Raw genomic sequence first — 41,924 nt, 5'->3', positions numbered from 1 at the left:
GGCCCCGCCTCTTTTCGTATCGAGAATGCGTTACAGCTCGCAGACGTTCTGCGCGCGGCCCTCAACATAGGCGAGGACGTTGTCGAACTCGATCTTGGCGCGGCGCTGCATGGCCTCGTGCGTAAGGAAGCCAACATGCGGCGTGAAGATGCAGTTCTTGGCGTTGACAAGGGCGTAGCCGGCAGGAATCGGCGGCTCCATGTCGAAGACGTCGATACCGGCACCGGCGAGCTTGTCATCGTTGAGCGCCTGGGCCAGGGCATCGTTGTCCACGATGGCGCCGCGAGCACAGTTGATAAAGACGGCGCCGTCCTTCATCTGAGCGAACTGCTCGGCACCAAAGCTCTTGCGCGTGGCGTCGTTATTGGGCAGGTGCAGGCTCACGATATCGGACTCGGCAAGCAGCTGCTCGAGCGAGACCTGCTCGATACCGGCCTCGGCCGCCTCGGGATGCTCGTGGCGGGCATAGCCCAGCACGCGGGCTCCAAAGGCCTTAAAGAGGCGACCCGTGGCGCAGCCGATCTTGCCGCAGCCCACGATGCCTACGGTCTTGCCGCAGATCTCGGTGCCCACAAGACCGGCGCTCGTCTGGCCGGCGCGAACGGCGGCATCGGCAGCACCCACCTTGCGCAGTACATCGATGGTAAGGCCAAGGGTAAGCTCGGCCACGCTCACGTCGGAGTAGCCGGCACAGTTGCGCACCTCAACACCGCGCTCGCGGCAGGCGGAAAGCCCCACGTGATCGATGCCGGTAAAGGCGACGGCGATCATCTTGAGTGCGTCGGCGCCGGCGACAACCTCGGCAGGGTAGGGGTTGTTGGCGATCATGACAACCTCGGCGCCCTCGCTACGGCGTGCGAGCTCTGCCGGATCGGTCGTCTTGGTGTCAAAGTAGACAAACTCGTGGCCAGCTTCCTTGAGCGGTGTGGCAAGCTCGTCGATGGTCTGCGTGGGTACTCCCAGCGGCTCGAGCAGTGCAATTTTCATAATGCGGTCCTTTCGTTGTTAGCCGAGTACTTCGGATAGGTAGGCAAGGGCGGCTTGGTAAGTTTCGCGCCCTACGGGATTGGCAGTGTCGCGGTCAAAGTCGTGTTCCAGATAGTACACCTGGTGCATCTGGCGCTGTTTGGCGGCGCGCATGAGCGACTTGGACTGCTTGAGGGGAACATCGTTGTCTCCGGTGCTGGCGGTAATAAAGACGGGCGGCAGACGCTCGAGATCCTCGCGCGTCTGCGACAGCGCTGCAGCGTTGTTCTCGTCCACGCCCAGCATGCGCCCCCAAGATCCCTGCTGGCGCGCATGCACATACAGGGAAAACCTCGTGGCCTTGGGGCCCTCAAACACCAAGGAGCCAGAAGGTCCCGTAAGCGCGTTAACCGTTGCGGTGTCTACGGCGGGCATGGCCGCGTAATGGGCGCTCGGTGTGCTTACAAACGGGTCCTCAAGGTTCCAGTAGCCATAGAAGTCCCAGATGGCGGCAGGCTGCTGCAAATCGGGGCGTTTGGAGGCAAGCTCTGCTGCCATCTTGAGCGCCAAATAGCCTCCTGCCGAGCGTCCAAAGAGCACGTAACGGTCGCAGCCAAGCTCGGCAAGCTCGTGCTCGATTAGCTGGCTAAGTGCCTGGAACGAAAGCTCTACGGAGCACTCGAGCGGCCACTCGGGCGCGAGGGGATAGTCGACGGCCACCAGCGTATAGCCGGCGGCGGTGATCATATCGATATAGGGCTCCGGCAGGTCGCCACGCTCGCCATACAAAAAGCCGCCGCCGTGGTAGTAGACGATGGCGCAGCCATTGGAAAATCCCTCAATCGCATGAACCGTTGCCGGAACCTTGATCTTGCCGGCGCAAATCTCAAGTTCCATTTAGTTCTCCTTATCGAGCAGACGGAAGATGCGCGAGCCCAGTGCAATCTGCAAACGATCGTCGGGGTTGTGGAAATCGAGGCCGGTCGTCTTTTGGATGCGCTCGGAGCGGTAGCGGATCGTCTTGGGGTGCATAAAGAGCTGGCGGGCCGTTTCCTGGTAGTTAAGGTTGTTCTCGCACAGGACCGAGGCGGTCTCAAAGAACTCAAAGCTGCGGTCGTGGAGCTCGCGCACGCGCGGGTCGATAAAGCGCGTGAGCTCGGTGGCGTCGGTTACCTGCATAAAGAGCTTGTAGATGCCCAGATCCTCAAAGCGCATGATGCGGCCGTGATACTGCTCGCCGTCAAAGAAGCGCTCGATTTCGGTGACCTCGCGCATCAGGTCGGGCAGGTTCGACGACGTTCCAAGCGACGAGATAGCGCCCAAGTACGAAAACGCTGGCAGCGCCGGCACCATGGCGACATCTTTCATAATCGTCTTGATATCAGTCGAATCGTAGCGGGCCTGGGGCGATTTGACGTTATGCAAAAAGACGATCGAATCGTTCATCTCCAGGTAGGCGGTCTCGGGATAGAGCATCTTGAGGCGGCGACGCGCCATAATCAAGATATCGCTGCGACGATCGATGGCATTGGGGTCGTCGAGATTGACCTTGAGCATCAGGGCTTCGTAATGGGGGAAGGCACCAATGCCCAGCGACTGCAGGCTGTTCATGACGCGTTCGGGGTCGAGCGAAGGCTCGGTGAGCAGCTCGCGCATCACATTGTTGTTCTGGAAGAAGATCTTACGATCGAGGGCGTTTTGCTTAAGGATTTCCATCTGTAGCAGCGAGACGACGTTTTCGACCGCCATGATGTCGAGCGGGGAAAGGCGCGCGACCTTAACGTGCAAGATCAGGTAGTAAATCTGGTCATCGGAGCTGGGGATGAGCACCGCGGTCGCATGGCGCGTGAGCTCTGGATAAGTGAGCTCGGCGTCAAAGTAGTGATGGCTGCGGTACTGGTTTTCGTCGAACTCCGTCAAGCGCGGCATGGTAAAGCGCGAGAGTTCTTGGCTCGTGGTGGTGCGGCGATCCTTGGTGCTGTCGAAAAACGTGATATCGGCATGGATGAGGCCGCGCAGCTTGAGCAGAATCTCAAGCACGGTAGGCTCGCGCAGGGCCAGGTCCATGGTTTGACGGTGCAAGTCGTAAAAACGGTTGAGCAGTGTCAGGTTGGAGTCAAGGAAGTTGCCGAGCACGTCGAGCAGCAGGCCCTCGTACTTGGTGTCGGCGGGAATCTGAATGAGCGGAAGATCGTGCTTGTCGCAAAGCTTGACGATCTGAGCAGGCGCCTTAGCCAAAAGGCGCTCGGGCTTAAAGACAATCGCCCCGATGCCAAGCTCATCTGCTTTATCAAAGAAGAAGGTGAGCCCGTCAGCGGAGAGGTTCTCAAAGGCATAGAAGCTCGTGATGAGCATCTGGCCGGATTTGCCCCACGACTCGATATCGGGAGCCTCGACGATCATGGCAGTGGAGACCTCGCGATCCAGGCCCGCACGGCCGGCGATGACGGTGGCGCCCTCGAAGGAGGGAAGCAGCAGTGCGTCTGATACGTTCATGAGGGCTCCTTTGCGGTCGCATGTGACAGGGAGACAGTCCATTGTCACATCAGATGGTAGTGCAAAAGCGCCCCGTGGCGCACGTGGCGCCGCGGGGCAGGTTGAAGACGGGTAGGGCACCTCACACGTGGTTAGGAGAGAGAGGAGAGGAGTACCCCGAAACCCAGGAGTGATTTAGAGACGGACGTCGCGGTTGCAGTCCTTGCTGTAGATGTAGGCGAAGTCCTCGTCGCGGCCGATACCGTAGGCGGCCTGCGGGCAGTAAGCGCCCATGTAGAGGTAATCACCCTTCTTGACGGGCAGCCACTGGTCCTCGAGCACATACATGCCCTCGCCGGAGAAGATGTAGGCGCCGTGCTCCTGGAAGTGGGTCTCCACGTAGCCGTGGCAAGCGCCCGGCTTAAAGGCCAGGATGTGGATGTTCATGTCAAAGCCAAGATCGGTGGCGCTGGGCAGGAAGTCGCAGCACTTGACGTCGGTCATGTCCTCGTAGTCGACCCACTCCAGATCGTTGGAGTTGCCGATCACGGTGTGAGCCTCGTGGCCCTCGATGCGGTCGTAGAGACGCTTGTACATAAAGCCGTGAGCGTCGCCATCACCCTTGTTCTCAAAGAAGATCTTCTTGCCCTCGGGGACGAAGATGTAGCCGCCGTCGGTAACGGTCTGGGTGGTCTCGCCATCGGAAACCTCGACGGTGCCGTCGAAGAAGTAGATGAAGAGCTCCTCGCCCGGCTGGCCCCAGCCCTGGGTGTTCTTGCCGCCCTCATGCACGGTCAGCAGGTAGTCGGCGAAGGTGCCGCCGAGCTTGGGCGAACCCAGGATGGTGACGTCGCAGTTCTCGAAGCCGGGGATGACGTTCTTAACGCAGCCGTCGGGCTCGATGACGGCCCAGTTGCGCTTGACGACGGAGCGGTTCTGCAGAATGTCGTCGCGATAGCCAGTGTTGTCGTTACGGTAGCCCATGATTGTTTCCTTTCTTTTGGGCGGTATAGGTAAATGGTGAGAAGTGCGTGCGGGCGGGCTTTGCGCTGCCCGCACGGGGATAGTCGGGGTTGGGTGAGCCTTAAGCGGCCTGCTCGGCCTTGGCGGCCTTGGCCTTCGTCATCCTGTCAACCAGGAAGAACAGGAGCGTGCCGACCAGGATGATGGCAACTGCCAGGTAGAAGCCCAGAATCTTGGATCCGGTGGCGTCGGAGATGGCTCCAGTCACGGCAGGAGCGATAACCGAGGACGTCATGCCAAAGAAGTTGAACACGCCGTACATGGTTGCCACCGATCCGCCCGAGGCGAAGCCCGAAAGCCACGCGATGATAATGGGCTCGACGGCGAGCTTGCCAAAGAAGCCATAGGCCACGATGCCGATGATGAGGAGCGTCTGGTCGCCGGTGTTGATCATAAAGGTGAGCATGGCGGCGGCGATGAGCTCGAGCGCGATGATGATGGTCACCTTGCGCTCGGGGAGCTTGTCGGCCAGGCGGCTAAAGAGCAGAGCGCCGGGGATGGCGGCGAAGAACACGAGCGAGCTCGCGATGCCGATTGCCGTGCCCTCGAAGCCACGCTCGGTCTCGAGGAAGTTGGGCAACCAGGTGTCGATGAGGTAGTACGCATACATGGTGGAGAAGTACAGCACGTACGCAGCGATCATCTGCGGCTTAAAGAGGGCCTTGATGTCGGTCTTGCCGGTCGCGGCAGGGGCGCCTTCGGTCTGATGAGCGGCGGCCTCCTTGCTCGAGCGAACGGTGCGGCTAAAGACGAACACCATAACGAGGGCGAGCACCAAGGCAATGATGGTCATGGTCTGCCAGGGGAGGGCGCCGGAGCCCACGAGCGCAGAAGCGCTGATGAGGCCCAGGCCCGAGCCGATGGCCATGCCGGAGTTGACGATGGCGGTGGAAAGGCTCTTGCGCTCGGCCGGAACATTTTCGGCCGTGAGCGAGTAGGCGCAGCCGTAGAACGTTCCGCAACCAAGGCCCGCGAGAACCGATCCTGCATAGAGGACGGGAAGGGTGGTTGAGGCGCTTACGACGGCGGCGCCGATGGCAAAGAGCGTAAATCCGGGAAGGATGACGCGCTTTTGTCCAAAACGGTCAACAAGCAGACCGGAAGGGATCTGCATGATGACGTAACCGAGAAAGTAAAAGCTCGAGATACTGCCGAGGGCTGCGTCGGATGCTCCGCCAAAGTACTCAGAGAGAACGGAATAAACCGGCGTGAGGGCGCAGCGGTAAATCCAGATGACGATCCATCCTGCGGTGAGGATGGCGACGATGCGCTTCCAGTACGTGTCTTGCTTTTGCTGCACGCTGTTGGTCATGGGATGAAACCCCTTACGGTCGATGGAACAGGTGAAGGGCCCGACACTCAAAGGTGAGCGGGCCCCGTTTTAAAGCGTGTGGGCGCTATTTGACAAACTTGCCGGGGAAGTCCTTGCAGACGCCCTCGCCCTTTGCATAGGTGGTCTCGCCGCGAAGGATGGTGCGGGCGACCTGGCAGCCGATGGTACGGCCGATATACGGCGTGATCTTGTTCTTGTACTCAAGATCCTCAGCCTGCAGCGTGTAGGGGCTGTTGGGCTCGATCAGGCAGAAGTCGGCGTCCTTGCCAACCTCGATGCGACCCTTGTCGGCCAGGCCAAAGCGGTCGGCGACGTTGGTGGACATGACCTTGGCGAACAGAGCGGCGCTCATACCGCGCTTCTGGACCATCTCATCGTACATGACATCCATGCAGTTCTGGATGCCGGAGATGCCGCCCCAGGCGTCAAAGGCGTTCTCGGGAGCCTTGAGGTCGGGCGTGCAGGGAGAGTGGTCGGAGACGACCATGGAGATGGCGCCGTCGGCGAGCAGCTTCCACAGGGCGTCCTGCTGGGCCTTGTCGCGGATCGGGGGAGAGCACTTGGTGATGTTGCCGATGGCGTCGAGCTCGTCGGTCGTGAAGTACAGGTAGTGCGGGCAGGTCTCGCAGGTGATGTCGTAGCCCTCCTGCTGAGCGGCGATAACCTCGGCCACGGCCTCCTTGCAGGTGCAGTGACAGATGTTGACGCGGCAGCCGGTCTGCTTGGCAAAGAAGATCACGCGACGGACAGCCTCGGCCTCGGTGAACGGGGGACGGGTGGCAACGTAGTCAGAGACCTTGCCCTTACCAGCGGCCTTGGCGAGTGCGCCGAGCTTGTTGGTGATGGGGGCGTTCTCGCAGTGAACGTCGAGCACCTTGCCGGTCTTGGCGATCTGGCGCATGCCCTCCCACAGCGAGTAGTCGTCGACGTCCTCAAAGTCGCCGTTGTCGGGGATGGTGCGGTCGCCGCAGCTGGCGACGAATGCCTTGTAGCCCACGACGCCACCGTCGGCGAGCTCCTGAATGCCGCCGTCGAGGTTGTAGGGGGTCAGGCCGCCCAGGGAAGCGACATCGACGCGGAGCTTACCGGCGCCGGCGGCCTCCTTGATAGCGAGGCGCTCGCCGTTGGTGGTGGCGGGAACCTGGTTGAGGGGCATCTCGACGATAGAGGTGATGCCGCCCTTGGCGCACGCGGCGGTGCCGGTGAGGTAGCCCTCCCAGCCGTCGCGATAACCGCCGCCGGGGTCGGTGATGTGAGCGTGACCGTCGATCATGCCCGGGCTCACAACGAGGCCGGTGGCATCGATGGTCTCGGTGCCCTCAAGATCGGCGCCGATAGCGGCGATCTTGCCATCGGTTACGGCGACGTCGGTTACGGTCTCGCCGTCTTCGAGGATGACGGTACCGCCTTTAATTACGAGGTCGTACATTGTTCCTCCCTTAGGTAGGGTGTCTGCATTCTTAACAGACGTTGTGGAAAGGACCTTTACAGGGATGCGTTGTTTGCGCGCCAGCAACGCATCCCTGGCGAGGTTGAAGATGGGGTGGAGCGGATGCTCCTGCAGGTGGAGGCCTGCGCGGTTGGTTTACTTGGCCTCGACGTTAGCCTGAGACGAGGAGAACTTGCGGATGGCGAGGTAGATTACGAAGGCCGAGATGGAGCCTGCGAACCAAGACACGCCGGAGATAAACGAGAGTGCGGGGATAAACTGGCCCGAGAGCGAGATAACGAGCGCCGCGATGGTCGCGATGTAGGCCGGAACGTTGACGCCCTGATAGGGGTTGGACTTGTCCTGGTCGTTCATGTCCATGTAGAGCGCGTCGAGGTCGATCTGACGATTGGCGACAAAGTAGTAGTGGGCGATCATGACGCCGGCGACGGGGCCGAGTACAGCGCCGATGGTGTTCAGGAACAGATAGATGGAGCTGGAGTTTTCCATGAGCTTCCAGGGCATGATGGCAAAGCTGATGACGCTTGCGATCACAACGCCGCTACGATAGGTGAGCTTCTTGGGGAACAGGGCTGCCAGCTGGTAGCCAGCCGGGATGATGTTGCCCGTGGCGTTGGTGGAGATGGTGGTGAGCAAAAAGACTCCCGTGGCGCAGACGACGAGGGGGACGGAATCCCAAGAGTCGATGACCGTGGTGATGTCCCAGTGCTGGGTGCCGGTGGCAAGCGAGGCACCGATAAGGATGACGACGCTGCAGAAGGCAAAGACCACGTAGGCGACAAGCAGGGAGAGGGTCTGACCGCGACGCTGGGTAGCGGTGGACGTGGCGTTCTGCGTAAAGTCGGAGACGCTGGCACCCGGAGCTGCCCAAACGGCGATGACGGAGTTCAGGATCATCAAGAAGACGAACACGGGGTTGAAGTCCTCGGCTGCCTGGGGACTAAAGGCAAGGATGTTGCCCAGACCGCCGGCAGCACTGATTGCCCAGACGGTCATGCCGATGACGACGACGTAGATGAGCGGAGAGAGGACAGCGGTGAACTTGTTGAGGATTCCGCCGCCGCCCAGGCCGATGGCCACGTTGAGGACCCAAAAGATGGTAAATGAGATGAGCTGCGGGATGCCGATACCCAGGATTTGAGCGCCGTCACCGATCTCTAGGAAACCGGGGAAGATCTTGCCCAGGATAATGGTGAGTGCCAGCGAGCCGGTGTAGGTCTGAAGACCGAACCAGGCGATGGCGGCGACGCAGCCACGCAGAAAGCCGGGGAGCTTAGCGCCCAGGTTGCCATAGGTCGAACGCAGGTGCATGGCAAAGGGGATGCCGTACTTTGATCCGGCCTCGCCGTTGATTACCATGAAGGCGGCAACCAGAACAGCGCTTACCACAAGGGCGAACATAACGTTGATGGGGGAGAGACCAAGGAAGAGGAATCCGCCCACCGCAGCGTAGTTGGGGATGTTGTGGACGGAGCCCATCCACAGGGTGAAGTAGTTCTTGACCCCCATGTTGCGCTTTTCGGCGGTCTTGGGGAGCATGTCGTCGTTGTAGCCGCGGGCGCGGTAACGCTCGACTTCCTCGTCGGTTACCTGGTAATCGACGGATTGAGGGTTAGGCATGATGCCTCCCTTCGTAAGGGCTGATAGCCGCTAGTAGGCAAGGTTGTAGAGGGCGGCGCCGAGCATGTCGATGCCGGCCTTGAGGTCTTCGCCCTCGGTATACTCGGCTGGGTTATGGCTGATGCCCTTAACGCTCGGGACAAACAACATGCCGGTCGGAACATGCGGGGCGATAACCTGGGAATCGTGGCCGGCACCGGAGTGCATCATGCGATAGTTGGCACCGGAGTCCTTAGCGACCTGCTCGATCTTGGTGACGAGCTCGGCGTTCATGGGAACGGGGTCCTCGTCCATCCAGCGGTCGATCTCGATCTCCACACCATGCTCGGCAGCGATGCGGGCCATATCGGCCTCGATCTCCTCGGAGAAGCGGACGAGCGTGTCCTTGTCGGTGTGACGGCAGTCCATGGTGAACATGGCATCGCCGGGAACGACGTTGACGGTGTTGGGGGTAACCTCAATATGACCGAAGGTGAGTACCAGCGGATCGCCCTCGGCATTAGCCTTGGCGATGGACTCGGTCACAATCTGGGAGAAGACCTGGATCACGTCGTGGCGATAGCACATACGAGTGGTGCCGGCGTGATTGGCCTCGCCGTGCAGGCGGATGTTGTAGCGACGCTGGCCGGTGATGGCGGTGACGACGCCCACCTTCTTGCCTTCCATCTCGAGGGTGTTGCCCTGCTCGATGTGGAGCTCCAGGAATGCCTTGACGTTGTCGAGCGGACTCGTGTGGGCGGTGCGAACGCCAAAGCCGCAGTTCTTCATGGCCTCGGTAAAGGTAACGCCGTCGTTATCGGCAACGCCTTCGAGCGCGGACTCGGGAACGGTGCCGACCATGTTCTTGCTGCCCCAGAAGACGAAGGGGAAGCGGCTGCCCTCTTCCTCGGCCATAGAGATGACGCGAAGGGACTTCTTGGGGGCGCCGTGGGTCTCGACCAGATCCTTGATGGCAAGGTAGCCACCGAAGATGCCGAGGGCGCCATCGAGCTTGCCGCCGTGAACGACGGTGTCGACGTGGCTACCGCAGGCGATGACATCATCCGTGCCGTCGGTACCGGGGTAGGTGCCCACAAGGTTTCCGACCTCGTCGAACTCGGCCACCATGCCCATATCCTCAAACTTCTGCTTGAGGGCGAGCTGGGCATCGAGCCATTCGGGCGTAAAGAGCAGGCGGGTCATGCCACCGGTCTCATCGGTACCGAAGGATGCGAGCCAGTCGCGAACCGATTCCACTTCTTGTACGGAGGTGCTCATATCTACACTCCTTATAAATTGGTTGAGGATCGGCGAGGCGTGTGGTGCAACGTCGATTCCGTGCGTTGGCTTACACAATACTGACTAAGGAAATCACCAACAATGTCCACTGTGGATAAAGTCGAGTCCAAATCGCTAGACACTCAAGATAATGAATGGAACCTTGGTGCATGGTTTACTGTCATCAGACGCTCGTTGCCGTTACGGCCTACAGCGTGACGGTACACCCACCGAGACATACAGATACAGAAAGTCGGCGATGCAGATGCTTTATACGGTTGTAAAGCAAAACTCGTATCAGGACTCCATCAACCTGATGCTGCTCACCAATAAGATCAACGCCATGCCCGGCGTGGTCCAGAGCCAGATCATGATGGGCACCGATGCCAACAAGGACATCTACGATGCCGCAGGCCTTTTGACGCCCGAGGCCGCCGCTGCCAACCCCAGCGATATGGTGATCGTCGTCGAGGCCGACGACGAGAAGATCGTGGACGAGGTGCTCTCCGAGACCGAGGCCTTCCTCGATGACCTTTCGGTCAAGAAGGCTGCCGATGGCGGCAACACCACCGCCACCTCCTGGGAGGAGGCCGTGGCGGCGCTTCCCGATGCCAACCTGGCTCTCTTCTCCATCCCCGGCGAGTATGCCGCGCCCGAGCTTGAGCGCGCACTCGACCTGGGCCTCAACGTGTTCTCCTTTACCGATAACGTCGCGCTGGAGGACGAGGTTCGTCTAAAGCAGAAGGCGCACGAGAAGGGCCTGCTCTTTATGGGTCCCGACTGCGGCACCGGCGTGATCAGCTCCGTGCCCGTGGCCTTCACCAACGTGATCAACCCCGGCAACATCGGTATCGTCGGCGCTTCGGGCACCGGCATCCAGGAAGTCACCTGCGCCATCGACCGTATGGGTGGCGGCTGCGTACATGCCATCGGCACCGGCGGCCGCGACCTTAACGCCAAGGTCGGCGCCGTGACCGTTAAGGACGCTATCGTGGCGCTCGAGAACCATGACGCCACCGACGTCATCTGCGTTATCTCCAAGCCGCCCGCGCCCGAGGTCCGCGACGAGGTCATCGACCTGCTCGAGAAGTGCGAGAAGCCGGTCGTCGCGATCTTTATTGGCGAGAAGCCCGAGGCCCATCTGGGTCACGTGCATCTGGCCCACACCCTGGAGGAGTGCGCACAGATCGCCGTGGATCTGGCTGCCGGCCGCGAGGTCAAGGCCAACTACTGCGAGCCCGTCGACGTTACGGTCGCCGAACCCCTCGCCGAGGACAAGACCGTCGTCGGTCTCTACTCCGGTGGCACCCTTGCCGGCGAGGCTGCGATGATGATCACCGAGGCGCTTGAGCTCGGCCACATCATCAAGGAAGACGGCTACATGCTGCGTCACGGCGGCTATGACGTCATCGACCTGGGCGACGACGTGTACACCCAGGGTCGCCCGCACCCCATGATCGACCCCGAGGTCCGCGTCAAGATGATGCGCGAGTACGCCGCCAAGCCCACCACGGGCGTCATCGTCTTCGACTGCGTGCTCGGCTATGGTTGCCATCCCGATATGGCCGCCGAGCTTGCCCCGGTCATCACCGAGTGCATCGAGACCGCCCGTGCCGACGGCCGCGAGCTCCACTTTGTGGGCACCGTTGTGGGCACCAGCCACGATCCGCAGGATTACGACCGCTCCGTCAAGCTGCTGGCCGATGCCGGCGCCGTCATGGAGTCGAGCAACGCCCGCGCCGTTCGTGCCGCGCTTGCCTTCAAGGGTATCGACTACACCGAGGCCGACCGTCCGACCGTCGACTACGCCGTCAAGGACAACTCTCCGCTCCCCGAGCCTTCCGAGGCCATGATGGAGCTCCTCACCACCAAGCCCCGCGTTATCAACGTCGGTGTCGAGAGCTTCGTCGACCCGCTCGTCAAGTACGGCGCCAAGGCCGTCCAGTATGCCTGGAAGCCCATGGCAGGCGGCAACAAGCGCATGATTCATCTTCTGACCGAGCTCTCAAAGCACGACGAGATCGATGAGCAGAACGATCGCATTGTCGAGCGCTTCCGCGCCTCGCAGCCATTTCTGGTGGACGTCCGTCCGGCTAAGGACCTCATCCCCGAGATCAACGGCAAGGTCATCCTCCATGCCGGTCCTCCGATCGAGTACAGCCACATGACCGACCCCATGCAGGGCTCCTGCGTCGGTGCCGTCCTCTTTGAGGAGTGGGCCGACAACGAGGCCGACGCCCGCAAGCTGCTCGAGAGCGGCGAGGTCAAGTTCATTCCGTGCCACCATGTCCACGCCGTGGGCCCCATGGGCGGCATCACCTCGCAGAATATGCCGCTCGTCGTGGTCGAGAACCGCGTTGACGGTACCGTGGGCTACTGCACCATGAACGAGGGCATCGGCAAGGTGCTGCGCTTTGGCGCCTACTCCGAGGAAGTCGTCAATCGCCTGCGCTGGATGCGCGACGTGCTCGGCCCCGTCCTCTCCGCGGCTCTCAAGCTCAAGGAGGGTGGCATTAACCTCAACGTTCTCGTTGCCAAGGCCATTACCATGGGCGACGAGTTCCACCAGCGCAACATCGCTGCTTCCCTGTGCTTCCTTAAGGAGGTCGCACCCCTCATCACCCACATGGAGTGGGACGCCAAGGAGAAGGAAGAGGTCATCCAGTTCCTGGCCGATACCGACCAGTTCTTCCTCAACATCATGATGGCTATGGGCAAGTCCATCGTCGACTACGTCCGCAAGGACCACGAGGGCTGCGTCGTCACCACCATGTGCCGCAACGGCGAGAACTTTGGCGTGCGTATCTCCTCGCTCGGCGACGAGTGGTTCACCGCTCCCGTCAACACGCCCAACGGCCTGTACTTTACCGGCTTTGCCCCCGAGGATGCCAACCCCGATATCGGTGACTCTGCAATCACCGAGACCGTGGGCGTGGGCGCCATGGCTATGATCGCTGCCCCCGGCGTCACCCGCTTCGTCGGTGCCGGCGGCTTTGAGGACGCACTTGCCACCTCCAACGAGATGGAGAAGATCTGCGTCACCCACAACCCCGCTTGGACCATCCCCACGTGGGACTTTAAGGGCACCTGCCAGGCAATTGACATCCGCAAGGTTGTCGCCACCGGCATCACGCCGCTCATCAACACCGGCATTGCCCACAAGAAGGCAGGCGTCGGTCAGATCGGCGCCGGCACCGTGCGCGCCCCGCTCGGCTGCTTTGAGAAGGCACTCGAGGCCTACTGCGCAAGCTTGGGAATCGAGTAACACCATGGCACTCACGGCCGTCCAGATTTCGCCCTATGCGCTCGAGGGGCTCCGCGCTCCCTTGATGGGCCATGTGCACAGCGTGTTCAATACGAGCTTTAATGTCGAGCTCGATGGCGCCCTGGTACACGTGGGGCGCGATGCCGATGCATTCTCGTGCACGAGCATCACCATTCCCGCAGGCGAGATGCCGCTTGTGCTGGACGGCCTTAAACCCGGTCAGGTCGTGACCGTCCGTAACGATTATCTGCGCCTGTACCGTTCCGACGGCACCGTGTCAATCGATTTGCAGGGGGCGGAGCCCGTCAATTGCTCCGTCCCGCCCCTCTTCGATGTCGAATCGGCACGATGGGCACTTTCTTGGTTGGGGGAGCGTCGCTTGCGCGAGCGCTCGGGGCTTCCCCCCAGTGCGGAAACGATGCGGGCGCTCACGGGCCTTCGCGAGGGCACGTCGTCCCGGCGGATCGCCGAGCACGTGCGCTATCTGTGCGGCAGGGGTCTTGGCCTTACGCCCTCGGGAGACGACGTGCTCCTGGGTTATGCCTGCGCTCGCAGCGCTTTTGGCCAAGCTACCGGGCTCGTCGATCTTCTCGCCAAGGAGTCGACAGGGCGCACCACGCCAGTTGCCTGCTCCTATGTCGAGGCGTTTTCTCGCGGCGGCGTGAACCCGGTGTATCGCGATCTGCTGCTCGCGGCTCGCAATCGCGATGCCGCCGCCTTCGGTGACGCTGCGACATCGATCGAGCACATCGGCAGCACGTCGGGCGTCGATGCCCTGCTGGGTCTTTCGATTGGCTTTTCTTACGTGGCGACACATGCGGCGAGTCCCGTGCATACAGCGGCGTAACGATTTGCCTGTTACTGGATTCATCTTTTGATTTGTTTAAAACCCGAGGCAAGCGCCTAGCCTTGCCTCAAGTAGACCATAGGAGGTCAACATGCTCGTCAAGCGCGAAGAACTCAAGACCCTCATGAAGAACAAGTTCATGGCTGCCGGCCTTTCGGAGGAGCACGCCGAGAAGACCGCCGAGGTGCTTACCTGGTCGTCCGAGCGCGGCCTGCACAGCCACGGCGAGGTTCGTGTCGAGTACTACACCGAGCGCATCTCCAAGGGCGGCATTACCACCGATCCCAAGTGGACCTGGACCCAGACCGGCCCCTGCACCGGCATCGTCGACGGTGACAACGGCTGCGGCTATCCCTTCGCTATCCTGGGCCTCGAGAAGGCCATGGAGCTCGCTAAGGAGAACGGCATCGGCGTCGTGGGCGTCAAGCGCGTCTCCCACACCGGCGCTCTGGGCTACTACACCGAGATGGCCGCCAAGAACGACCTGTGCTGCCTCACCATGTGCCAGTCCGACCCCATGGTTATTCCTTACGGCGGCGCTGAGCCCTTCTACGGCACCAACCCCATCGCCTTCGGTGCCCCCACGGCCGACGATCGATTCGTGAACTTCGACATGGCTACCACCGTTCAGGCTTGGGGCAAGATCCTCGACGCCAAGAGCGCCGGTCGTTCCATCCCCGATGACTGGGCGGTCGACGTCGACGGTAACCCCACCACCGACCCGCACCAGGTCAACGCTCTGCGCGCCATCGCCGGCCCCAAGGGCTATGGCCTCATGATGGTCGTCGACATCCTCTCCGGCATCCTGCTGGGCGTGCCGGCCGGCCAGAACGTCTCCTCCATGTACCACGATCTGTCCGAGGGCCGCGAGCTTGGTCACCTGCACATCGTCATCGACCCGAGCCGTTTCTGCGGTCTTGACGAGTTCAAGCAGCATATGTCCAAGACCCTCGACGAGCTGGGCGCCGTCAAGCCTGCTCCCGGCTACGACAAGGTGTACTACCCCGGCGAGCGCGCCCTCATCCGTAAGGCCAAGTGCGACGCTGCCGGCGGTATCGAGATCGTCGACGATATCTACGATTACCTGGTCTCCGACAAGCTGTACATCAACAGCTGGGACCACAAGAACCGCTTCGCCGAGTAGCAGGTTTCTCGGCGCGTCGCCTGTACGGTGCGCCGCTTGATTTCTGGGGCCGGTTCGCTCGATCGGCCCCAGGGTTTCATATGACATCAGTTTTGAAGGAGGCCATCTATGGCTGAGCGTATCGTTATCGCTCTGGGCGGCAACGCCATCCTCACCGACGACCCCACCGCACAAGCCCAGATGAAGGCGCTGGACGCCACGTGTGACTACATCGTGCCGCTCATTGCCGCCGGCGACGAGGTTATCATCACCCACGGCAACGGCCCGCAGGTCGGCAATCTGCTGCTGCAGCAGGAGGCCGCCAACTCCGAGAAGAACCCGGCCATGCCGCTCGACACCTGCGTCGCCATGACTCAGGGCTCCATCGGTTACTGGACTATGCTCGCCATGCGCGGTGCCCTTAAGCGTGCCGGCATCAAGAAGCTCGTTCAGGTGCTCGCCATGACGGCGACCGTGAGCCCGGACGACCCGGCGTTCAAGAACCCCACCAAGCCCATCGGCCCGTTCTATTCCGAGGAGCAGGCTCGCGAGCTTATGGCTGCCAACCCCAACGAGACCTACATCGAGGATGCCGGTCGCGGCTGGCGTCGCGTGGTGCCCTCGCCGGAGCCCATGGAGCTTCCCGGCTGCGCGGGCATCAACGCGCTCGCCGATGCCGGCATCGTGGTCATCTGCACCGGTGGCGGCGGCATCCCCGTGCTCGAGGATGACAAGGGCGTCTATGGTGTCGAGGGTGTTATCGACAAGGACCTTACGGCCGAGAAGATCGCCGAGACCGTCGATGCCGATCACCTGGTGATCTGCACGGGCGTGGACAATGTTTGCGTCGACTTCGGCAAGCCCACGCAGCGCGCGCTTTCGACGATCTCTATCGCCGAGGCTGAGCAGTTCATCGAGGAGGGCCAGTTCCCCGCAGGCTCGATGCTGCCCAAGGTTCGCGGCTGCATGCGCTTTGTGCAGTCCGGCGAGGGCCGTCGCGCCACGATCACCTCGCTCGAGTGCCTGGCTAAGCTCAACGAGGGCGCCGGCACCACGATCGTGCGCTAAATACTTGGTACTTACGCAGCTCTGGGAGGCACGGGCAGCGTTTGTATAGATGGGGCACCTGCGACAGGCTGACAGTCGCAGGTGCTTTTTTGTGCGATGGTGCTGGGTTTTGTCTGCTCGGCTCCTTCAATAAAAGGGGGCGGGCCATCGATGTGGCCTGCCCCCTTTTGCGTGGTTGATTTGTGCTGGTGGCCGCTACGCTGCGTAGACGGCCTCGGCGGCGGCGACGCCGGCCGTGATGTCCACCTGTACGCCGGCATCGAGCAGGGCCGAGCCCAGGGCGAGCAGCGTGGTCATGATGCAGTCCTTGCGGGCGTTGCAGCCCATGACGCCCACGCGCCAGATGTGACCCTTGAGCGGGCCGAAGGAGCTGGCGATCTCGACGGCGTAGTTCTCGAGCAGCGCGGCGCGCACGGCGTCGGTTGCGCCCTCGGGGATGACGATGCCGATGACGTCATTCATGCGCGTGGACTGGTCGCCGTAGAGCTCAAGGCCCATGCCGGCAACGCCGGCGGCCATGGCGGCGCCGTTCAGACGGTGGCGCTCAATGTCCTCGTCGATGCCCTCCTCGCAGATGAGGCGCAGGGTCTCGTGCGCGGCGTAGAGCATGTGCGTGGCCTCGGTGTGGTGGTTGATGCGGCGCGGGCCCCAGTAATCGACGAGCTGCGGGAAGTCGAAGTAGTTGGAGCGAATGCGCTTCTCGACGGGCAGGACGTCCTCGGGGGAGTCGGCAATGCCCTCCTCGATGGACTTGCGCGCGACCATGGCCTTAAAGGCCTCGGGCGAGACGACGATGGGGGAGATGCCGGCCGGGCCGCCCATGCACTTCTGCATGCCGGCGGTGGCGATATCGATGCCCCACTCGGCGCAGCGCAGGTCGTTGCCGGCGAAGGAGGCGGTGGCGTCGGTCATGAGGAAGGCTCCGGCGGCGTGGCAGATGTCGCCCAGGCCCTCGAGCGGCTGCAGCATGGTGGTCGAGGTGTCGCCCGCGACGGTGCAGACGAGCTTGGGCTGCACCTCGTCGATGGCTGCCTTGATCTCGGCGAGCTCAAAGACGTGACCCCACTCCTTGGTGATGACGGTGACGTCGCCGCCCACACGCGTGGCGATCTCGGCCAGCAGCGAGCCAAAGCGGCCGGCGGAGCAGACGAGCACCTTGTCGCCGGGGGCGATGATGGAAACGAGCGCGCACTCGATGGCGGCACGCGAGGAACCATCGACCATCAGGGCCTCATAACCGGGGGCCTTAAAGGTGTAGCGCAGCATGTCCTGCACCTCGCCCATGATCTTGAGCATGTAAGGGTCGAACTGGCCCACGGTGGGCGTGGCCATCGCCGAGAGGATGCGCGGGTCGACGGTGGTGGGGCCGGGCGCCATGAGCAGGCGGTGCGGCGGGTTGATGCGCTCGATATGGCGCACATCGGTTGCGGTCTGGTCCATAATCTGTCTCCCAAGATTTAGGTATGTTGACGTCAAAAGGTTAGAGCAAGACAAGGTGCAAGATACGATAAGAAGTTATGTCGAAATTTATCCAGGTGAGCAATTGACAGACGGGAATCTTGTTGGGTCGAACGGTTTTCGCTTTTAGTTTCCGCCGGTTTCCGCAAAAGATACTCTGCATGTATTTTGGCCGACGTGTGAGCTGTTAGCGTATCATTATCTATCGCTTGTTTGCACTGCTCAGGGAGGGGCCGCGCATGGCGCAGGAACACGATCTGTTTGATGACATTATCGAGATCAGCAAGGGTTTCGACTTTCTTAAAAACCCGCTTGGCGGTGTGACCGACGCGCTCGATCCGTCGGCTCCGCAGTGGAATCCTGCTGACTACAAGGAGCGCCCGCGCGGTAACACCATACCGTGCCTGGCTTGCAAAAACGAAAAGAGCGGCTGTACCGCGTGCATGGACGTGTGCCCGGTGGACGCCATCGAGGTCGAGGAAGACGCCATCGAGATCCTCGACTCCTGCCGCAAGTGCGGCCTGTGCGCCGCCGCCTGCCCGACCGAGGCGATTATCTCGCCGCGCCTGGCGCCCAAAAACCTGTATGACGACATTGTCTCGGCGGCCACGAGCCACGAGACCGCCTACGTTACCTGCACGCGTGCCCTTAAGCGCATGCCGCGCGAGAATGAGGTCGTCGTTGCCTGCGTGGGCGATATTACGGCCGAGACTTGGTTCTCGGTACTGGCCGACTATCCCAACGTGAGCGTGTATCTGCCGCTGGGCGTGTGCGATAAATGCCGCAACACCGGTGGCGAGGACATGCTGGGCGAGGCGATTGCGAAGGCCGAGGAATGGGCCGGTACGGGTATGGGCCTAGAGGTCGATCCCAAGAGCCTCAAGTGCCATAAGCGTCGCGAGTACGAGCGCAAGGAGTACATGGATAAGATTGCCCGTACCACGGGCCTGACCGTGACCAAACTCAATCCGGCGACGGCGGCACTGGCTTCGGTGACGCAGAAGCTCAAAGCCCATCGCCATCAGATCACCCAGCTGGAGCGCACACTCAACACCATGTGCGGTACCACAACGACCAAGCGTCGCCGCTCGCTCACACACGGACGACAGCTGGTGCTCTCGACGCTGCAAAACCACCCCGAGCTTGCCCAGAACATGCAGGTGAGCACGCCGGAGTGCGATTTTGACAAGTGCACGTCGTGCGGCGAGTGCGTTAACGCGTGCCCCACGTCCGCCTGCGATTTGGTGGGAAGCGGTCGCTTTGCACTGGAGTCCACGTATTGTTTGGGTTGTGGCGCCTGTGTCAAGGTTTGTCCCGAACATGCGCTCAAGCTGGTCGAGCACGATGCGTCCAACTTGGTTGTCGTCGACCCCGAAGCCGAGGAAAAGGCCGCTCAGAAGGCCAAGGCCCACGAGGAGGCAGAGAAGGTCAAGGCCGAGGCAAAGGCCAAGCTTGACAAGATGCTCGATCAGGTGGAAAAGCTCGCAGACTAGTCAGCGACCCCTATCTCTGCTTCATTTGCGCCGCCGCGGTGTCCGGATTCGCCCGGATGCTGCGGCGGCGCTATACTTATGAAGTTTGAAGTACCTGTACCAAAAGGAGCTGTCGTGTCCCTTTCCATCGGTATCGTGGGCCTGCCCAACGTGGGCAAGTCGACGTTGTTCACCGCGCTTACCAAAAAGACCGGCCTTGCCGCCAACTACCCGTTTGCCACGATCGACCCCAACGTGGGTATCGTCGATGTGCCCGATAGCCGCCTGCAAAAGCTCGCCGACATCGTTAACCCCGGCCGCATTGTGCCGGCTACGGTCGAGTTTGTCGACATCGCTGGCCTGGTGAAGGGTGCCAACGAGGGCGAGGGCCTGGGCAACCAGTTCTTGGCCAACATTCGCGAGACCGACGCCATCTGTGAGGTCGTGCGCTACTTTAAGGATCCCAACGTCATGCGCGAGGTGGGCCGCACGGGCGAGTTCGTCGACCCCGCCGGTGACGCCGATACCATCATGACCGAGCTCATCCTGGCCGACATGGGCACGCTCGAGAAGCAGCTGCCTAAGCTCGAGAAGGAGGCCAAGCGCGACAAGGAGCTCATGCCCAAGTTTGAGGTCGCCAAGCGCCTGCTTGCCTGGCTCAACGAGGGCAAGCGCGCCGCATCCATGGAGATGACCGACGAGGAGCGCGCCGCTGCCAAGGGCCTGTTCCTGCTCACCATGAAGCCCATCCTGTATGTGGCCAACGTGGACGAGGATATGCTCAACGACGACCTGGCGCCCATCGATGGTGTCAAGCCACTGCCCATCTGCGCCAAGATCGAGGCTGAGCTTTCCGAGCTCGATCCCGAGGATGCGGCCGACTACCTGGAGAGCTTGGGCCTGGAGCAGCCCGGTCTGGACGTGCTCGCGCAGGCCGCCTACAAGCTGCTTGGCCTGCAGTCGTTCTTTACGGCTGGCGAGATGGAGGTCAAGGCTTGGACGGTGCGTCAGGGTGCGACCGCTCCGCAGGCTGCCGGTGTCATCCATACCGACTTTGAGCGCGGCTTTATTAAGGCCGAGGTCATTGGCTATGACGACTACATCGAGCTCGGCGGTGAGCAGGGCGCCAAGGCCGCCGGCAAACTGCGTATTGAGGGCAAGGACTATGTCATGGCCGATGGCGACGTCGTGCACTTCCGCTTTAACGTGTAAGGACGACGCATATGTTTAAGTATGGCAAAAAAGCTGGCTACATGGGTATTGCTCTGCTCGTACTTGCGGTGATTCCGCTGGTGGTCGCAGCGTGTGTTATCCCCAACATTGGTCCCGAGGTGGCAACGAAGTTTAACGCAGCCGGCGAGGTGACGCGCTGGGGCAAGAGCTACGAGTTGCTGGCACTGCCGGTGCTCAACCTACTGCTGAGCGTGGCGACGTACTTTACGGCAGGACGCCAGGCTAAAAACAATGATGACTCCGCCGCCATGGCGCGCATCGTGTGCGAGCGCTACCTGCGAAACGGCTGCATCACGGGTGTGTTTCTCAACGTAATCAACGTCTACTTTATGTACTCGGCGATTACCGGAACGGGCTTTGGCTTTGGTTTCTAACTTGTTCTTCTAGGCAACGAGCCTGCACGCATATTCAATGGCTGCTGCGAGGCCGCCGCTCGATCGTGGTTTAAAGACCATATCGGCGGCGGCCTCGTTTTCGTATCCGGCGCCGCGAAGGGTGAGCGCGGTACCGGCTTCTAGGAGAAGGGGCAGACCGCGTTGGCTGGTTGTGATTACGGCAGCCTGATTGAGCGAGCAGCTGTGCGCTTGGCATTGGATGGCAAGTTCGCCTTGCGCCGGGCAAGGGACCAGAACGGCGGCGACGCGACTTGATAGCAATGCAAATGCTGTGCGCTCATCGGGCGAAAGACATTCTGCTTCAACGACGACGAGCTTGGGCGGTGCGCTGTTTGTGCGAAGCGTGGCTCGGTACGTGCGGACCGAAGAACCCGACATAGAAAACTCCTGTGTATTCGGCAAAACGTAAACTATAGTTTACGTTTATGTTCGGCTCCATTTCAAACTCGTCTGCATGGACGAACGTGCTAAACAGATTCTTGGCAGGCGGGTCGAAGAGACGCGCAGGGACCTTGGTATCTCCAAGGTCGATTTTTGTGTGGCAGCAGGAATCAGCCGCCCCTATCTCGACAGAATCGAAGATGGAACGGCAAATTTCACGCTCAAGGTTCTATTTAAGATCGCGCCCGCCCTTGGCATGACGGTGTCAGAGCTTCTCGAGGGTATCGAATAGGGGATACCCGTCGACAACTGAATTACGCCATCGGGACGCGGTCGTGGTTGACTTGGCTGTAGAACAGGCGCTGAATCTCGGCGGCATCGCGTGACTGGCCGAGTGCCCACATAGTCTTGGCCACGAGCGTCTCGGTGGTCATGTCATCGCCGCGCAGAATGCCCGGATGGTCGGCGTAAGCACGGCCGACCTCGTAAACACCCAGGTCAAGGCCCTCTTCGGGGACTTGCGTGGTCATAACGACGGTGCGGCCCGAATCGACCCAGCGGAAAATTGCCTCTTGGAACGACTCGCCGGACTCGCCGAACTCGGGGATGCCGCCAATGCCAAAGGTCTCCAGAATCACGGCGTCGTAGCTATCGGCCAGAGCGTCCAGAACGCCAGGGTTCACGCCGGGCGTGAGCTTGAGCACAAATACGCGTGGGTCGATGTGGTCGTAGAAGCGCACCGGGTTTTCGCCTTGATGCGTGCCGTGAAGCCCGCTGCGCACGATACGGTCGTTGCGGATATAGGCGATGGGCGGATAGTTGACGCTAATGAACGCGTTAAAGCTCATGGTGCGCTGCTTACGGGCGCGTGTGCCGGCAATGGCGACGCCGCCAAACACGATCGAGACGTCATGCGAGTGCTCGTCGAGCGCATAGAGCAGGCTCTGGTACAGGTTGAGCTTGGCGTCGGTAAAGGGATTGCCCATGGGCTTTTGCGAGCCGGTGAGCACGATGGGCTTGGGGCTGTCCTGAATCAGGTAGGAAAGCGCTGCCGCGGTGTAGCTCATGGTGTCGGTGCCGTGCAGAATCACGAAGCCGTCGTGGTCGGCATAACCCTCGACGATGACGTCGCGGATACGCATCCAGTCACTGGGGCGCATATTGGTGCTGTCGATGTTCATGGGCTGCACGACATTGAACTCGCAAAGACCCGAGATCTCGGGGACGCTCTGGGCGAGCTCCTCACCGGTCAGGGCGGGGGAGAGGCCATTGCCGTCCTCGGTCGATGCGATGGTGCCGCCCGTGGCGATGAGAAGGATGCGCTTCATGCTGGTATTCCTATCGTATTTGCCGCCGCAGAGGCGGAGTCGTTCGGCAGTATTGTGGCACAGGGCGTCCAATGTTCAAACGTATTACATCATCTGTAACGTTTAGTATCACTCCAATTGCCGTCAAATAGGGCCCCGGTCGTGCGTTTGCCGTGCGCTGATGGCTGCGAGGGACGAGAAACCCCATATAACGTGTACACTATGAAAGTTATTTTCGTTCATTCACGCGGGTGGGCACCGGCTCCCCGCCAACAAGAGGGGGAAACCATGGATCAAAAGGCTTCCGCAAAGGTCCTCGTACTCGACTTTGGTGCGCAGTACGGTCAGCTCATTGCCCGTCGCGTCCGCGACCTCAACGTGTATTCCGAGATCGTTCCCTGCGACATCTCGGCCGATGAGATTCGCGAGATGAACGCCTCTGCGCTCATCCTTTCTGGCGGCCCGGCTTCTGTGTATGCCGAGGACGCTCCGTCCATCGATCCTGCCATCTTTGACCTGGGCCTTCCCGTCCTGGGCTTTTGCTACGGCCATCAGATCACGGCCGTGACGCTCGGCGGCAAGGTCGGTCACTCCGAGGTGGGCGAGTACGGCCGCGCTACCATTACGCGCACGGCTGGCGCCAAGCTCTTTAACTCCACGCCCATGGAGCAGACCGTGTGGATGAGCCACCGCGACGCCGTTTCCGAGGTGCCCGAAGGCTTTACCGTCACCGCCAGCACCGACGTGTGCCCGGTTGCCGCCATGGAGTGCGTTGAGCGCAAGATCTTCACTACGCAGTTCCACCCCGAGGTCAAGCATTCCGAGTACGGTCAGCAGCTGCTGAGCAACTTCCTGTTTGAGATCTGCGGCCTGGAGCCCAACTGGAGCATGGACAACCTGGTCGAGACCATGACGGCCGAGTTCCGCGAGAAGGTCGGCGACGACCGCGTGATTCTGGCCCTGTCCGGTGGCGTCGACTCCTCCGTCGTGGCTGCGCTGGGCGCCCGCGCCGTGGGCAAGCAGATGACCTGCGTGTTCATCAACCACGGCCTGCTGCGCAAGGGCGAGCCCGAGCAGGTGGAGGAGGTCTTCACCAAGCAGTTCGACGTCGACTTTATTCACGTCCACGCCGAGGACCGCTATGCCGAACTTCTGGCCGGTGTGACCGAGCCCGAGGAGAAGCGCCGTATCATCGGCACGCAGTTCTGGAAAGAGTTCTTCGCTGTGGCCCAGCAGCTCGAGTGCGATGGCAAGCCGGTCAAGTACCTGGCTCAGGGCACCATCTACCCCGACATCATCGAGTCCGGCGCTCGTAAGACGGGCGGCAAGACGGCCACCATCAAGAGCCATCACAACCTGATCCCGTTCCCCGAGGGCGTGCACTTCGACCTTATCGAGCCGCTCGACCACTTCTTTAAGGACGAGGTCCGCGCACTTGGTCTGGCGCTGGGCCTGCCGGGTCATATCGTGTTCCGCCAGCCTTTCCCGGGCCCGGGTCTGGCCATCCGCATCATCGGTGCGGTCGACAAGGAGAAGCTCGAGATTCTCAAGAATGCCGACGCCATCGTGCGCGAGGAGCTCGATGCTTACAACCAGCGTCTGTTTGAGCAGACCGGCGAGCGCAACTCCGAGCACAGCTGCTGGCAGTATTTCGCGGTCCTGCCCGACATTAAGTCCGTCGGCGTTATGGGCGACGAGCGCACCTATCAGCGCCCGATTATCCTGCGCGCCGTCGAGTCTAGCGACGCCATGACCGCCGACTGGGCCAAGCTGCCCTACGACGTCCTGGCCCGCATCTCCGGCCGCATCGTGGCCGAGGTTCCCGGCGCCAACCGCGTGTGCTACGACATCACGTCCAAGCCGCCCGCGACCATCGAGTGGGAGTAAGGCCATAGTGGTTTACAGGTTATGAAAAACAGCCTCTGACCTGCGGTTTTACTTATTTCTAGCTGGTTGAACAATCGGCCCGTGACAAAGATTTGAACATTTTACAAGCTTCAAATCGGCATCACGGGCCTTTTTCATGACTTCACGGAGTTTCAAAAATCCGCTTTGACCTGCGGTTTTGCGTTTACTCAACTAAGGTGCAAGCCACCCGCAGCTACTCACCACGAATAGTTGCCAAGAAGGCTGGAAGTGCCGTCAATACGCGCTGGTTTTACGATAATCGCAGGTCTGCCCGTGAAGTCGCCATGAAGTCACATTGCTCGCTCCCATGAGGCTATTTCGACGTCGATATCGCGCATTGAGCCATCTCCGAAACCCGATAGGAATTCCGACAAGGTGAGCAGCGACCATGCGAAATCCTCGTCAAGCGCCCTGCCCTCGCGCCTTGCACGGAGCAGCTCCCTATAGACCTCCTGGGCATATTCCAACAGCATCTTCGCCACTCTTGAGCTCGGAACCACGACGACGCTCTCGTCGAGCACCCGCGCCTCCATGTAGTCCTGCTTGCTCAGTCCGGAGAGCCTGCTGAGCACGTCGATCTTGGCAAAGGTCACCTCGTCGACTCTGAACGCCACGGTCCTCATACGCCTTCTTCCCTTGAATGTCATCGCCTACACCTACAGCTTCCCGTCCAAGGCCAAGGCGATCTTGGAGTCTGAATCGGAGTAAGGGTGCATGTACCTATGAGTTATCTCCTGACCCGAGTGTCCGAGCCTGGCCGCGATCGCTGGGACGCTGAAGCCCTTCTCGATGAGCATTGAGGCATGGCTGTGCCTCAGGTCGTGGACGCGGATTCGTCGCAAGCCCGCACCCCTCGCACCGCGCGCCAAGGCCTTACCCAATGTGCTTGCGGTGACTTTCGGCAGCACCCTGTCCGTAGGATTCGACCCCTCGTTCCACGAGAAGTAGTCCCCGACTTCATCCGTAAGGAAGCCGGGCATGGTGACGACGCGGTACGACTGCCTTGTCTTCGGCGGGCCGACCACATCCCTTCCGCCGATTCTGGACAGGCTCTTGGTAACCCTAACGGTGCCCTTGTCCAGGTCGAAGTCCTCGTAGGTGAGCGCTAACATCTCACCCCTCCTCAAGCCGCACCAGAACAGCAACTCGAATGCCAGATGAAGGTGCGGGCGGTCTGCCACCATGTTCGAGAACCTGAGGTACTCGTCAGCGGTCCAAACCGACCTGGGCTCGGTCTCGCGTCCCTCCGGCGCACCTGCGACAAGCACTGGGTTTCCCGTTGCAAGGGCGTGGCACCTGATCATGTGGTTGAACATGGCGGAAAGCTGTGAGGTCAGCGTGTTCAGGTACGCCGTCGAATAGGGCTTTCCGTCCTTTGTCCGCAAGGACATGAGCCATGTTCCCCATTCCATCACCGCCAGCGCGTTGGCGTCGCCAACGGAGACCCCTTTGAAGAACGGGACGATTCGCTGCTCGAACATGCAGCGCTTCCCCTGCACCGTTCCTGGCCTGAGCCCGGGCACAATCTCTTCAAGGTAGAGCTCGCAGGCGTCCTCGAACGGCATCGACGCCACGCCGACCATGCGGTGGTTGAACGACTTCTCCCACGCCAGCGCCTCGCGCTTTGTAGCGAAGCCCCTCTTCATCTTCTTCCTGCTTTCGCCCCGCCAGTCTCTGTACCTGAGGCTCACGTACCACGTGCCCCTCTTCTCGTCCTTGTATGCACCCATGAAATCTCCTTTCTTGAAGCGCCTCCTTGTTCGTGGTATAAATTCATCGGAGGCATTTGCTTCTACCAAGTGGCCGGGGTGTCCCCCGGCACTTTTCGTTTTAGGAGGTTTCTCATAGCCAGGGAGCTGAGCATATTCGTCGACGAGTCGGGCAGCCAAAACGGCCATTCGGCCTGCTGCATCGTGTCCCTGGTGTTCCATTAGCAGGACGAGGTGCTCGACGGCTACATCTTGGCCATGGAGGAAGACCTCGCGAGGAAGGGTCTGCCGAATCTCCCGTTCCATGCATCTCCCCTGATGTACGGCAAGGAGCCTTACAGGGACCTTGAGATGGAAACTCGGAAGAAGATGCTTGCCAGCTTCGAGTCGTTCTGCCGCCGTGCGCCGTTCCGCTGCAAGTCGTTTGCCTACAAGAGGAGCGAGGTCGAGGAGCCGGAGCTTTTCACCGCAAGGTTCAAGCGCGACCTCGTCGTCTTCCTCACCGACAACCTCGAGTACTTCCAGAACTTCGACCGTGTGAAGATCTACTACGACAACGGACAGCGGATGGTGACCGCCGCCCTCCACAGCGCGCTGGACTTCATTCTCTCCAAGGACGCGGTCCTGTACAGGATGGCGAGCGCCAGGGAGTACAGGCTTTCCCGGGTTGCGGACTGCATCTGCACCCTGAAGCTCACCGACATTAAGTTCCAGAGAAGCGAGCTGACGGAGACGGACGCGAAGGTGTTCGGCGCCAACTACCCCGCATTCAGGAAGAACCACCTGAAGCATATCCAGAAGAAGGAAATGCTTTAGTCGAAGCGTATGCGCTTTGTGACCTAGCGTGACCCCAGAGAATGGCCCAGTTGGTCCGAAAAACCGTGACCCAGATCTGACCCCATGGATTCTCGACAGTTTTTGAGACTGGATGTAAATAGGGTTGACTGAACAAACTGGGACAAACTGGAACAAACTGGAGAAAGTTTTAACTATAGAGTGAAAGTTGCCCGTATAGGCTTTGCGCAATAAGAAAACCCCAGTTTAGCTGGGGTTTTCTTATTGCGATCGCATCCCTAGGCTTCTCACGGTCAGGGAGCTGACGGAGGCACACGTGAAAGAGACCGGCGGAAATCACATCGCACCCAAGGAAACGGAGGTGAGGAGCGCTCTCTCGAGTGCTCCCTGGAACTCGTCAGCTGTCATCTGCGGAACCAAATCCTTGATGTTCCTCACGCGGGTGAAAACAGACCTCATGGCGGTGCCGCAGTACTTCCTCTTGCCGGGGGCAAGCAGGCGATCCATCGCGTCCAGGTCCACATCGAACAACACGCTGCCGTGGAACACGACCAGGTCGCCAGCGTCTTGCCATGCGCATCCGCATACCTTGCGACCGGCGACGTAGACGTCGTTGCGGTCGTTTCGGACGGCCGGCGCGCCCAGGGCCATCAGGGCCCGCTCGGGAACCTCCATGGCGCGCGGAAGTAAATCACGCGGCACCGCCATCGAGAATGCCACGCACCCCTCGTCGCGGTAGACCGCCCCGCCGCCGCTTTGCCTCCGGACGATGTCGACGCCCAGCTCCTTAGCAAGTGCGGCGTCGACTTCCGCTTCAATGTCTTGGTTGAAGCCCACCGAGACGCAGGGGGCGTCCCGGTGGGTGAAAAGGAAGGGCGTGCCCGTGCGAAGAAGCTCCTGCTCGAAGGCGAGGTTCTCGTAAGCGGTGCGGTAGGGGCTCTTCACGACGTTCAGCATCAGTCCACCGTCGCCAGGAGCTGGCCCTCAGACGCCATGCCGCCCTTGCAGGCAATTTCGATCTTTCCAGCGCACGGTGCCACGACCTCCATCGTGCCCTTGCCCTGCTCGAGGGAAGCAACTACTTGCCCGGCCTCCACGGTATCGCCGTCTGCGACCTTCCAGAACAGGATGGCGTTGCTTCGGGTCGATCTGATCTCCATGATTCCTCCTACCTCAAGTACGCTGCGACTTCCGCCGGCGTGAGCACCATGCCAGCGGACACGACCTTGCCGTCGACGACCAGCGCTGGCAGGCTCATGGCGCCGTAGCCCATGACGCGGTCCATGTCGGTGATGTACTCAAGCTCCGCCTCGAGCCCCAGCTCGGCGATGGCCGCTTGGGCGTTCTCGTTGAGCTCGTTGCACTTCTTGCAGCCGGCTCCCAGCACCTTCACCTGGCGGGCGCCTCCGCAGCCGCAGGGCTCCGCCTTCATCTGAGGGGCGTCCTCGCCGCATGCGCAGGGGGCGGCCGCCTTCTCTTCCTTCTTCTTTCCGAACCCGAACAATCCCATGACAATTTCTCCTTTCGACGCGCCCGCACCGTGCGGGCTCCTAACTGGTTAGAACAGCGGCTGCAGGAAGTTGAACACGTAGCCGCTTATGCACATGCCGACGATGCACAACCCCACGAACGTCACCATCAGCCTGGGCTTGATGACGCGGGAGAGCATGGTCAGGCTGGGGATGGACAGCGTGGTGACGCTCATCATGAAGGCCAGCACCGTGCCCAGGCCCGTGCCCTTGTAGTACAGGGCCTCGGCGATGGGGATGGCGCCGAAGGTGTCGGCGTAGATGGGCGCGCCGACGAGGGTGGCCAGCACCACGGCGAAGGGGTTGCCGTCGCCCAGGACCAGCTCGATCCACTCGGCGGGGATCCAGTTGTGGATGAAGGCGCCGATTCCCACGCCCAGCAGGATGTACGGGAACACCTTCTTGAACGTGCCCCAGGTCTCCTTGCGGGCGTAGGCCAGGCGCTCGGCCACGGTCATGGACAAAAGCTCGGCGTCCGCCGGCGCGTCGCCGCGCACGAAGTCGGTCAGGTGTCCCTCCATGCCCATTTTCTGGATGATGGCGCCGCCGGCGATGGCGATGAGCAGGCCCACCACCGTGTAGGCCACGGCCACACCCGGACCGAAGATGCTCATGATCAGCACCAGGCTGCCCAGGTCCACCATGGGCGAGCTGATGAGGAAGCTGAACGTGACGCCCAGCGGCAGGCCCGCGCGGGTGAACCCGATGAACAGCGGGATGGAGCTGCAGCTGCAAAACGGCGTCACAGTTCCCAACAGCGCTCCTACCACGTTGCCCCAGACACCCTTGAAACGGCCCATTATCTTGCGGCTGCGCTCCGGCGGGAAGTGGCTCTGGATGTAGCTGATGGCGAAGATGAGCACGCACAGCAGGATGACGATCTTCACCGTGTCATAGATGAAGAAGTGGAGCGTGCCGCCCCACTGGCCCGCTGTGTCAATGCCGAGCGCGCCCAACAAGGCGGCGATCAGTTCGCTCAGCCACTGCATCTTCAGCACCTGGTCCAAGATGAACATTCCGATGGATTCCATTGGCGCTCCTTCCATATTGACGTATCAATATATATCTATGTATGAGGGCAATATAGGAGATACATAGACGTATGTCAATATATAAATTTGCGTGATATACTGAAGCTGCCATACAGACAGGAGGAAACCATGGACAACGAGAGCCTCGCGGCGGCGTTCAAGGCGCTGGGCGACCCCACGCGCCTGCGCATCTACCAGGCTATCAAGGACAAGGACGATATCTGCGCGTGCAACATCCTTGAGCAGATGGACATCACCCAGCCCACCCTTTCCCACCATGTGAAGCAACTCTGCGCCGCCGGGCTGGTCAGCTGTCGAAAGGATGGCCGCTGGATGCACTACTCCGCCAACAACGAGACCGCAGCGCTTCTTTCCGATTGGATCTCCGGTTAGGCCGTGATCCAACGTGACCCCAGAGAATGACTCAGTTGGTCCGAAAAACCGTGACCCAAATTTGACCGCATGCCCAAACGTCAATTTTTGAGACTGGATGTAAATAGGGTTGACTGGAACAAACTGAGACAAACTGGAGAGAGTTTTTAACTATAGATGACCACTAAGCACTGGAGAGAGATTGGTCATCCTTTCGCCTCCTGCGCTCTAGATCTAAATGCGCCTTTCGAAGAGATAGCAACAAGACTTGGTGAGATTGCGCAATGCTTCAAAGAAGGCCGTTTTCAAGCACTGAAGATGTAGATCGCCACCCTTACTCTATCTCCGCAGTGGATTTCCAAGCTACAATGACCGTGTGTCACATCCTCGCGAGTTTCGTGACTCATCGTGACTTACGAGATTGCCCCAGTGAAATTAATGTACCGTGACTCAAATTTGACGGCATGCGAATTCTAACGAAATAGATAACCGCATAACGTAAATGCAGCCATAGATACAAAAGGAATCGAATGGCCAGAGAGGATTGCCCTTACCGATGCTCGATTCTTGACAGGCAAACTCAAGCCTCGTTAATATTACATGGTTTGCCAGACCGAATTAACAAAGGAGGGGTGTCGTGGTTGGTCTTTTCCGCACGTGGATGAGCGCCTAGAAAGCGGCGCTGTTGTGGCGTCGCGCTGTTTTTCTGCACGCCATTTCACGATTGGACATAACCATGATATTTGAAACCTCTCGGGGCAGGTCTGTTCTGCTGTGCCATTCATGGCAATTCAAGCTTTGTTTCGTATGGGGCGGGGAGCTCGTTTCGACATTGACGAGTTCGATTCTCCAAATGGGTCTTATTTGGCATCTCGCCCTCACGACAGGGTCGTCTTCTCTCCTCTCCTTAGCATCGCTGGCAGGCTTTCTGCCGATTGCTTTGTTCGGAATCCTTGCGGGCGCCGTTGTCGACAGACTGCCTTTGAAACGTGTCCTCATCGGCGCCGACCTCTTCATTGCCGCGGTGGGTGCCGCCTTGGCGATTGCCTCGTTGGCCGGCAGCTTACCTGCATGGCTAATTCTCATCGCCCTGTTTCTCCGTGCAGTTGGTACTTCGTTCTACACGCCAGCCTCCCAATCTCTCACGCCCCATCTCGCCCCGCCAGAGCATCTCGTTCGCCTATCGGGGGTGACTCAGGCGATTCAGTCCGGCGGATACATTCTTGGCGCCGCGCTTGCAGCAGTGATTTATCCCGTGGCGGGCATTACCGCTATGATTGTCCTCGACGTGCTGGGAGCGCTTTTCGCTTCTTTAGCCGTCCTCGCCGCACAGATAGACGCAGGGGGCCTCGATGAAGCCGACCGCAGCTTGTCCTTTTCCAATAAGGTTCGAGAGCTCTTCTCTGAGATTTCGGACGGCTACAAGCTGATTAGGGAGTACAGGGGGCTGTTCGCCCTTCTTTGGTGCGGGTTCGTCTTCGCTTTCGCGTTCTCTCCGCTCGCGGCATTGTTCCCAATAATGACCTTGGGGCATCTTGGCGGTAGCACGGGGGATGCCGCTTTGGTGGAAATCCTTTTTTCTGCAGGCATGCTGGCTGGGTCCGGCATCTTGGCGGTTACGGGAGGGTTCCGCAATAGGTCGTTCACCATGGTCGCCGCGATTGCCGGCTTCGGCATTGCCGCAATCGTATCCGGATCGCTCGGCCCGTCATTGTTCGCTGCTTTCCTGCCGGTGAGCTTTCTTATGGGCGCATGCTCCCCGTTGTACGCGGGAACCCAGACTGCCCTTATGCAGGAGCAGATACCTCCTGAGTACCTAGGCCGCGTTTTCGGCCTCTACGGAACCATCATGGCGTGGGCCATGCCCATGGGCCTCGCAGCCCCCTCCGTTTTTGCGGATCTGCTTGGAGCTCCGTTATGGTTCGTCGGCTCTGGAGCGACCATGGTACTGCTTGCGATGGCTATGCTGCTTGCTCCGAGCGTCCGAAACGCGGGGAAAAGAGATACCGGGCAGATTCAATAGCCCAAATATTCGAAAAAAAGAGGCAGCAGCCATCGGTTCAAGCGTCAGCCTTCAAGCCCTTGCGACGACGAGGTATTGCACCGACATTCCGCATCGCGCTCCTTATTCGTCGCCAACTATCATTTTCGGATTTGCCGGCTTGCGCAAGGTCAAAACGCTCGCGCCGGCAATTGGGCAAAGGCGAAAAATCGACGTGAGCAATCTTTTTTGGCATGGCTGCGCTTCCAGTAAAACGCTAATACACAAAAGGCGGTTCAACCTATGGAACTCATAGTCAAAGCTAAAGACATCTTTTTGGAATATGCCGGCCGCGATATCCTAGATATCGAAGAGTTGGAAATCTACTCCTACGATCGCATCGGCTTGGTGGGAGACAATGGCGCAGGCAAAACCAGCCTGCTTAAAATTCTGAGCGGCAATCTTACCATTGCGGACGCCGACGTCAGGCGTTTCGGCAGCATTGCCCTCATCGGCCAACTCGATGAACTCGACCTTGATGCGGCTCAGGGCAGTGGTGAGATGCTCTCCCGTCTCAACGTCGCCGGAGTGGCGCAGGAGACGATGAGCGGCGGAGAGGAGACACGCGCCAAGATTGCCTCTGCGCTCTCCCAGCAGGCAAGCGCGATCTTTGCTGATGAGCCTACGAGCCACCTCGACCAAGACGGCATCAGTCTTCTCGTCGGACAACTCAAGGCATTTGATGGAGCCCTGCTCATTGTGAGCCATGACCGTTATTTTCTCGATCAGGTAGTGGACAAGATCTGGGAGCTCAAAGACGGCGGTATTTCCGAATTCTGGGGTGACTACTCCGACTATCTGCGACAGAAAGAAGAAGAGCGCAAAGTTCAGGCGGCTCGATACGAAGAGGCGATGCGCGAGCGCGAGCGCCTTGAAGCCGCCATCGAAAAACAACGGAAAAAAGCACGGCAGGTCGACGCCAAGCAGAAGGGCGCAAAGAAAAGCAACGAGAATGCAGGTCGATTGGGACATCAGAAAGCAACCGGCACCAAACAGAAGAGGATGTACCAGGCGGCTAAGAACATGGAGAAGCGCCTCGAAGCGCTCGAAGGGATTGAGGCCCCTGACAGCATTCGCACCGTGCGGTTCCGCCAGAGCAAGGCCCTGGAACTGCATAGTAAATTTCCCATCTCGGCAGACGATTTCAACTTGAGCTTCGGCAACTGCATGCTCTATGACCACGCGAAATTCGAGATACCGCTCGGTGCCAAAGTGGCCATCACCGGTGGCAACGGTACAGGAAAGACCAGCCTGCTGAAGGCAATCGCTCGACGCGCCGACGGTATCAACATCTCTCCCAAGGCAGAGATCGGTTACTTCGAGCAAACAGGCTACAAGTTCGACGCCCGTCAGTCTGCGATCTCGTTCATGCAGGATGGTTGCGAGTACAGCATGACCGAAATCCGAAGCATCCTCGCCTCTATGGGAATCGGACCGCGTGACCTGGCAAAGGACGTTGGCGTTCTCTCGGGAGGCGAAGTCATCAAGCTGCTGCTCGCGAAGATGCTGCTGGGCAGATACAACATCTTGCTCATGGACGAGCCTGGAAATTACCTGGACATCAAGAGCGCCGAAGCCCTCGAGCAGATGATGAGCGCCTATGCCGGAACGATAGTGTTCGTCTCCCACGATAAGAGGCTGGTCGAGAACGTCGCAGACATTATTTACGAAATAAAGGACACCAAGCTAGTCAAAATCTTTCAGCGCGAATAACCCTAAATGAGCAGGATATATTCCCAGAATGGAGACAAAAGGCCTCGAAACAGGCCTTTTTCTCCGCGATGCATAGGTCAATTGATAAGGTTCACAGAAATTCGGAAGAATTGGCAATCCGAGTTTTCCGAGACACGAAAGAAATTTTCAAAGCGGGGAAGCGGATGAACCAGGCCGATCTTATAGTCGCAAGGATAGAGCGGGCGCGGCAGGACCGCGGCATCAGCGTGGCCGAACTCGCCCGCCGAATCAATGTGGACAGAAAGCGCCTCTGGTACGTCCTCAACGGGCAGCGCTCCATGCACGTCGACGAGTTCGTTCGCCTCTGCGCGGTCATGGACATGAGCCTCGCCTGCTTCCTCACGAAGGAGCAGGCGAGCGACCTGGCCGAACACTACGGATGGGCGCGGATGGCCCAGGTGGTCGGCAACTTCTTCGGAGGCTCGCTCTCGGTGGGCATAGACCGATACCGCAACTTGGGCGACCAGGGCGACAACGGCGTCTACGTCATCGACGGATGGAAGATAGTCGATCGCTACGCCACGGCGTACGACGAGGACTGGAACGCGGTCGGCCTGAGGCTCATCGACCCCTCCGCCGAGCAGCGCGTGCCAGGAGGCATGTCCGATCGATGCGATCTTCGAGCCGCTTTACTTCCGCGCGATGCGTCTGCGCGGTTCCGTGTGCCTTTTCGTCTACGCGACGATTGAACCGCCTGATGGCGATTGGCGCGCACGGCGGGAGCGGAGACGGGTCGAGGTGGTCGGGCCTTCACGAAACGGCCACGAGCCGCGTGCCTTAGCTGCGGCTAAGTCCCTGAAAAGTAAAAGGCGCCCATGCGGGCGCCTGCCTAGTAGCTGGAGTTGTTCGGTTGTGGTCGGAGTGCTTGTCTTCCGCGGTGCTGTCGTCCGGGGTCCGGCATCTGTCGTTCGCCTCTTCTGTCGTGTTTGATGTTGCACGTTATGCGAGTGACCTTGCGCGAGCCTGCCGGCCCGTTGCCCCAGGTGCACCCGGATAAATGGTACCCATCCGTTGGAACATGAACATTGTGGGAGGGGCGTCTGGACAAACTGGAACGGACGAACGGGACGATGTTTGTTCGATTTGCATCTTTTTGTCGTAGCCTCGCGGATGTTATTAATCGTCCGAGCAACGGCGAGCTAAGGCCTCGTTGACGATTTAAGATTGAGTGACCTGCGACAGTTCCGAATGCCAATACGCACGGCGCTATAGCAGAACCGTATTACAAAAAGTGCGAAGGCCGTTAGCGCGAGTTGCTAGGCAACCATAATGCAACTGAGTGCCATACACGACATTTAATTTCACTACTCTGTTAGCGCCGGGCGATTTTAGCCGCTAATAGTCAAACGATTTTGACCAATCCCGGTCACCGAATAATGGCCACCGTGCCTCCCCGCCGCCACTACGCTGGTGGTGCCAACACGCCGGCGTTAGGAGGACCATTGAGGTGAACGAGAGACACGATGACCTACAGGAGATTATAGACGCGGCGCTCCGGGAGATGGCCGCGGAGGAGGGCGACGGGTTCGACCCGCAGGCATGCAACCTCGCTGAGTTCTGCAGGAGGACGGGGCTCACCCGCTCCCGCGCGAGGACGGTCAGGGCCCACGGGTTCAGGGCCCTGCCCCACGGGAACAGCGGGAGGAGGGCCGCGCCGGGCGTGCTCGCCGGCCACACCGGCCTGGTGGACGACCTCCTGCGGAAGGGCGTCACCAACTCGCAGGTGATATTCGAGCGGCTGCTCGGCCAGGGCTACGCCGGCGGCCTCACAACGGTGAAGACCTACATCGCCGCGCACCGGGACCTCGTGCCCGCGAAGAGGCGGCAGGCGGCCCCGCAGGGCTGCCGCGGCCAGCGCTTCAGGACGGCGCCCGGAGAGGCCTACCAGATGGACTGGGGCTTCGTCGCGGTCGAGCGCCCTGGCGGGGAGCGGGCGCGGATCGCCTGCTTCGCCATGGTCTGCCACCATTGCGGGGGCGCCCACGTCGAGTTCTTCCCGAACGCGCGCCAGGAGAACCTCCTCATCGGGATGCTGCACGCGTTCTCGGCGCTGGGCGTGCCCGCGACCGTGCTCACCGACAACATGAAGAGCGTGGTCGTCCGCCGCGATGCCGACGGCCGGCCCGTCTGGCAGGCCGACTACGCCGAGTTCATGGGCGTCGTCGGCTTCCGCACCAGGTTGTGCAGGCCGCGCCACCCCTATACGAAGGGCAAGGTGGAGAGGCTCGTCCGCTTCGTGAAGGGGAACTTCCTCGCGGGAAGGTCCTTTACCGACCTTGACGCCCTCAACCGGGAGGCCGCCCTCTGGTGCGCCGAGCAGGGAGGCCGCTGGCGGCGCGCGGCGGCATGCGTCCCGATGCGCGAGCACGAGGCGGCGTGCTCGGCGAACACCAGGCCGCTCGAGGTCACGGCCGAGGTCGAGCGGTACCTGTGCCCGCGCCGGAAGATCTCCTTCGACGGCTTCGTGAGCTTCGAGGGGCACCGCTACGGCGTGCCCTACTGGTACGTCCGCCGCGAGTGCAGGGTGAACCGGGAGGGGCGCGTGGTGCACATATACAGCGACGACCTCTCCCGCGAGCTCGTCGCCCACGCTGTCGGCACCGGCGCCGACAGCTGGTGCGAGGGGCAGTGGGAGACATCGCCGGCGCAGCCCGAGGAGCTGCCGACCCAGCCGGTGGGGACCGTGGTCGAGCAAATCGCCCCGCCCAGGACGAAACCCGGTTTCGAGAGGTTCGACTTCGGGAGGGCCGAATGATGGCGGGCGCGGGGGCGAGCCCCTACGAGCTCGCGAGCGACGCCGCGTCGAGGCTCGGGATCGCCGTCGGGGCGGAGGAGCTCGCGACCCTCGCCTCGGACCTCGACCTCGGCGACGGGGAGATGGCCGCCGTGGCCGCCACCTTCTCCTACCTTGCGGAGAAGAGGAGGCTCGCCTCCATCGAGACGCTGCTGAGGCTGAGCAGGCTGCCCAGGCGCGAGCCCAAGACCTTCGAGGGCTTCGACTTCTCCAGGATCCAGGGCCGGGACGCGGCCGCGCTGGGCAAGCTCCCGTCGCTGGCCGACCTCTACGCGCACCGCAACGTCGCCTTCGTCGGGCCCGGCGGCATAGGGAAGACGCACCTCGCGCAGGCCTACGGGCGCGAGTGCTGCATGCGGGGGCTCAAGACCTACTACATAAAGGCGACCGAGCTCAGGGACAGGTTCCAGAAGGCCGTCCAGCGGGGAAACACCTCGCGGGTCGTCTCCTCGCTCGTCAAGCCGTCGTGCCTCATCGTTGACGAGGTGGGAAGATGCGTCAACGACAGGCCGTGCACCGACCTGTTCTTCGATGTCGTCGACAGGCGCTACGAGAAGGAGGGGCCGAACGCGATGGTCCTCACGAGCAACATCGCCCCGAGCGGGTGGGATGAGTTCTTCACGGGCGACGACACGCTCCTCTGCGCCCTCGACAGGCTGTTCGACAAAGCGTCGGTGTTCGTGATGCGGGGCCCGAGCTACCGCGGCAGGGAGCTTGACACCTACTCGGTGGAGGCCGTCCCCCAGGCGGTGAAGGTGAGGGGGATCCAGCCCGAGGGGATGTAGGAATGCGATAGGAAAGTCATAGATGCGGGCGTGTTGGCTAAAATGGGTCGGCCGGGATTGGTCAATCTCGGCCGACTATATTTGGCTAAAATAATCCGACGCTAACAACTCTGGCATAAGAAGTCGTAACACAACAAAAATGAAGGATAACAGTCTATAAAAACCGAGCTTATTATGTCGGAGGTGGCTTCATGTCTAATAGGCGGTTTTTACAGAACTCACCAGAGTCCAGATTCCTGCTATTCTTCATCTAACCAGGATAGGCTGTACCTATTTCGGCAAGATTAGCGAGGACCGTGCTGACATTGTCTATGATTCTGATACGAATATTTTGCTTGATGTATTCAAACGATAATATTGGAGTACATACCGATATGGAAATTATAGAAATTAAAGAGAACAAAAAACAATTTCTCCCCTTATTACTGTTAGCCGATGAACAAGAGAGCATGATAGACCGATATATTGATAGAGGAATGATGTATGTATTAGTCGATAATGGGGTTAAATGCGAGTGTGTAGTAACCGACGAGGGCAAAGGCATTCTTGAAATTAAAAATATTGCAACTGCGCCAAAATATCAGGGCAAAGGTTACGGCAAGGCGCTAATTGACTTTGTTGCTGCGAAATATAAAGGGAAATATTCAATAATACAAGTTGGCACAGGGGATAGCCCGTTGACCGTTCCTTTTTATGAAAAATCTGGTTTTGCCCGCTCATACAGCATTGAAAATTATTTTATTGATAACTATGACCACCCTATTTTTGAAGGTGGGGTTCAACTAACAGATATGATTTATTTACAGAAAAAAATATAAATTATCGTTTATTTTATCGCTGCAATGAATATCGAAGAAATCTGAGCTTCTTAAAGACGGCGAAGCCGATGGCAAACGGGTAACGAGCAAAAACGGCGACTTCGCAAGTTACAGACCAAGGTCTCGTTCGTGTTCGCAAACAAAGCCGCCTGCGACGATTCTTTCACTCATTGCTCTTACGAATCGCATATGACCTGCGGAAACGCAAGACGATAAAGCCACTGCCTACGATTCACTTCGCGAAACAGGCGCCAAAGGGGGAAATCAGTCGTTTTGGTATTCATTTCATGTGGTTCCGAGCCTTAAAACAAACCCGTTTTTGTCCCCGGGACAAAAATGAAACTGCGTGCCCACGGTTTCGAAATAGTTCGCATATTTGTCCCATGTTTTGTCCCAAACGCCCACGTGAAGACACGCGGCGGGATTCGGTGGCAAAATTGCCAAGTCCAACCACTCAACTGGAGTTGACTGAAATGGTATGGCGGCAAACGAGCGTGAAAGAGTGGGAGTAGAAAATTCCTTAGTTATGGGGTATAAATTGGATTTCCTTTAGGATGCACCCCCATAACTATACGAATTGACCTGCTGACTCCAATGAAGATTGGAGGGTAACGGCCAGGGGTGACGGCCCAGCGAGTGTTATTTTGCGAGCTATGCGCGTTGAAAGCGACCTTTCGTGGTATAAACTACTTGCCGGAAGCCGCGGCTTTCAGAGTACGGCTTACGTGTACGTTTAACCTCCGTGGGCGACGGGGTGCCGCAAGGCGTAGAATATCGCCCACCTGTAGGGGCCTGCAGCGATGCGGGCCCCGCTTCGTATGAGGGGGCGCAACCGATGAAGATCGTATCCATCCCCCAGGACTTCTTCGATCTCATCGAAGGCGACCGCGAGCTCATGCTTAAGCACAATCGCCCCTGCATCGTGGTGGTGAGGCTGCGTTTCCGCGGGAAGCGCAGGGACTTCGCCGTGCCGCTGCATTCCAACATCGCCCCCAACGTGCCCAAAGACCAGTACTTTGCGTTGCCACCCCGCCCCACGACGCGCCCCGGCTGTCGCCACGGCATCCACTACATCAAGATGTTCCCCATAACCAAGTCCTACCAGCGCCGCTTCAGGACCGAGGGCTCGGCCTACTACGAGACGCTCCAGCGCATCATCGACGGCAACACCAAGCGCATTGTCTCCGAGTGCCAGGCGTACCTCGACCGCTATGAACGCGAGGGAAGGCCCCGCTTCGCCGTCGACATCGACCGTATCGTGGGGCTGCTGGAGGGCGAGAAGTAGGGCACCTCGGCTCAGTCTCGAGCCATGTGGAGTCGCTCCGCATTTTTGAACGCCGCGTGTGCGTCCCAAATACTTGAGAAACAAGCTGTGAAGTGCAGTGGCTCGCCCGTGCCCGTGCATAGCCGTCACCATTAGCGTCTACGCGGCGTCGGCTTCAAGTGGAACTGGCCCCACTGCTGTATATGGTTTGCCTTGCTGCACATGGCGATCAATGCCCACGATGCTTCTGCTTGCGCTTCAGCTTTCGCTGCTCGAAGCGCGCCTCCGCCTCATCCGCGCGACGCTGGCTTCTTGCTTGAGCCGACTCCCGCTTCGTCGCTTCCCGCTGTGCTGCGAGCGCCTGTTGTGCCTTGGTGCTCACCGCGGGCCGCTTAAGGGCTTTCGCTGCCTCGCGAGCGCGTCGCTTGGGATTCTTCGCGGGCTTGCTTGTTTCCGTGGCCTCGTCACCGAAGAACGCGAGCTCCGCCCATTTGCTTGTAACGAATCGCAGGATTTCCTCATCGGACGGTTCCGCGCCGAAGACGATGCGGGCGGCGCCGTATCTGCCGTCCTCGACATGCTCCGCCAGCCCGACCCAGAATTGGCCGTCATGATATACGGTCAGGGTGGATGACACGCTGATCTGCATGGTTGGTTCCTCCTTTATGTAGATGACCATGCAGAGAAGGGACAACCAAGGAGGCAGGTTACTGATGCGGACTCCCGCACGCCCACGACTACCCGACGGGGACTGTGTTTTCATCTCTGGTGCCCGCATTGTAGCACGCGTGAATGCGCCCGGCATCGCTGCTGACATGGCGCGACTGGGAATTGCTCCTCGATGTATCCCTGTGCATACTGCTTCCCCGGTTTCGAAACTTTAAAAAAATTCGAGTTTCGAAACCGAGGAGGACCGAATGATGGCTTGGGTAGACCGCAATACGTAGGAAGTTTCGCCATCGTCTATGCTGAACACGAGGTCGTCTTCCTCCAATCCGATCAAGCTGACCGAGCAAGCGGCACCTGGATCGACATTCCCCTGCACATGAACCCGCTTATGCGCGCGAACGGGGGCTACAAGGGCATGACCGCGCAGGAAGCGCTTGGGGTAGCGAACGGGGCCGAGCATCGCCCTGCGCCGGCCTTGGCATCAGGTCCTCGCGCTGGGCGGTAATCCGAGGATCGGGAGTAAGGATTTGCCCAGCATCGATAATGCTCAGCTATACCCTTATTCCGTCTCCCTGCTCTTGCGGTATTCCGCGAGCCTGTCGTTCAATTCGCGGGTCTCGCGGCTCAGCTTGGCGTTGAAAGCAAGAGTGAGGACCGCCAGGATGGCGAGATAGACAACCGTGAAGGTAACCCACGCCCCGGGGTTGTTCACGGGAACCCAAGCAAAGACAAACGCCAATGCACAGAGGGCTGCGTAGAGGCAAACGTCGAACAGCGCCAGGCGCGCGGGATACGCCATCTGTCTGATCACCGCGGGCGTGAAGAACACGAACTGCAGCGCGGGGACGGTGACGCACGCGGCGAGAATCGACCAGCAATAGTTAATGCCCTGCTTGGCGGTGTCATCAGCGAAACAAGTCCCTAATGCCAAGAAGGCTATCATGGCAACAGTGAAGCCGATACAGGTGCTTTTCACGAGTTGTCCGAGGTTTTCCGCGGGCGTCTTTTTATCGGTGTCGATAATGTCCCTGTTAATCATTTCGGTCTCCCTTCCTTCGTTTCGACTGCTTCAGACCGAGCTTCGATTTGACGTCGGGCGCATACTGGCGCGAGATAACGACTTGCTCACCGTTTTCCAAGGTGGCGATGATCCTGCCGTTGACGTCGGGCTTGAGGGCGGTGATCGCGCGGAAGTTGACGATGCAACCTTTCGCGATGCGCAGGAAGTCGCAGTCCGCCAGGCGCTCCTCCATCTCGTAAAGGCGCAGGCCCGTTTCGAGAACCGTGTCGGCCGTATAAATGAACGTGTGCTTGTCGACCGACTCGATGAACAGGACGTCTTCTGCGCTCAGCACGCGCGTGCAGCCGTCGGCCGTGCCCGTCACCTTCCTGTCAAGCATGCGCAGCCGAGCCGCTATATCAAGCACGCGGCGATCGACCCTTACGCAGACGATCGTGACTTCTATATCTTGAGCCGCTTCTCACTCTTCGATTGTGATCTTCATGCGTCCTCCCTTCGGATTGCTCTCATGCTAGCTGACGAAGATAGCTGAACCTTCGGCGTTTAACCAAGCTGCGCAGTCGAGGAACCAAGATACAGGCTGGGCGAGCTGAACAGCAAGAGAGACCGTAGTCACGCATCCTCGGATCGAGCCCGAAACAGCAATCCTTGCCGCTCATGAACACCGGCACGTGAAACGCTATGCTCAAGAGCACTTAGCTCGAAACCCCTCGCATGCAGCTATCAAATCCGGGATGCTGTCCGATTGGTCGTGCACGACGACGGGCGTACAATAGGCGGA

At 59.9% G+C, this 41,924-nt stretch carries 38 protein-coding genes; 18 read left to right on the top strand and 20 right to left on the bottom strand.

Features of this window, described 5'->3' with window-relative positions:
- Window positions 1–30 precede the first annotated feature (30 nt).
- The 8 genes from DW123_RS02050 to allC all read right to left on the bottom strand — a co-directional run bounded on the left by DW123_RS02050 (window position 31) and on the right by allC (window position 10,124).
- Window positions 31–987 carry a 2-hydroxyacid dehydrogenase gene (locus DW123_RS02050; protein ID WP_117743789.1) on the bottom strand — a complete coding sequence of 319 codons (957 nt, stop codon included), beginning with the start codon at window positions 985–987 and terminating at the stop codon, window positions 31–33.
- Between the two features lie 18 nt (window positions 988–1,005).
- Complete coding sequence (locus tag DW123_RS02045; protein ID WP_117743790.1) at window positions 1,006–1,863, bottom strand: alpha/beta hydrolase; 858 nt, start codon at window positions 1,861–1,863, stop codon at window positions 1,006–1,008.
- Window positions 1,864–3,462 (bottom strand): PucR family transcriptional regulator, encoded by a 1,599-nt coding sequence (locus DW123_RS02040; RefSeq protein ID WP_158553184.1) that lies wholly within the window; start codon window positions 3,460–3,462, stop codon window positions 1,864–1,866.
- Window positions 3,463–3,636: 174 nt separating this feature from the next.
- Window positions 3,637–4,425 (bottom strand): (S)-ureidoglycine aminohydrolase, encoded by a 789-nt coding sequence (allE, locus tag DW123_RS02035; protein ID WP_117743792.1) that lies wholly within the window; start codon window positions 4,423–4,425, stop codon window positions 3,637–3,639.
- A gap of 100 nt (window positions 4,426–4,525) precedes the next feature.
- Window positions 4,526–5,827, bottom strand: coding sequence for an MFS transporter (locus DW123_RS02030; protein WP_255413332.1), 1,302 nt, complete (start codon window positions 5,825–5,827; stop codon window positions 4,526–4,528).
- A gap of 34 nt (window positions 5,828–5,861) precedes the next feature.
- The gene (gene allB / locus DW123_RS02025; protein WP_117743794.1) at window positions 5,862–7,226 is read right to left on the bottom strand and encodes an allantoinase AllB; all 1,365 of its coding nucleotides are present in this window, start codon (window positions 7,224–7,226) and stop codon (window positions 5,862–5,864) included.
- Window positions 7,227–7,382: 156 nt separating this feature from the next.
- Window positions 7,383–8,867: a putative allantoin permease gene (locus DW123_RS02020; RefSeq protein ID WP_117743795.1), complete on the bottom strand. Its 1,485-nt coding sequence runs from the start codon at window positions 8,865–8,867 to the stop codon at window positions 7,383–7,385.
- A gap of 30 nt (window positions 8,868–8,897) precedes the next feature.
- Window positions 8,898–10,124 carry an allantoate deiminase gene (gene allC, locus DW123_RS02015; protein WP_118273054.1) on the bottom strand — a complete coding sequence of 409 codons (1,227 nt, stop codon included), beginning with the start codon at window positions 10,122–10,124 and terminating at the stop codon, window positions 8,898–8,900.
- A 259-nt stretch (window positions 10,125–10,383) separates the two neighbouring features.
- Here allC and fdrA point away from each other — a divergent pair, with 259 nt between their 5' ends.
- The 4 genes from fdrA (at window position 10,384) to arcC (ending at window position 16,427) form a co-directional block, all read left to right on the top strand.
- The gene (gene fdrA, locus DW123_RS02010) at window positions 10,384–13,389 is read left to right on the top strand and encodes a DUF1116 domain-containing protein (RefSeq protein ID WP_233540119.1); all 3,006 of its coding nucleotides are present in this window, start codon (window positions 10,384–10,386) and stop codon (window positions 13,387–13,389) included.
- A 4-nt stretch (window positions 13,390–13,393) separates the two neighbouring features.
- On the top strand, window positions 13,394–14,236 hold the full coding sequence (locus tag DW123_RS02005) for a DUF2877 domain-containing protein (RefSeq protein ID WP_117743796.1): 843 nt from the start codon (window positions 13,394–13,396) through the stop codon (window positions 14,234–14,236).
- A 91-nt stretch (window positions 14,237–14,327) separates the two neighbouring features.
- On the top strand, window positions 14,328–15,380 hold the full coding sequence (gene allD, locus DW123_RS02000) for an ureidoglycolate dehydrogenase (protein ID WP_117743797.1): 1,053 nt from the start codon (window positions 14,328–14,330) through the stop codon (window positions 15,378–15,380).
- A gap of 108 nt (window positions 15,381–15,488) precedes the next feature.
- Complete coding sequence (arcC, locus tag DW123_RS01995) at window positions 15,489–16,427, top strand: carbamate kinase (protein WP_117743798.1); 939 nt, start codon at window positions 15,489–15,491, stop codon at window positions 16,425–16,427.
- Between the two features lie 195 nt (window positions 16,428–16,622).
- Here arcC and DW123_RS01990 read toward each other — a convergent pair whose 3' ends face one another.
- Window positions 16,623–17,867, bottom strand: coding sequence for an alanine--glyoxylate aminotransferase family protein (locus tag DW123_RS01990; protein ID WP_199407162.1), 1,245 nt, complete (start codon window positions 17,865–17,867; stop codon window positions 16,623–16,625).
- Between the two features lie 257 nt (window positions 17,868–18,124).
- Here DW123_RS01990 and DW123_RS01985 point away from each other — a divergent pair, with 257 nt between their 5' ends.
- The 3 genes from DW123_RS01985 (at window position 18,125) to DW123_RS01975 (ending at window position 20,964) form a co-directional block, all read left to right on the top strand.
- Window positions 18,125–19,378, top strand: coding sequence for a 4Fe-4S binding protein (locus DW123_RS01985; RefSeq protein WP_118273053.1), 1,254 nt, complete (start codon window positions 18,125–18,127; stop codon window positions 19,376–19,378).
- 114 nt (window positions 19,379–19,492) lie between these two features.
- Window positions 19,493–20,569: a redox-regulated ATPase YchF gene (gene ychF, locus DW123_RS01980; protein WP_035136922.1), complete on the top strand. Its 1,077-nt coding sequence runs from the start codon at window positions 19,493–19,495 to the stop codon at window positions 20,567–20,569.
- A gap of 11 nt (window positions 20,570–20,580) precedes the next feature.
- Window positions 20,581–20,964 carry a DUF1648 domain-containing protein gene (locus DW123_RS01975; RefSeq protein WP_089572786.1) on the top strand — a complete coding sequence of 128 codons (384 nt, stop codon included), beginning with the start codon at window positions 20,581–20,583 and terminating at the stop codon, window positions 20,962–20,964.
- Window positions 20,965–20,973: 9 nt separating this feature from the next.
- Here DW123_RS01975 and DW123_RS01970 read toward each other — a convergent pair whose 3' ends face one another.
- Window positions 20,974–21,363: a hypothetical protein gene (locus DW123_RS01970; RefSeq protein ID WP_117734622.1), complete on the bottom strand. Its 390-nt coding sequence runs from the start codon at window positions 21,361–21,363 to the stop codon at window positions 20,974–20,976.
- Between the two features lie 76 nt (window positions 21,364–21,439).
- Between DW123_RS01970 and DW123_RS01965 the strand changes: the two genes are divergently transcribed.
- Complete coding sequence (locus DW123_RS01965) at window positions 21,440–21,658, top strand: helix-turn-helix domain-containing protein (RefSeq protein ID WP_099432713.1); 219 nt, start codon at window positions 21,440–21,442, stop codon at window positions 21,656–21,658.
- 22 nt (window positions 21,659–21,680) lie between these two features.
- Here DW123_RS01965 and DW123_RS01960 read toward each other — a convergent pair whose 3' ends face one another.
- On the bottom strand, window positions 21,681–22,694 hold the full coding sequence (locus DW123_RS01960; RefSeq protein WP_117734621.1) for an asparaginase: 1,014 nt from the start codon (window positions 22,692–22,694) through the stop codon (window positions 21,681–21,683).
- Between the two features lie 267 nt (window positions 22,695–22,961).
- Here DW123_RS01960 and guaA point away from each other — a divergent pair, with 267 nt between their 5' ends.
- Complete coding sequence (gene guaA / locus DW123_RS01955) at window positions 22,962–24,560, top strand: glutamine-hydrolyzing GMP synthase (protein ID WP_117583320.1); 1,599 nt, start codon at window positions 22,962–22,964, stop codon at window positions 24,558–24,560.
- A gap of 311 nt (window positions 24,561–24,871) precedes the next feature.
- Here the strand turns inward: guaA and DW123_RS01950 are convergent, their stop codons facing one another.
- Window positions 24,872–25,228 (bottom strand): mobilization protein, encoded by a 357-nt coding sequence (locus DW123_RS01950; RefSeq protein ID WP_147351589.1) that lies wholly within the window; start codon window positions 25,226–25,228, stop codon window positions 24,872–24,874.
- Window positions 25,229–25,237: 9 nt separating this feature from the next.
- Window positions 25,238–26,311 (bottom strand): site-specific integrase, encoded by a 1,074-nt coding sequence (locus DW123_RS09540; protein ID WP_158570706.1) that lies wholly within the window; start codon window positions 26,309–26,311, stop codon window positions 25,238–25,240.
- 213 nt (window positions 26,312–26,524) lie between these two features.
- On the opposite strand from DW123_RS09540, the gene DW123_RS09535 reads away from it, so the two are divergent.
- Complete coding sequence (locus DW123_RS09535; RefSeq protein ID WP_158570705.1) at window positions 26,525–27,106, top strand: ABC transporter; 582 nt, start codon at window positions 26,525–26,527, stop codon at window positions 27,104–27,106.
- Window positions 27,107–27,421: 315 nt separating this feature from the next.
- Here the strand turns inward: DW123_RS09535 and DW123_RS01940 are convergent, their stop codons facing one another.
- Genes DW123_RS01940 through DW123_RS01925 form a run of 4 tightly spaced genes read right to left on the bottom strand, consistent with a single transcriptional unit; the run spans window position 27,422 to window position 29,645 of the window.
- Window positions 27,422–28,042, bottom strand: coding sequence for a lipoate--protein ligase family protein (locus DW123_RS01940; protein WP_118273050.1), 621 nt, complete (start codon window positions 28,040–28,042; stop codon window positions 27,422–27,424).
- Window positions 28,042–28,245, bottom strand: coding sequence for an acetyl-CoA carboxylase biotin carboxyl carrier protein subunit (locus tag DW123_RS01935; RefSeq protein ID WP_118273049.1), 204 nt, complete (start codon window positions 28,243–28,245; stop codon window positions 28,042–28,044). The genes DW123_RS01940 and DW123_RS01935 overlap by 1 nt, the downstream gene beginning before the upstream one ends.
- Before the next feature lie 8 nt (window positions 28,246–28,253).
- A complete protein-coding gene (locus tag DW123_RS01930; RefSeq protein WP_118273048.1) occupies window positions 28,254–28,595 on the bottom strand; it encodes a thioredoxin family protein in 342 nt (113 codons plus the stop codon).
- A gap of 48 nt (window positions 28,596–28,643) precedes the next feature.
- Window positions 28,644–29,645 carry a permease gene (locus DW123_RS01925; RefSeq protein WP_199570178.1) on the bottom strand — a complete coding sequence of 334 codons (1,002 nt, stop codon included), beginning with the start codon at window positions 29,643–29,645 and terminating at the stop codon, window positions 28,644–28,646.
- Window positions 29,646–29,774: 129 nt separating this feature from the next.
- On the opposite strand from DW123_RS01925, the gene DW123_RS01920 reads away from it, so the two are divergent.
- The 8 genes from DW123_RS01920 to DW123_RS01880 all read left to right on the top strand — a co-directional run bounded on the left by DW123_RS01920 (window position 29,775) and on the right by DW123_RS01880 (window position 39,474).
- On the top strand, window positions 29,775–30,038 hold the full coding sequence (locus tag DW123_RS01920) for a helix-turn-helix transcriptional regulator (RefSeq protein WP_117763648.1): 264 nt from the start codon (window positions 29,775–29,777) through the stop codon (window positions 30,036–30,038).
- Window positions 30,039–30,753: 715 nt separating this feature from the next.
- Entirely contained in the window at window positions 30,754–32,040 is a 1,287-nt protein-coding gene (locus DW123_RS01915; protein WP_118273046.1) for an MFS transporter, read from the top strand.
- 261 nt (window positions 32,041–32,301) lie between these two features.
- Window positions 32,302–33,771: a ribosomal protection-like ABC-F family protein gene (abc-f, locus tag DW123_RS01910; RefSeq protein WP_117734620.1), complete on the top strand. Its 1,470-nt coding sequence runs from the start codon at window positions 32,302–32,304 to the stop codon at window positions 33,769–33,771.
- Between the two features lie 164 nt (window positions 33,772–33,935).
- The gene (locus DW123_RS09630; RefSeq protein WP_199568408.1) at window positions 33,936–34,481 is read left to right on the top strand and encodes a helix-turn-helix domain-containing protein; all 546 of its coding nucleotides are present in this window, start codon (window positions 33,936–33,938) and stop codon (window positions 34,479–34,481) included.
- A 758-nt stretch (window positions 34,482–35,239) separates the two neighbouring features.
- The gene (istA, locus tag DW123_RS01895; protein WP_035138955.1) at window positions 35,240–36,547 is read left to right on the top strand and encodes an IS21 family transposase; all 1,308 of its coding nucleotides are present in this window, start codon (window positions 35,240–35,242) and stop codon (window positions 36,545–36,547) included.
- The gene (locus DW123_RS01890) at window positions 36,544–37,371 is read left to right on the top strand and encodes an ATP-binding protein (protein ID WP_118273045.1); all 828 of its coding nucleotides are present in this window, start codon (window positions 36,544–36,546) and stop codon (window positions 37,369–37,371) included. Before istA ends, DW123_RS01890 begins: the two co-directional genes overlap by 4 nt.
- A 374-nt stretch (window positions 37,372–37,745) precedes the next feature.
- Window positions 37,746–38,189 carry a GNAT family N-acetyltransferase gene (locus DW123_RS01885; protein WP_117763650.1) on the top strand — a complete coding sequence of 148 codons (444 nt, stop codon included), beginning with the start codon at window positions 37,746–37,748 and terminating at the stop codon, window positions 38,187–38,189.
- A gap of 835 nt (window positions 38,190–39,024) precedes the next feature.
- Complete coding sequence (locus DW123_RS01880) at window positions 39,025–39,474, top strand: hypothetical protein (RefSeq protein WP_118273044.1); 450 nt, start codon at window positions 39,025–39,027, stop codon at window positions 39,472–39,474.
- 208 nt (window positions 39,475–39,682) lie between these two features.
- On the opposite strand, the gene DW123_RS01875 is transcribed toward DW123_RS01880, so the two are convergent.
- From DW123_RS01875 to DW123_RS01860, 3 genes are all read right to left on the bottom strand, one after another.
- Window positions 39,683–40,102, bottom strand: coding sequence for a YjdF family protein (locus tag DW123_RS01875; protein ID WP_117763652.1), 420 nt, complete (start codon window positions 40,100–40,102; stop codon window positions 39,683–39,685).
- 579 nt (window positions 40,103–40,681) lie between these two features.
- On the bottom strand, window positions 40,682–41,161 hold the full coding sequence (locus DW123_RS01865; RefSeq protein ID WP_117763654.1) for a DUF3021 family protein: 480 nt from the start codon (window positions 41,159–41,161) through the stop codon (window positions 40,682–40,684).
- Window positions 41,154–41,522 carry a LytTR family DNA-binding domain-containing protein gene (locus DW123_RS01860; RefSeq protein WP_199570179.1) on the bottom strand — a complete coding sequence of 123 codons (369 nt, stop codon included), beginning with the start codon at window positions 41,520–41,522 and terminating at the stop codon, window positions 41,154–41,156. The genes DW123_RS01865 and DW123_RS01860 overlap by 8 nt, the downstream gene beginning before the upstream one ends.
- Between the last annotated feature and the right edge of the window lie 402 nt (window positions 41,523–41,924).

This window comes from Collinsella sp. AM10-26 (genome assembly GCF_003472525.1).
Taxonomy (GTDB): Bacteria; Actinomycetota; Coriobacteriia; order Coriobacteriales; family Coriobacteriaceae; genus Collinsella.
Note: the sequence above shows the minus strand (reverse complement) of the source record. Positions and strands in the feature narration are given on the sequence as shown.

What these genes read in the sequence shown, in the direction of transcription:
- DW123_RS01930 (WP_118273048.1), bottom strand. Translation starts at nt 28,595, where the DNA reads ATGGGATTGTTCGGGTTCGGAAAGAAGAAGGAAGAGAAGGCGGCCGCC.
- DW123_RS02020 (WP_117743795.1), bottom strand. Translation starts at nt 8,867, where the DNA reads ATGCCTAACCCTCAATCCGTCGATTACCAGGTAACCGACGAGGAAGTC.
- DW123_RS01925 (WP_199570178.1), bottom strand. Translation starts at nt 29,645, where the DNA reads ATGGAATCCATCGGAATGTTCATCTTGGACCAGGTGCTGAAGATGCAG.
- DW123_RS01975 (WP_089572786.1), top strand. Translation starts at nt 20,581, where the DNA reads ATGTTTAAGTATGGCAAAAAAGCTGGCTACATGGGTATTGCTCTGCTC.
- allE (WP_117743792.1), bottom strand. Translation starts at nt 4,425, where the DNA reads ATGGGCTACCGTAACGACAACACTGGCTATCGCGACGACATTCTGCAG.
- guaA (WP_117583320.1), top strand. Translation starts at nt 22,962, where the DNA reads ATGGATCAAAAGGCTTCCGCAAAGGTCCTCGTACTCGACTTTGGTGCG.
- DW123_RS01960 (WP_117734621.1), bottom strand. Translation starts at nt 22,694, where the DNA reads ATGAAGCGCATCCTTCTCATCGCCACGGGCGGCACCATCGCATCGACC.
- DW123_RS01920 (WP_117763648.1), top strand. Translation starts at nt 29,775, where the DNA reads ATGGACAACGAGAGCCTCGCGGCGGCGTTCAAGGCGCTGGGCGACCCC.
- DW123_RS01880 (WP_118273044.1), top strand. Translation starts at nt 39,025, where the DNA reads ATGAAGATCGTATCCATCCCCCAGGACTTCTTCGATCTCATCGAAGGC.
- arcC (WP_117743798.1), top strand. Translation starts at nt 15,489, where the DNA reads ATGGCTGAGCGTATCGTTATCGCTCTGGGCGGCAACGCCATCCTCACC.
- DW123_RS02040 (WP_158553184.1), bottom strand. Translation starts at nt 3,462, where the DNA reads ATGAACGTATCAGACGCACTGCTGCTTCCCTCCTTCGAGGGCGCCACC.
- DW123_RS01940 (WP_118273050.1), bottom strand. Translation starts at nt 28,042, where the DNA reads ATGCTGAACGTCGTGAAGAGCCCCTACCGCACCGCTTACGAGAACCTC.
- allD (WP_117743797.1), top strand. Translation starts at nt 14,328, where the DNA reads ATGCTCGTCAAGCGCGAAGAACTCAAGACCCTCATGAAGAACAAGTTC.
- DW123_RS01885 (WP_117763650.1), top strand. Translation starts at nt 37,746, where the DNA reads ATGGAAATTATAGAAATTAAAGAGAACAAAAAACAATTTCTCCCCTTA.
- DW123_RS09540 (WP_158570706.1), bottom strand. Translation starts at nt 26,311, where the DNA reads ATGGGTGCATACAAGGACGAGAAGAGGGGCACGTGGTACGTGAGCCTC.
- DW123_RS02045 (WP_117743790.1), bottom strand. Translation starts at nt 1,863, where the DNA reads ATGGAACTTGAGATTTGCGCCGGCAAGATCAAGGTTCCGGCAACGGTT.
- DW123_RS09630 (WP_199568408.1), top strand. Translation starts at nt 33,936, where the DNA reads ATGAACCAGGCCGATCTTATAGTCGCAAGGATAGAGCGGGCGCGGCAG.
- DW123_RS01965 (WP_099432713.1), top strand. Translation starts at nt 21,440, where the DNA reads ATGGACGAACGTGCTAAACAGATTCTTGGCAGGCGGGTCGAAGAGACG.
- DW123_RS01950 (WP_147351589.1), bottom strand. Translation starts at nt 25,228, where the DNA reads ATGACATTCAAGGGAAGAAGGCGTATGAGGACCGTGGCGTTCAGAGTC.
- DW123_RS01860 (WP_199570179.1), bottom strand. Translation starts at nt 41,522, where the DNA reads ATGCTTGACAGGAAGGTGACGGGCACGGCCGACGGCTGCACGCGCGTG.
- allC (WP_118273054.1), bottom strand. Translation starts at nt 10,124, where the DNA reads ATGAGCACCTCCGTACAAGAAGTGGAATCGGTTCGCGACTGGCTCGCA.
- DW123_RS01935 (WP_118273049.1), bottom strand. Translation starts at nt 28,245, where the DNA reads ATGGAGATCAGATCGACCCGAAGCAACGCCATCCTGTTCTGGAAGGTC.
- DW123_RS02050 (WP_117743789.1), bottom strand. Translation starts at nt 987, where the DNA reads ATGAAAATTGCACTGCTCGAGCCGCTGGGAGTACCCACGCAGACCATC.
- allB (WP_117743794.1), bottom strand. Translation starts at nt 7,226, where the DNA reads ATGTACGACCTCGTAATTAAAGGCGGTACCGTCATCCTCGAAGACGGC.
- DW123_RS01875 (WP_117763652.1), bottom strand. Translation starts at nt 40,102, where the DNA reads ATGCAGATCAGCGTGTCATCCACCCTGACCGTATATCATGACGGCCAA.
- fdrA (WP_233540119.1), top strand. Translation starts at nt 10,384, where the DNA reads ATGCAGATGCTTTATACGGTTGTAAAGCAAAACTCGTATCAGGACTCC.
- DW123_RS01990 (WP_199407162.1), bottom strand. Translation starts at nt 17,867, where the DNA reads ATGGACCAGACCGCAACCGATGTGCGCCATATCGAGCGCATCAACCCG.
- DW123_RS01865 (WP_117763654.1), bottom strand. Translation starts at nt 41,161, where the DNA reads ATGATTAACAGGGACATTATCGACACCGATAAAAAGACGCCCGCGGAA.
- DW123_RS01890 (WP_118273045.1), top strand. Translation starts at nt 36,544, where the DNA reads ATGATGGCGGGCGCGGGGGCGAGCCCCTACGAGCTCGCGAGCGACGCC.
- DW123_RS02005 (WP_117743796.1), top strand. Translation starts at nt 13,394, where the DNA reads ATGGCACTCACGGCCGTCCAGATTTCGCCCTATGCGCTCGAGGGGCTC.
- DW123_RS01985 (WP_118273053.1), top strand. Translation starts at nt 18,125, where the DNA reads ATGGCGCAGGAACACGATCTGTTTGATGACATTATCGAGATCAGCAAG.
- DW123_RS01970 (WP_117734622.1), bottom strand. Translation starts at nt 21,363, where the DNA reads ATGTCGGGTTCTTCGGTCCGCACGTACCGAGCCACGCTTCGCACAAAC.
- abc-f (WP_117734620.1), top strand. Translation starts at nt 32,302, where the DNA reads ATGGAACTCATAGTCAAAGCTAAAGACATCTTTTTGGAATATGCCGGC.
- DW123_RS01915 (WP_118273046.1), top strand. Translation starts at nt 30,754, where the DNA reads ATGATATTTGAAACCTCTCGGGGCAGGTCTGTTCTGCTGTGCCATTCA.